Genomic DNA, 56876 nt, shown 5'->3' on the forward strand with positions numbered 1-56876 from the left:
CAAGGTGGGAGGAGGCCGGGATCTGCGCTGGCGCATTCATTTGTCACGCCCTGTTCAACCACCAGGCTAGAAAACGATGAACAGCTTAGCACCCAATATGGTCGTCATTCCGGACATCGCAGGTCCGGTCGTGGATGATGGCAGCGAGCCGAAACTCCTCGCGATCTCCGAGATGTCGGAGAATTTCGGCGTGACGCTCCGGACCCTGCGTTTCTACGAGGAAAAGGGCCTCATCAATCCGGTGCGTAAAGGCGCGCGCCGCTTCTATTCCGCCCGTGACGTCGGCCGGATGCGGGTCATTCTGCAGGCCAAGAAGATCGGCTTGACCCTGACCGAGATTCGCCGCGTGCTGAAGCTTGTTGAAAGCAGCACGCCCCGCCGCAGCCAGCTGGAAGAACTGCGCGGCATCTGCGCCAGCCAGCAGGACATGCTGCGTGAGCAGCACGCGCTGCTGCAGGAGCAGGTGGCGGAAGTGGATCATGTGATGCAGTCCCTCGACCGGCTGATCGCCGTGTCCTGAGCTGCAGACCTTCCGGAATTGCAAGATACCGGAATTGAAAGATAACAGAGCCCGGGCGGCAGGCCGGGCTCTGTTTCTTTTTGGGAAAGGGCTGCAGCCGCTGGCAGGGCTCAGGATCCAAAAAAAACGCCCCGGAAGCGCTGCTTGCCGGGGCGTTTTCTTGATCTGCCGTGTGGGCCTGTCAGGCGCTTGCCTGCCTTGCCTCGCGCATCACCTCGGTGAAGCGCTGGAACAGGTAGTGGCTGTCACGCGGGCCGGGTGAGGCTTCCGGGTGATACTGCACCGAGAACACGGGCTTGCCCTTGAGGCGGATGCCGCAGTTGGTGCCGTCGAACAGGGAGACGTGGGTCTCTTCAACGTTCTCCGGCAGGCTTTCCTTGTCCACGGCAAAGCCATGGTTCATGGAGGTGATTTCCACCTTGCCCGTGGTGTGGTCGAAGACCGGATGGTTCGCGCCATGATGGCCCTGATGCATCTTCATGGTCTTGCCGCCGAGCGCCAGCGCCAGCATCTGGTGGCCAAGGCAGATGCCGAAGACCGGCAGGCCCTTGTCCACCAGCGCCTGAATGGTGGCGACGGAATAGGTGCCGGTGGCCGCCGGATCGCCGGGGCCGTTGGACAGGAACACCCCGTCCGGGCTCATGGCAAGGATTTCGTCTGCCGGAGTTTCGGCCGGGACGACGGTCACCTTGCAGCCCGCATCGGCCAGCAGGCGCAGGATGTTGCGCTTCACGCCGTAGTCGATGGCGACGACGTTGAATTCCTTGTCCTGCTGCTCGCCGTAGCCTTCATCCCAGACCCAGGGGGTCTGCGTCCAGCTCTGGCTCTGGCCGCTGGTCACGTCCCTGGCAAGGTCCATGCCTTCGAGGCCCGGCCAGGCGGCGGCCTTGGCTTTCAGCGCGTCGATGTCGAACTTGCCATCCGGATGATAGGCGATGACCGCGTTCGGCACGCCGAGGTCGCGGATGCGGGCGGTCAGGGCGCGGGTGTCGATGCCGCTGATGCCGATGATGCCGCGTGCCTTCAGCCACTCGTCAAAGCGGCGGGCGGCGCGGTAGTTGGAGGGAGAGGTGACATCGGCCTTCAGCACCGTGCCGCGCACGCCGGAGGCGGACGCCATGTTCAGCGTCTCGATGTCGTCCTCGTTCGCGCCCACGTTGCCCACATGCGGGAAAGTGAAGGTCACGATCTGGCCGGCGTAGGAGGGGTCGGTCAGGATTTCCTGGTAGCCGGTGATGGCGGTGTTGAAGCAGACTTCTGCAACGGCCTCACCTTCGGCCCCAAGGCCCTGGCCCTCGATCACGGTGCCATCGGACAGCACCAGAAGTGCGGTGGCAGGCGGTATGGCCCACGCGTCTGCAGTCGCGGTCGTCATGTCTTGCAATCTCGGTGTTGTTGATGACATCATGGGCACCGAACGCCCGGATATGCCGAACCCGAGCCAGGCGCTAGCCCCGTGCTTCAATCGCGGGAATGTAGGGGAAGCGTCCCGGCAGGTCAATATTGGTGTTCGGGAATAAAAAGGCCTTGAATCAAGGGCTTGTTCGCTTGGTACATTGCATGTGGGCAAATGGCCGGGTAAGAGGGCGTCTTTCAGCGGTCATATTCGTGGTTATTAGGGGCAAGACATGCGCGATGACATCAGTGCGTCCTTGAAGGATGCGCTTGAGGCCGGCGACAAACGCCGCGCTGCCACCCTGCGCCTCATCCTGACTGCCATCAAGGACCGGGAAGCGGCGGCGCGTGATTGCGGCCGCGATGGAATCACCGACGAAGAGGTGCATCAGTTCCTGAAGCGCATGCTGGCGCAGCGCGAGGAATCCCGTCAGGCCTATGAAGAGGCCGGACAGGTGGAACTGGCGGTTCAGGAAGAGGAAGAAAGCCAGATCATCCGCGAGTTTCTGCCCCGGCAGATGGGCGAGGATGAAATGCGCCGCATCTGTGCCGAGACCATCGCCGATATCGAGGCGCAGGGCCTGCGTGACATCGGCCGCTGCATGAACTCCCTCAAGGAGCGCTATCCGGGCCAGATGGACTTCGTGCAGGCCTCCTGCCTGGTGAAGGATCTGCTGCGCACCCGGCCCGGGGACAGCTGAGGGGCGCAGGGCCGGGTTCCGCTCTGGTAAAGACGGCCCGCCCGGCCCGGTTTGCGGGGAGGCCCTTGCAGGCGGCGCCCCCGCGCCTTAAGTCACTGCTTCCCTCAAAGGGGCACTCAAGGCTAATGTAATCCACTTGCCGCCATGGCCGGATGCCTCCGGCCCTGCGGGCCATTCCCGGCTTCCGGACAGGTTTCATGCGTTTCGACAACCGGCTACTGGACGAGATCAAGGCACGGCTGAGCCTTTCGGACATCGTGGGCCGGCGCGTGAGCTGGGACCGGCGCAAGACGCAGCCGGGGCGGGGGGACTTTTGGGCCTGCTGCCCCTTCCATCAGGAAAAATCCCCGAGCTTTCACGTGGATGACCGGCGCGGGCGCTACAAGTGCTTCGGCTGCGGTGCATCCGGCGATCATTTCCGTTTCCTGACGGACACTGAGGGCCTGAGCTTTCCCGAAGCGGTGGAGCGGCTGGCGGAGCAGGCCGGCGTTGCTCTTCCCGTTGCGGACCCGAAGATTGCCCGGCAGGAGCGCAAGAAGGCCGGCCTTGCCGAGGTCTGTGAGATGGCGGCGCAATTCTTCCAGATGGAATTCGGCGGCCCGCGCGGCCAGACGGCCCGCGCCTATGTGCAGCGCCGCCAGCTGAGTGCCGAAACCCTGAACGAGTTCCGCTTCGGTTTTGCGCCCGATACCCGTGACAGCCTGAAACGCTTTCTGGCGGAGAAGGGCGTCGAGGAGCCGGTGATGGTGGAGGCCGGTCTGGTGATCAAGCCGGACGATGGCCGCCCCTCTTATGACCGGTTCCGCGGGCGGCTGATGATCCCCATTCACGACGAGCGCGGCCGGGTCGTCGCCTTCGGCGGGCGTACGCTCGACCCCGATGGCCAGCCGAAATACCTCAACTCGCCGGAAACGCCGCTCTTCCACAAGGGCGTCATGCTGTTCAATGCCCACCGGGCACGCGAGCCTGCGTTCAAGAGCGGGCAGGCCTTTGTCGTGGAAGGCTATCTCGATGCCATCGCCTTGTGGCAGGCGGGACTGCGCCATGTGGTGGCGACGCTTGGCACGGCTTTCACCGAAGATCAGGTGCTGCGGCTGTGGAAGCTGGCGGCGGAGCCTGTTGTGTGTTTCGACGGCGATGCGGCGGGTATTTCTGCGGCGCACCGGGCGATTGACCGCATCCTGCCGGTGCTGCGCAGCGGCCATTCCTTCCAGTTCTGCTTCCTGCCGGACGGGCAGGACCCGGACGATCTGATCAAGGCGCGCGGGATCGCCGGGTTCCATGAGGAGGCCGCCAAGGCGCAGCCTTTGTTCGAGGCCGTATGGGACCGGGAGATCAGCGCCGCCAATCTGGACACGCCCGAGCGCAAGGCCGCGCTGGAAAAGCGCTTCGAGGACCTGATCGGCACCATTGCCGACGAGCGGGTGCGCAAGCGCTATCAGCTGGATTTCCGTCTGCGCCTGTCCAACCTCTTCTACGAGCATTCGCGCCGCCAGCGCAGCGCTGCGCAGGGGCAGGGCCAGAGACAGAGTTGGGGGCAGGGCGGAGAGCGCGGGCGCGGGCGGCCGGGCGATGCGGCAGTTGCCTTGCAGCTTCTGACGCGCGGGCCGGGCGGTGAGGCCATCACCGCGCCGCAGGGGCCGCTGTTCGGCACCGAGCGGCTGGTCTGCGGCATGTGTGTGAAATTCCCCGATCTGCTGGACAAGCACATCGAGCGCGTCGCCAGCCTTCCCTTTGCCGATCCGCTGCATGCGGGCTTCCGCAATGCGCTTTGCCGTGTGGCGCGGGACTTCAACAGCCTGACGGCCGCGCAGCTGGCCGAAGGGGTTGATGACAGCTTCTACAAGATCCTGCATGAGGTGATGACGGCGGACGAGGCGGGCGCGCAGAAGCACGGTGACTTCTCCGGCCTTTATCAGCGCTTCCCCTTGCTGAAGGCGACGCCGCCGGAGGACTTCATCGAAGCGGCTTTCCTGCATTTCCTCGACCAGATCGAGCTGATGGCGCTGGAGCAGGAACTGAAGCAGGAACTGGCGGCTGCCGAGCACGCCTTTGACGAACTGGCCTGGAACCGCATCCGCGGTCTGACGCAGGACCTTTCCCGCCGGCGCGAGGAATGCGCCCGTGAAGAGGGGGAACTGGCTGAACGGGCGAAAAAACTGCGCCATGCAGGCCCGGCCATGGTGCCTGGCCATGGCAATCAGGCGGCCTCGTCCCCACATTAGCCGCGAGGCAAGTCCTCGGGATGGGCTGTTAACCCGGCAAAGGACCGCATTCACGGCCCAGACTGCGTTCTGACTGTGGCTATTTCGCGAATCACATTGACGATTCGCGAATCACACTTGCGAATCGGTGGCGTCGAGCTAAATAGGGGAATTCAGGCAGCCCACAGCGTTCATGATGGCAAGAGCCACGAGCGGAACATTCAGTCGCGCTGCATATCCTGAGGAATTGTCTGCCGGTCTGGCTTTGCCGGGGCGGTGTGGCGTCACTTGTCCGGTTTCCACCCTGCGGCTGCAGGGCTTTCCGGTACGGTTAAGTAGGACTTAAGGGACACCGATTTAAAAGCCGAATCATCGCAAGGTCTTCGAGAGCTGCGCGTTCCCCGCGCGCCGGAAGGCAGTCTGATGGTTCGGATGTGGGCGAACAGCCGGGCACGGCGCCGCAGACATGCGGCGGTTCTGGAGCAGAATATGGTAGCGAAAGCGACGCAGACGGAAGAAACCCAGGAAGCGGCAGCAGAAGGTCAGGATGGCCCGCTGCTCGATCTTTCTGATGCTGCCGTCAAGCGAATGATCAAGGCCGCCAAGAAGCGCGGCTATGTGACCTATGACGAGCTGAATGAGGTGATGCCCTCCGAGCACGTGTCTTCCGAGCAGATCGAAGACACGATGGCCATGCTTTCGGACATGGGCATCAACGTGATCGACAGCGACGAGGTGGAAGAAGCCCAGACCGACGACGCGGAAGAGGGCGGCGAAATCGCCGTTGCCAGCCCGACGGCGCTTGCCAAGGCCAGTTCCGGCCGCGAGCCGACCGACCGCACCGACGACCCCGTGCGCATGTATCTGCGCGAGATGGGCTCGGTCGAGCTTCTCTCCCGCGAGGGCGAAATCGCCATCGCCAAGCGCATCGAGGCTGGCCGCGAGGCCATGATCGCCGGGCTTTGCGAAAGCCCGCTGACCTTCCAGGCCATCATCATCTGGCGCGACGAGCTGAACGAAGGCAAGGTTCTGCTGCGCGACATCATCGACCTTGAAGCCACCTATGCCGGCCCGGATGCCCGTGGCGGCCCGGTGGCCGGTGAGGGCGAAGAGGAAGAGGATGTGGACGGCGAGCCGCGCAGCCCGGCTGCCGGCAGCGCCCCGCGTGAGGACGGCGCGCCCGAGGGCCTGCCCGAGGAAGGCGAGGAGGAAGAGGACGAATTCGAGTCCAATGTCTCCCTGTCCGCCATGGAAGCCGAGCTGAAGCCGAAGGTTCTGGAAACCTTCGACAGCATCGCCGACAGCTACAAGAAGCTGCGCCGCCTGCAGGATCAACTGGTGGAGAACAAGCTCTCCAACAAGACCCTGTCGCCGAGCCAGGAGCGCCGCTACAAGAAGATCCAGGAAGAGCTGGTCGCCGATGTGAAGAGCCTGTCGCTCAACCAGAACCGCATCGATGCGCTGGTCGAGCAGCTCTATGACATCAACAAGCGCCTGATGGGCTACGAGGGCCGCCTGCTGCGCCTTGCCGACAGCCATGGCGTCGACCGCACGGACTTCCTCAAGCAGTATCAGGGCGCGGAGCTGGACCCGAACTGGCTGCGCAAGGTGGCTAACCTTGCCACGCGCGGCTGGAAGAACTTCGTCGCCAAGGAAAAGGACATGATCCGCGAGCTGCGTCAGGATATCCAGACGCTGGCAACGGAAACGGGCCTCGAAATCACCGAGTTCCGCAAGATCGTGTCCATGGTGCAGAAGGGCGAGCGTGAAGCACGCATCGCCAAGAAGGAGATGGTGGAGGCCAACCTGCGCCTCGTGATCTCCATCGCCAAGAAATACACCAACCGCGGCCTGCAGTTCCTCGACCTCATCCAGGAAGGCAACATCGGCCTGATGAAGGCGGTGGACAAGTTCGAGTACCGGCGCGGCTACAAGTTCTCCACCTATGCGACATGGTGGATCCGGCAGGCGATCACCCGTTCGATCGCCGACCAGGCCCGCACCATCCGTATTCCGGTGCACATGATCGAGACGATCAACAAGATCGTGCGCACCTCGCGCCAGATGCTGCACGAGATCGGCCGCGAGCCGACCCCGGAAGAGCTGGCGGAAAAGCTGCAGATGCCGCTGGAAAAGGTCCGCAAGGTCCTGAAGATCGCCAAGGAGCCGATCTCGCTGGAAACCCCGATTGGCGACGAGGAGGATTCCCACCTCGGCGACTTCATCGAGGACAAGAACGCGGTTCTGCCCATCGATGCGGCTATCCAGTCGAACCTGCGCGAAACCACGACCCGCGTGCTCGCCTCGCTCACCCCGCGTGAAGAGCGCGTGCTGCGCATGCGCTTCGGCATCGGCATGAACACCGACCACACTCTGGAAGAAGTCGGCCAGCAGTTCTCGGTGACGCGCGAGCGTATCCGCCAGATCGAAGCCAAGGCCCTGCGCAAGCTCAAGCACCCGAGCCGCAGCCGCAAGCTCCGCTCCTTCCTCGACAGCTGAGGACGCGGCGGTTCAACGCAATCACAAAAGGCCGGAGCGGTAACGCTCCGGCCTTTTGCTGTTTATGCCGGTTCGACCAGAAGGCGGACGAGGCGGCGTGTGAGCGGCAGGGCAATGAGCAGAACCGGGAAGGCGATGACCCAGGACATGGCCCATGTGGAAGGCCAGTTCGCCAGGAACTCAGGTCCAAGGCCGAGGTTCTTCGCCGTGGCCACGGCCGATACGACCATGGTCATGAGGATCGACAGGACAAACGGCATGAGGATGCCCGCATAGCGGGCCGGAAAGCGCGTAAGCTGCATTGGTACTTCCTTGTGGAGAAAGCCGCCGTGAGGGCAGATACAAAATCGCATCTCTAACCTTTGGGGGAGCGCCCTTGCGGACGGCTTCAGGTCTGGATGCGTTGCCTCACGTAAACGCTTACGACCGCAATGACGGCAGCTCTTGATAGGACGCCAAGCCGCACCGCGCAAGCCCCCGCCGCCCGGCGTCTCTCCATCTGCTCTCTGCTCTCCTCCAACACCTCTCCCCTCGCACACCACACCTCACCATCGTCATCCCGGCCAAGCGCAGCGCGAGCCGGGACCGGTGAGCCGGGGTGGGTGTTGCTTGCTCTTCGGAAAACCAGGCAGGGGCATGTGTCGTTTGCGCTTGCGCCTTTGAGCCGGGAGACCGGGGTTCACCGGTCCCGGCTCAAGGCCGGGATGACGATGGTGAGGTGGAGGAGCTGCTGCATTTGCCGTGGCAGTTGCGGCACGCAAGCATCTCCACCGCGCCGTCCCGGCCTCCGTGCCGGGACCTGTAAGGGATTTGCTGCCTTGGTGCTCTGGACGTCTTGCGGCGCTCTGGAAGTTCGGTTGGCAGAAGAGGCTAAACGCCCTGCGCCCATGACAGGTCTCGGCTCAGATCCGGATATGGGGGCCGGGACGGCGTGAAGGGTTGGCTTTGCTCTTATCCTTATCCTGATGCGGACACCCACTTCTTCTTCCCAAAAAGATGATCCATCCGGTCACGCCATGCCTCCCTTTTGCCTGCGGGAGCGGGTAGGAAGGGGGCATGGAGCAAGAGGTCAGGGCAGACAAGCTCGCGGCAGACAAGGTCAGGGCCGGCAGGGGCACGGAGCGCAGGGCGGGCGGGCGTGAGGACCGGGATGGTCCGGCGCTGGCGCTGATGCTGTCGCTTGCCCTGCACGGGCTGCTGGCGCTGGTGCTTTTCACCAATGTCAGCGAGCCGTTTCCGGACATGACGCCTGAGCCCGAGGTGGTGGAGGTGGCGCTTGTGCCCCCGCCGCAGGAGGAGGTGCAGCCCGAGCCGGAAGCAACGCCAGAACCTGAACCTGAGGCAGCGCCCGAACCGGAGGCGGCTCCGGAACCTGAGCCCGCCCCTGAGCCGGAAGCGGTTGAGCCAGAGCCCGAACCGGAACCTGAAGCGGTGCCGGAGCCTGCGCCGGAAGAGGCCGCTGAAGAGGTCCCTGAGCCTGCCCCTGAAGCGGAGCAGGCGCAGCCCGAACCCGAACCGGAGCCTGAACAGCCGCAGGTGGCCGAGGCGCCTTTGCCCGTGGTGCCGCAGCAGCCCTATCCGGTCTTGCAGCCGGTGACGGAGTTTGGCGAGGAAGATACCGGCCCCGAAGTGTCGCTGGATGGCTCTGCGGTGGAAGCGCCCGAAACCGAGCCGGAGCGGCAGGGTGAGGCTGAGCCGCAGGATGGGCCAGAGTCCGGGCCGAAGGCTGAAAACCAGATGGCCGAAGAGGCCACGGAAGCGGCAGAGGCGGCGCCGGAGGCCGAAACGCAGGCAGCGGAAGCCGATGCACTGGCGGAGCTGGCCGCGCTGGCGGAAGCCGCTGCCGATGAAGCGGGGCTGGAACCAGGCCCTGCCGTGGAGGCGCCGGTGGCTGCCGATGGGGAACTGGCTTCCCCTGCGCCGGGTGAGGCAGAAGCGGCGCCGGAGGATTTCGGCACCGTTGGCCCGATCGTGGCGCTTGCCGCGCCCCAGCCCAAGCCGCCCGTTGGGGCAGGCAGGGGCGCCGGGCAGGTGGTCGCGGGCGGTGTGCCCCTCAACATGGCGCGCCAGCTTTTTTCGACGCGCAGCAATGGCGGCGTCCGGGCTCAGACGGCCATGCGCGGCATGCCGCGGGAGGAGCGGGCGGATGTGCTGTGCATGACCGAATTGCGCGCCCAGCTGCTGTTTTCCAATCCGCCGCGCGTGCCGGAGCTGCTGCCCTCGTTCCGGCTGGCCTCCGGCACTGTGCTGCAGACGCCGCAGACGGCCTTCCGCGAGCGCGGGCAGTGGTACAATCTCGCCCTGCGCTGCGAGCTGGATGCCGGCATCACGCGGGTCGTCAGCTTCGCCTTTGAAGTGGGCGGGCCTGTTCCGCGCGCCGACTGGGCCAAGCGCCGCCTGCCGGTCAATTGAGGCAGGGAAACTGAGGCGGGCGCGCGGGTTACACCACCAGCTTCACCGCCAGCCCGGTCATCACCATGGCGATCAGCCCGTCCAGCACCTGCCAGGAGGCGGGCTTGGCAAAGAGCGGCCGCAGCAGCCTTGCGCCATAGCCCAGCGTAAAGAAGAACACGATGGAGCCAAGGCTTGCCCCTGCCGCAAAGGCCATTTCATGGCCGGGGTAGTTGGTGGCGATGGAGCCGATCAGGATCACCGTGTCCAGATAGACATGCGGGTTGAGGAAGGTGATGGCGAGCAGCGTGGCAAGCGTCGCCTTCAACGAGGCGCCTTGCCCGGTGCCTGCATCCAGCGCATTGCCGCCGCGCCAGGCCGAGCGCATGGACCGCAGCCCATAGGCCAGCAGAAACGCGGCCCCGCCATACCGCAGCACCGGCTCGATGCCCGGCAGCACGGCGGAGATGGCCTTGAGGCTGGTAACGCCCAGCGTGATCAGAAAGGCGTCGCAGATGGCGCAGGTGAGGCACACCCAGAACACGTGCTCCCCCCTCAGCCCCTGCCGCAGGATGAAGGCATTCTGCGCGCCAATGGCGACGATGAGGCCGAGGCAGAGAAAGAAACCGGCAAGGGCAGCAGTGAACAAGGGAGACTCCGGGATGCGAGGGCGTGTGCTGCTGTTTGACTAGCGGTTTGCGCGGGATTAGAAAATTTAAAGTTTCTGATCCTGATGAAGAGTTTCTAATGCGACTTGAGGCAAGCCATCTGCAGGCGCTGGCCGCCGTGCTGCGGCTCGGCAGTTTTGAAAAGGCGGCGCGTCAGCTCAATCTGACGCCTTCCGCCGTGTCGCAGCGCATCCGCGCACTGGAAGAGCGGCTGGGCACGGTGCTGGTGGTGCGCGGCCAGCCCTGCCTGCCGACGCCCGCCGGCCAGCGCCTTGCCCGCCATGCGGAGGACGTGGCGCTGCTGGAGCAGGACCTGTGGCAGGACATCGGCAGCAGCCTGCCGGATGCGGGCGGTGGCTCCATGCCGGGCGTGCGGGTGGCCATCAACGCCGACAGCCTCGCCACCTGGTTCGTGGCGGCCATGCAGGGCGCCGGGGATCTGCTGTTCGATCTGCAGATCGATGATCAGGACCACAGCGCCGGCTGGCTGCGCCGGGGCGAGGTGCGGGCAGCCGTCAGTGCCGATCCGGCACCGGTGCAGGGCTGCGATGTGGTGCCGCTGGGCGCGCTGGCCTACCGGGCAACTGCAAGCCCGGCCTTCATGCGGCGCTGGTTTGCCGGAGGTGTGGACGTTGAGAGCCTCGCCCGCGCCCCTGCCATGATCTACAATCTGAAGGACGGGCTGCAGGCCGCATGGGTGCGCCAGAGCTTCGATCAGGATGTGGTGCTGCCCGCCCACTACATCGCCTCCACCCATGCCTTTGTCGATGCGGCGGCGGCGGGTATCGGCTGGGGTATGAACCCGGAACCTCTGGTCAGGGCGCATCTCATGGACGGGCGCCTTGAGGAACTGGTGCCCGGCACCCCGCTCACCGTGCCGCTCTACTGGCACATCAGCCGCTCCGCCGCGCCGGGCTTGCAGCGGCTGACGCAAGCCGTTCGTGCCGCTGCGGCAGATCATCTGGACACCCTTGTCAAATGAAGCCTCTCCAAAATGTGAACAGAGTGCTATCCGGGAATGAAATTGCATGCCGAATATGAAACGGTTATGCGTGATTCCAGAAGAATGGCCGGTAGCCGTTCATCAGATACATGCGAGGCACCCATGCGTTTTCTTACCAGCTTTTCGCCTGACCTTCTGAGCGTATTGCGCGTCATGTCCGGCCTGCTGTTTCTGCAGCACGGCACCACCAAGTTCCTCAACATTCCCGTAGGCCCGATGAATGGTGCCTCGATCACCTCTTTGTCCGGGATGGCAGGTGCCATCGAGCTGGTGGGCGGGGTCTTGCTGGTGCTCGGCCTCTTCACCCGTCCGGCGGCTTTCATCGCTTCCGGCACCATGGCGGTGGCCTACTTCCTTGCCCATTATCCCAAGAGCTTCTATCCGATCCTCAACGGCGGCGAACTGGCTGCACTCTACTGCTTCGTCTTCCTCTATCTGGCTGCAGCGGGCGGCGGGCGCTGGAGCATCGACGCCATGCGCGGCGCGCGCTGAGCCTCTCACGCAAACGGCATTCTGCAACGCCGCAGCCCCGCGCTGCGGCGTTTGCGTTTGCCCCCATCTTGCGCAACTCCGGCCGATGCGCTCAGATGCGTCAGTCGAATCCTGTCCTCGTGAGTTTTGCCATGACCTTTGCCCGCCTCCAGACCGAAGCTCTGATCAACGCCTATTATGCCGCCTTCAACCGGGGGGAGACGGACGCCATGCTGGATATGGTGAGCGAGGATGTGGCCCATGACGTCAATCAGGGCTCCCGCCGCACGGGCAAGAAGCTCTTCGCCGAGTTCAACGCCCACATGACCCGCTGCTACCGGGAAGAGTTGACGGACATCGTCATCTTCGCCAGTGAGGACGGCACGCGTGCCGCGGCCGAGTTCATCGTCAACGGCACCTATCTCAGCACCGATGAGGGCCTGCCGGAAGCTGCCGGACAGACCTACCGCCTGCCGGCCGGCACCTTCTTCGATGTGAAGGGCGGCAAGATCGCCCGCATCACCACCTATTACAATCTGGAAGACTGGATCGCCCAGGTCGGCGCCTGATCCGCGCCGGAGCCTCATGCCACACACAGACGTGCGGGCAGGGGCCCGCAGGAGAGCGGGACCATGCATGTCATCATCGTTGGCGCCGGTGTCACCGGTCTTTCCACCGCCTGGGCGCTGATCAAGCGCGGAGTGGAGGTGACGCTGATCGAGCAGGGGCCCATCCCCAATCCGCTGTCTGCCTCCGGTGACCAGCACCGCATCATCCGCCGCGCCTATGGCGGGCAGGGCGGCTATCAGCGCCGCATCAGCGATGCCTATGCCGCCTGGGACGAGATGTGGGACGATCTCGGCGCCCGTCATCTCGTGGACACCGGCTTCATGGTCATCTCGCAGGAAGAGGGCGATGAGGGCGAAGACTACTGGCGCGGCATGGTGGAGGCCGGTTACAGCCTTGACCAGATGAGCCCGCAGGAGGCTTGCGCCCGCTATCCCTTCCTGTCGCCCGAGGGCCTGCGTTTTGTGGCCGTGCATCCGGAAGGCGGCGTGCTGCTGTGCCAGAAGATCGCCGCAGACATGCGCGCCTTCCTTCTGGCAAAGGGCGCTAGGCTGCTGGAAAACACGAAGGTGGTGGCCGTTGACCGGGCCGCGGGCCGCGTCACGCTGGAAAGTGGCGAAGACCTGACGGGCGACCGCGTGGTCATCAGTGCCGGAGCCTGGGTGCTGAAGCTGGCGCCGGAACTGGACTCCGATCTCACGCCCTACCGCACGGCGGTGGTCTATCTGGAGCCGCCTGCGGACCTGAAGGCATCATGGGAGGCTGCGCCGGTTATTCTGGATGTGGGCGGCAAGGTGGATGGCTATGTGCTGCCGCCAGTGCCGGGCACGGGGCTGAAATTCGGGGCCGGCATCCACAAGGTGAAGAACGCGGATGCGGACCAGAACCGGGGCATCGTGCCGGGCGAGGGCGAGCGGCTGCGCAATCACTTCTCCCCGCCCTTCGGCCGCATCTCCGAGTATCAGGTGAGCGACGTGGTGACCTGCGCCTACACCTTCACGGCGGACAACCACTTCTATGCCCGGGAGGATGGGCGGGCCGTCATCGTTTCCGCCTGCTCTGGCCATGGCTACAAGTTCGGCGCCGTGGTGGGGCAGAAGATCGCCGAAGGGCTGATTGGAGGGGATGTGGATACGGCGCGCATCTGGCTGGAAGCGCGCGACTGAAGCTGCCAGTCCGGGCCGGGCTTATCTGGGCCGGGCGGGGTTCAAGGTGAGGAAAGCCCTGCACCGGCCGCATGGCAGCTCTGCAAAGCAGATTTCATGCGGGCGGGGGCTTGATTTTGCCGTCCACGCCCGCATCGTGTGGCCACAAGAACAGACATAAATCATATGGGAGAGAATATGCCGGTCACCGTGAAGAGCCTGACTGGAGGAGAACTTCAGGACGCATTGGACGATCTGGCGCGGCTTCGCATCGAAGTGTTCCGCGACTGGCCCTACCTCTACGACGGGTCCATGGACTATGAACGCAGTTACATCAGCCGCTATGCCGGCACGCCCGGCGCCCTGATTGTCGCCGCCTTCGACGGAGACCGCATCATCGGCGCGGCGACGGGCGAACCGCTGGCGCAGGAGGTGATCCAGTTCCGCCAGCCTTTCGAGGACCGGGGGCTGAACCTCAAGGAAATCTTCTATTTGGCCGAATCCGTCCTCTTGCCGCAGTACCGGGGCCAGGGCATCGGCCACCGCTTCTTCGACGAGCGCGAGGCCCACGCCCGCAAGCTCGGCTTTGCCAAGGCGAGTTTCTGCACCGTGGTGCGCCCGGCAGATCATCCGGCACGGCCGGCGGACTACCGCCCACTCGACGGCTTCTGGACCAAGCGCGGCTACAAGCCGCTGGAAGGCGCCACCGTCTATTTCCCCTGGAAGGACATGGGCGACACGGAAGAAACCGAAAAGCCGATGCAGGTGTGGCTGCGGTATCTGTGAGCGGGGTCTGCTCCGCCTGAAGACGACGGGCTGGTCGGCAGGCTATGATAGAGCCGCGCCCCACACTCGGCGTCACCCCGGACGAAGCAAAGCGGAGATCCGGGGCCTACTCATTTGCAGAGCGTTGAAGCTGTGTTCAGGTCTCGAGGCTTGCGCATCTGACACAATCTGCCTTGAGGCCCGGCTATGAGCGGAGCCTCAAGGCCGGTGACAAACTGCACTTTCGTCTCCTTCGTCAAGGCCGGGCTTGTCCCGGACATCTGCAAGCCATTGATTTAATTGGATCCTCGGCACAAGGCCGAGGATGACGATGGAGAGGTTGCAGGCTTATCTGCAATTTGAGGCTCCGGCCGTGACCGGAGCCTCAGTGTCTTTCAGTCCACCAGTTCGTAAACGATGGTGACACTCGCATAGAGCGTTTCCTCGCCCGCCATGACAGGCGCCGGAGCCGGGGCCGCTTCCATCGCCATGGTGGCCATGCGGTACATCGGGCGCACACCGCCGTCGCCGCCTTCGGACATGGACATCACCCGGCCCAGCTTGGCTCCGGAGGCCTTGGCAAAGAGCTCGGCCTTGCGGCGGGCATCCGTCACGGCCGCTTCACGGGCCGCATCGCGCTTTTCATTGGCGCCGGTGACCTCGAAATTGATGCCATTGATGGTGTTGGCGCCGGAGGTGACCATGGTGTCGAGCAGCGGCCCGAGGCGTTCCAGGTCATTCACCCGCACGCTGACCGTGTTGGACACCTGATAGCCTTCGATCTTCGGCAGGCCGGAGGGGCCGGACTTGGTGTAGTCGCCATAGCGGGGCTGGACCGAGAAATTGCTGGTCTGGATGTCCTTGGCCTCGACGCCCGCATCCTTCAGCGCCACCAGCACCGCGTTGAGTGCTTTGGAGTTGCTGGCCAGCGCATCGGCTGCGGTTTCGGCATCGGTGGTCACACCGCCCGAAAGGGTGGCCTTGTCGGGCACGGCGCTGACGGAACCGCTGCCCTGCACGGTGATGAAACGCTCGTTCTTCACCGCAGCTTCCTGGGCAAAGGCCGGAGTGAGCGCAGTGCTGACGGCTGCAAGGCCCAGCGGCAGGACAAGCGCCAGCGCGGCAGCACGGGAGAAGGCGAGCTGGCGGGACAGCGCGGAGCGGAGGGGGCGCGAATGCAAGGTCATGGATGAAAAAATCCCTTGAGAACCAAAAGGCAAGCCGACATTTGCCCGGAAATAAGGCAGGCACAAGGCGTGAGAAGCCTTCAGAAACAAATCCGGTCTCAGGACCCGTCCGCTCATGCCATGCCGCAAAGCCACCCGGACAGCACCATGCAAGGCCCTGCTGAAATCCCGGCGCATCTAGCCGTAGCGCTGCGGTGAAGCCCGCCCCTGACCTGATCGCATGCAAGGTTTGAGTAAGGGCAGGGTTTGAGGCGCCAGCATCCCGGGGGCTTGGGCGCGCGAGGCATCAAGCTGCTGACCGGACCGGCCGGACCTGCCCACTGAAGGTGCCAGCCTCGGTCTGGCCTTCAGCTCGCATTTTCAGCCGGAAACTGCGGGCAGAGCCCCCTCAAGACACTTGCAGCCCCCGCCCGCGCTGGTATTTCACAGTTGCTGCGTTTGTAGTCCATATTGGACTACAAAAAAAATTGCAGCCCCCGCCTGAGTTGGTATACCACACTCCAGCCCGCACCACGGGCAAGGGCCTGTAGCTCAATGGTTAGAGCCGTCCGCTCATAACGGATTGGTTGGGGGTTCGAGTCCCTCCGGGCCCACCATTTCGTTTAAAATCAATTAGTTAGAAGCCGGTTTTTCTTGGGGAGACATCCAAGGGGAACATTGGTTTGTTCAATCCGGCCTATCTCATGAAGTCGCGATGCGGCGTTTTCTATCTGCGCTGGCTGATACCGAAGCAGCTGCACCCCGAGAAAAAGGCTTCCACGCTCAAGCTATCTCTACAGACCCGCGACCCACGAAAAGCATTGCGTTTGTCCCGCTCCCTGAGCCAGATAGGTGACAGGCTGAACGATCGGGGAATGGCATACGGTATGCGCTACGAAGAGCTTAGAGGCGTATTGATCGAGCATTTCCGGCGATTGTTGAATGAGGTCAAAGCCGAAATAAACGCTGCCGGTCCTCTCAGTGAGTTTGACAGGGAGATATATGAGAGCAGCAAGCGCGTGGCGAAGCATGCAAAGATGACAGGATCCTTGCAGTAGGGGGCTTCATCCTGCAAACCGCTCACCAAGCAGCCTGCATTCCAGCAGGAGGATCTTGGGAACCGACGGGGGAAAATTTGTACGTACCACCATGGACAATCCTCGCAGGATTGGGCGCAGCGGACCGTCAGGAACTCTGTAATCTCCTCGCCAGCTTTGAAGCGACGACATTCCTCGCGATGTCGCTGGATCGAGCAACAGATATCCTGGCCCGGTTTCAAAGAACTGAAGGCGTTTCAGATACGACAGCCTTCGCGCTCCGGCTAAAAACGGCCTCCGAGACGCTCTTTGCCTCGCCTTCGACAGATCGTGCTCTTCGTATTAGGCTTTGGACCGCGATGTCCGAGGCTTTGGAACTCGACCCTGTTCTACCGTTTTCGAAGAGAAGCGCGAACATGCGTGGTGCTGGCATGGCCTATAAGGCCGCGGCAGTCATGGCATTGCCTGTCGACGTTAGCGAAGCTGACGATGGCGAGACGGTGCTTGGGGCCATGTGGCGGAAAGTGAGTTCCCTTCGCGGCCAGGAGAAAAAGGATTTCTCGTCCTTGGTGGCCGAGCAGGCCCAGTTGGTTGCCCGCGCCGTGGCCGAGGCCGCACAGTCCGGTGAGTTGTCCGGGGAGAACCGGAAAGCCATCGAAAAGCGGGTTCGTGAATACATCGAAGATCTGCCTCCTGAATTGCGCGATGAGGCTATGCGCAATACGGTGGCCACAGGTGACAAGGCTGCGCTGGCGATCCTGGCAACTGGTGCGTCTGCAATTACGATTGGCATGGGGGTTAACCTTGCCGGTTTCAGTGCCTACATCCTCGCGGCACAGGCATCGGCATTCATTCCGCTGATGAGCGGACCCGCCGTTGTCTCCACACTCTTCATGCTTGCCAATCCGCTCTTCAGCGTTCCTGCTGTCGTCGGCATCGGCTATATGACGACCCGTCACGTCAATAGCGGGCATGCGGCTAAACTCGCGGCCGTTGTGGCGGTCCAGTTTGCTTTGCGCGGTCTGTCTGCGGAGCTAACCGGACTGGCGGTCACGCTAAACGATTTCAGGGCGGTGACGGACGGTGACTTCAGCACGCTTCCCGCGAAGCTGAAACAGGAGACGCTCTGCCGCCATGCGGCTATCGCAGTGATGATGGGCGGCCGCATCCCGGAAGCCCCTGGCGACTTTGTGTTGTCTACTGCGGCGGCCAATCAGTTTGCTTCTCTGCTCGATGGCGCTTTGTCGCGCACCATGGGCGACACTGCAGAGGTTGCGGTGGTGTCTGGCTTAACTGCAGGAGACATGATTTACAACGCGGTCTCGATCGACCCCTTGGTGATCAGCGCGGCCGATTTCTCAAGGTCCGAGGACATCGGCGACATTTTTCAGTTTGGCGTTTTCGCGAAGAGGATTGGATCGATGGCCGCTGCGGCATCCGACGGAGCGTATAACAACCTGAGGGGATATGTTTCCGAGCAACTGGTCGCTGCGAGGCTCACCCAAGTCGGCCATGTAGTGTCATTCCCCGATTCAGCCAACAATCCCTGCTTCGATCTGCTCGTTGACGGCATGCCTTTCCAGGTTAAGTGCCTTCTGAGCTTGGATGGTCTTCACAAGCATTTCTCGACGTATCCCGACATGCCGGTGTTCGCGAATTCCGAACTGGCCGAGGCGGTGATCGAAAGCGGTGCTGCATGGGCTAACAAGGTATTCTATGTCGACGGCTTCGACCGGGGCATCGCGGACCTCATCATGCACACGTCGTTGGAGGCCGGGGAGACGCTTGGCGATCTCAATGTTCCGTACTTCGCCATGGCCGTTTCCACGGCCCGGAATTTGCATCGAGTCTGGCGGGGCCGTATGCCGCTGTCCGACTTGCCGTTCTCGGTCGTCATGGAGGCAAGCGTTAAAGGCGGACTTGCTGCTGCTGGAGGGTTGTCAGGAAAAGCACTTGGACTGCTTGCATTTGGTCCTGCTGGGGCTCTTGTTCTCGGAGGTGCTGGCGGTGCTGCCGCTCTCGTCGGAGCTGGCTGGGCGCAGCTGCAATTAACACGTGCACTCTCGTCTGAATGGCTAGCTGATCTCGACGTATCGACTGATCGGTTTCGGAAAGCCCTTTCTGTGGCGATCCACTTGAAGATCAAACTTTTATGTGGCAAAAAACAACTTCTAGCTGATAAAAAAGCTGATCTCGGAAGTTGGCTCGACCTTCGGTTTGCCGATGATGTAGTGTCCCTCTGCGAGGTCATTCATGAACTCGATACGTCGATCCCAGCGCTCCAGCAACCGGCGAGGGCAAGGGCTTGCCTTGCCGCGCTGGATGCTGCAAAGGTTCACCCAATTTTGATAGACGTTGAGCTGAGAGACTTGTTGGAGGTTCTGGGACGCGAGCCATCAAAATCTGCTGCGGCTGCCAAACATGCTATGAAAGCTTGGGGTTCCTTGAAGTCGAAATTGCCTTCATCGGTTTGAGCGGTCCGGCCGCGACCCACGGAAAGCGGGATTGAGCCCGTTCTCCGTTCTCTGGTTGGCCGCGCAGATGGCAGGCACTGCTACGGTCCGGGCGCGATGGTGCAGGTGACAATGCGAGCACTACTGCTTCCCTCGACTGCGTTCGTGCCCTCGAACTGGAATAGCCGGGCGACATCCCAGAGCGCCGGGTAGATCAGCGCTGCCGTCTGCATTTCGATGCTGACGCACCTTACTGGAAATTTGTCCGGTTTCCGGAGAGGCTGAAACTCCGGGAACGGGGCAGCCCCCTGCGTCACTTTTTGCCGAAGTTCGCTCCGAGCCGCATCTGGATAAATTCGTGGGCGATCATCGGCTCGTATTTGCCTTCGGGCCCGGCCAGCACGGTATCCATGTTGGCCTGTGCGAAATGGGCCATGGAGTAGCGCGGCCCGAGGTATTCGCCGGGCTTGGGCATGCGCACCCGGTGCAGGTTGGATAGGAGCTTGTCGTCTGACCAGCGCATCAGCATGTCGCCGATGTTGCAGGTGATCACGCCTTCCAGCGGCGACACATCGGTCCAGGCGATGGTGCGGCCCATGCTGCTTCACCCGGGTGAGGCCCGCCACGTTCGCCAACCGATGCCCTTCCTCCGGTCTGCGGACGATGGCTCCGCAGTTTTTCTTCTCCCATGCCTTAATGGCAAGCTTCACAAGGGCTTCGGCCTGTCTTACGGTTGCATGGCACCTTCGAGGACAGCATCGCACCTGCCTGTGCCGCTCCGGCGCCGGTCGCCGGGGTGCCGTTCGTGTCGATGGCCCAACCTCGCGGTAGCAGCTTGCCGGCCCGGCGATACAGTTCGATCTCGCCGCGGGCGGCAACGGAGGTGGCGAAATCGAAGATGCAAGGGTTGGCGCCCTTGCGCGGCCATCCGAATGCGAACGGATTGGTACCCAGCAGTGGGCTCCGGCCACCTGCAGGGGCAACGGTCGCATAGCTGGGGCATATATGGCAAGGACGGCAATCCCTTCTTCCGTGAGAGCTTCTACCTCCGGCCTGAGTGCCGGCAGATGGATGCACTCGTTGATGAGAAGCATGATCCTTGCGGTCAAAGGCGATCGCGGATGATATCCGGGATGCGTTGATCCTGTCCCGGCGTGTTGCTGGCGGGAACGCCAGCGAAGCTGTTACAAATTTGTCACCTAACTCCGCTAGCAGTCCTGCAGCCGCTCTGCGCTTGGCGGACAGCTTGGGTATATCTGGCGTGCACAGGACGCCGGATCTGGTCAGAGGAGCCGACCATGTTGGATCTCAACGACCTGCGTCTTTTCGTGCACATCGTCGAACACCAGGGCATTCTGAGAGCGGGCCGCGCGCTGCAATTGCCAAAATCGACGATGAGCCGCCGGCTGGCGGCCCTTGAGGAGCAGTTGAAGGCGCGGCTTGTCATCCGAAGCGGCGACGAGTTCAGGCTGACGGCTGCCGGGGAGGAAGCCTACAGGCTTGGTCTTGCCATGGTGGAGGCCGCGCAGCATGCGGAAGACCGGCTCATGCGCTCCACAGATGCGATTTCCGGCCGCGTCTCCATCAATGTCTCGCCTCTGCTGGCATCATCGCTCGGCCTGTATATCGCGGCGATGACGCAGGCCCATCCCGGTCTTGATCTTGTCGTGGACGTGGCGGACCGGGTGTTGGACCAGACCAGCGATACGTCCGATCTCTATCTCTACGCGCATCACTGGCCACTGCGAGACTCGCCCCTGATTCAGCGGCGCATCTGCCGCAATCCTTTGCTTCTGGTCGCGAGCCCTGACGTCGCGGCGCGTGTAGCCGGGGCGCCAGGACCCGCATCTCTCGATTTCCCGGATGTCTTCGTTCACGGCCTGGATGCCGGCACGGCCAGCTGGAGCTTTCAGTCCGAAGCTGGAGAGGCCGAAATCCTGTCCTGCACCCCGAGGCTCACCACCACCAACGTGGAGGTCCTGCTGTCGCTTGCGCTGTCGGGCGCGGGACTTGTGCTGCTGCCGGAATTCGCCGCCCGCACCGCCGTGAGGGAGGGCGCGCTGGTCCCCGTCATCCCCGGCTGGGTCGGGCCGGCCCTCACCATGACGCTTCTCAGCCCTCCGCGGCGCCTGATGAACACGACGTTGCGGCGCGTTGCCGACGAACTCGGTGCCTATGTCAAAACCGTGATTCTCCAGGGAAATCAGCCTGTTCCAAATCCGGGATGGGGCGTGCTGAAACCGGGCCGGGTTCATTTCATGGAACTGTCATCAGCCTCCCCTAGCGAGGGTCTGCGCGCCGACGAGAGCGGTGTGGCAACCCTGACCCTGGCTGAGAGTGAGATTGCGATGAGACCCTTTCTGAAAGCCTTCGGCGTAGCTGCCATGACAGTTACTACCGCCATTTCCCTGCCTGCCGCTGCCGAGGACGCACCGGGCCCGCTGGTGCTTTACACCAATGATTTCGAAGGCGTGATTACCGAACGGTTCGAGGCCGATACCGGCCGCCAGATCGATGTGGTACAGATGAGCGGCGGTGAGATCCTCGCCCGTATCGCAGCCGAAGCGGCCAATCCCCAATGGGATGTGCTGATCTTCAACGGTTCCTACAGCTTCAAGATGCTGGACGGCCAGAACCAGTTGCTGCGCGGCGTCGAGCCGGCCAATATCGGCAATCTCAACGAGACGGGGCGCACCTATCTGCCGGAAAACCGCTCATGGTTCCCGATCGGCATGGCCGCCTCCTGCGTCATGCTGTATCGCACCGACAGGATCGGCAACCCGCCGGCAAAATTCTCCGATCTGGCCGATAGCCGCTTCAACGGCAAGTTCGGTATGGCCGATCCGGCGATTGCCGCACCGGCCTATCCTTGTGTTGCGGAATTCTTCCATTCGCTCGGCAAGGACAATGCCGAGGCCTATTTCACCAGCCTGTTTGACAACGGCATGCGCGTGTTCCGGACCAATGGCCCGGTCGGTCGCGCCATCGTGTCGGGTGAACTCGATCTCGCGCTGATCACTTCACAGGTCGCCTATTCGCTGAAAGCTGCGGGCGAGGCGCCTGTCGAAGTGGTCTGGCCGGAAGAGGGGGCGCCTGGCGTCGTGCGCGGCGTTGGTATCCAGGCCTCGACGAAGCGGTCTGAAGCGGCCCGTACATTCGTAGAATGGCTGCTCAAGCCCGAAACGCAGACTTATCTGTCGCAAGCTGCCGCCGCCGACGGCCTGTTCGAACCGACCGTAGAAGGCGCCACCCGCCGTGCCGACGGACCGGCTGAAGGTGCCGTCTACCGGGTCGCACCGGATGACTTCTCTGTGGCCAACGAGGCCGAGATCAAGACCTGGTTCGCCGACCGCGCGCTCCAATAAGGATTGTCCCGCCACCCCCGAGCTTTGTGCTCCGGGGTGGTTTCCCTTCCAGGATATCCTGTGAGTATGCTATGCGCGAACTGACCGCGATCCCTCCCAATGCAACCGGTGTCCGCACACGACGAGCCCTCCTGCGATCCGAGGACTGGCTGGGGCTTTGCGTCGTCGCTGCGCTTGTTATCCTCGTGCTCGCACCGATGGCGACCGTCATCGTCCAGGCCTTCGTGCCCGGCCTGTTTTCCGGGCAGGTCAGGGCCATCGGTGTTTCGGGCCTTTTGGAAGTCTTCGAGCGGCCGCTGTGGCAGCGGTCCCTTATGAACTCCCTGTTTCTGGCCGGCATCGCGGCGGTGATCGGCGGCCTTACCGGCACCGGACTTGCCATCATACGGCATTCCTCGCGGATGGTGCTGGGCCCGGCGCTGGATATCGCGGCCTGGGCGATCATCATTCTGCCCTCCTTCATTCTCGCCCAGGGCTGGATCCTGTTTGCCAGCCGTGGCGGCCTTGCCAACCAGTGGTTCGGCCTGACGTCCGTGCCCGACATGGTTTTCAACCCGTGGGGGCTCGCCGTGATCATGAGCCTGAAGGCCTTTCCCTTCGCCTACATCACCGTATCAGCGGCGATGCGCTGGGACATGGACGACTATGCCCATGCCGCTCGGCTTTGCGGTGCGTCGCCGTTGCGCGTGCTGGCTACGGTGCGGGTTCCCATGCTGCTGCCCGCTGTGCTTTCGGGCGCCGTGCTGATCTTCATCGATGTGCTGGGCGATTTCGGCCTGCCGGCGGCGCTGGCGACCACCTACCGTTTTCCGACCCTCACCTATGCGATCTATGTCGCGATTAACCAGTCGCCGATCCGCTTCGACCTGGCGGGAGTGCTGGCCTTCTATGTCACCGTCATCATGCTGGCGGCGGTGCTTGTCTATTTCGCCATCCTGCGAAACCGCCGCTTCGATTTTCTCAGCGGCCGGGCCCGCATGCGCCAGGCCAATGGCCCACGCTTTGGCCTGATAGCAAATGGCCTCGTCCTGCTGGCGTTGACTGTTGCGATCATCATCCCGATCGGTTCCAGCGTGCTGGTATCCTTCACGGACCGGATTTCGGCGGGCTTCTCCTTTGCCAACCTGACGCTTGCGAATTACGCCTATGTGCTCGACACCGGCGGTGCCTTCGTCAGCGCCCTGCGCACCTCGCTGGGCATCGCCGCGGCAGCGGCCCTGGGCAGCGGCCTCCTGTCGGCTGCTGCGGCCTATGTACTGACCTTCTCCGATTTTCGTCTGAACCGGCTTATCGACGTGACCTGCACGCTGAGTCTTGCCGTTCCGGGAGTCGTTCTCGGCATTGGCTATATCTTCATGTGGAATTCTCCCCTGTTCGACCGGCTGGGCATATCGCTCTATGGCACCCAGTCGATCCTGGTGCTGGCCGGCATTGCGGGTGCCGTGCCGATTGCGATCCGGGTGCTTTTGGGTGCCATGGCGCAGGTGCCAGTCAGCATGCTGTCGGCTGCCGCCCTGCAGGGAGCGGGGCTCACCCGGCGGATCGTTACCATCGCCGCGCCGCTGGTTGCCGCAGCCCTCGTTTCGGCCACACTGACCGCTTTCGGCTCGGCGATCTTCGACCTTGCCATCAACTCGATCTTGCGGCCGCCCCGGCTGAATGTCTTGCCGGTCTATGTCAATCGCGCCTTCGAGCAGAGCCAGTTCGGCGCCGCAACGGCCGCCACCCTTGTCGCTGGCACCGCAACAATTTTGATCATCGTCATCGTCAACCTTCTTTCTACCGTCGCGATCCGCCGTCTGGTTGCCCCGGTGGAGCGGACCTGAAAGGTTTCACCCATGCTCGGTATCGACAATGTGGTCCGTCGCTTTGGCCGGCAGACCGTGCTGAACCGCGTTTCGCTGGAAGTCCCCACTGGCAAGGTCGCCTGTCTGGTCGGCCCCTCCGGCTGCGGCAAGTCCACCCTGCTGCGTCTCGTTGCGGGTCTGGACCGGCCCGACGACGGACAGGTGCGGCTTCGCGGAACCGTGATCTCCTCGGCCGGCTGGGCGCTGGAAGCCCACAAGCGCGGGCTCAACATGGTGTTTCAGGACTATGCCCTGTGGCCGCATATGACGGTGGAAAGGATCATTGGCTACGGCTTGAAGAAGCTTGGCGCCGCTGAACGTGACGCCCGGGTGAAAAGCCTGCTCGACCTGATGCAGATTACACCGCTGGCAGGCCGGTTGCCCTCCCAGATTTCCGGGGGACAGCAACAGCGGGTCGCCATTGCCCGGGCGCTGGCGACCGATCCGGATCTGCTGCTGCTGGACGAACCGCTTTCCAACCTCGATGTGCAATTGCGGCTGGAAATGCGCAAGGAGTTTAGTGAGTTGTTCAAGCGGGTGGGCAAGACGGTGCTCTATGTTACGCATGACCCGCTCGAGGCGTGTTCCTTTGCCGACATGCTGGTGGTGATGAAAAGCGGAGAGATCGAACAGGTTGGCTCGCCGGAAACCCTGTTTGCCGCGCCGCGCTCCCGATGGATTGCCACGCTCGCAGGCTTCGAGACCCGCATGGAAGGCAAGGTGATTGAGGCGGACCCGGAGGGCAGGTGGAGTGTGCTGGTGGGCGATCAGCGCATCACCGTTCCGCAACCGGCCGGCATCGACCCCGCCTATCGCGGCGCCGTTACCGTGATGCTGCATCCTGCCAGCATAGATATGGGCGATGGCGGGGAGAAACCCGATACCAATACGCTGGCCGGCACTGTGACCCACTGCCTTTACGAGGGCCGCCTGTGGCGGACCGTTCTTGATGTGGTCGGCGGCAGCCTCTCCCTGATGTCGCCGGCAAGACTTGCCGTCGGCGATACGGCCCGGATTTCCTTCAGACCAGACGCAGTGGTGGTGTTTCCCGCATGACGCATAAAGACGAACCGAGACAGGGCCATTGGCCTGTTGCATTCCGCCCGTTTTTCCTCGCCGGCCATGCCGCGCCGCTCGGTTTCCTTCCCAGCCGCTGCGCGCGGGTGCTGATGGATGGCGGGTTGATGATGACAGACGGCGCGGCGCTATCGATGCCGCATGATGGCGATCTCACCGAACGGCTGGAACGGGCACGCCTGCTGCTGCTCGAGGCCGGGCTGATCGGGCCGAGACGCGGCGAGATGATGCCGGTGCGCCATCGCTTCGATGCAGAGCCCATCGCCATCATCGACAGAAGCGCCATGCGGATTCTGGGCCTCTGGGCGACGAAGGTGCATGTCAATGGTCTGGTCGCGACCGGAGCCGATCAAGCTCCGGAAATCTGGCTTTCGCTTCGGGCGGCCCATTCCACCGCCTTTCCTGGCTATTTCGATACCCTGGTCGCCGGAGGTCAGCCCCACGATCTCGATGCAGCCACAACCGCCGTCAAGGAAGCGTGGGAAGAGGCTGGCATAGAGGCTGAATTGATGAAACATGCCCGCCATATCAGCGATGAGCCGGTCTGCTATGTCAGCGCCCAGGGCTTTCATCAGGAGCTTCTGTCCGTCTACGATCTCTTTCTGCCGCGCGGCTGGACACCCACCTGCATCGACGGCGAGGTCGAGTCGAACACACTTGTCACGATGGAGGAACTGCGCTCGGGCCTTGCCGGGGCGCTGGATATCAAATTTGGCTCCCACCTTGTGTGTCAGAATGTTGTCGCCCGCCATGGAACGGGCGGCGCCTCGGTTGCCTTGTAAGATCAACTCTCGATGAGCTTGACTCATCGAGAGCCTGTCAAGCCCGTGCGGCGCTTGAGCATTTTCAAGGCGTGATGCGTCAGCATCTCGGCGCCTTGGTATAAATGCCGGTCAGATCTTTCTGACCGGCTCAGGCCCTTGCCGCACTTGCATGTTTGAAGGCTTGATGTGCGGGTATCGGAGGCCCCGCGTCACTTCTTGCCAAAGTTCGCTCCGAGGCGCATCTGGATGTAGTCGTGGCCTGTCATGGGCTCGTACTTGCCTTCCGGCCCGGCCAGCACGGTGTCCATGTTGGCCTGTGCGAAATAGGCCATGGAGTAGCGCGGGCCGAGATATTCGCCGGGCTTGGGCATGCGCACCCGGTGCAGGTTGGACAGGAGCTTGTCGTCCGACCAGCGCATCAGCATGTCGCCGATGTTGCAGGTGATCACGCCTTCCAGCGGCGGCACGTCGGTCCAGGCGATGGCGCGGCCCATGCTGTCCTTGCCGGGGCAGACCTGCAGGCCGCCCTGACCGGCCTTCTGGTGCAGCAGGGTGAGGCAGTCGAAGTCCGTATGGGCGCCCGCCCGCCAGAACTTGAAGTCCTCCGGCTTGGCGTCTTCCATGCCGAGATAGTGGATGAGGCGCAGGGTGGACTGGTATTCGGCCCGGTCCGGATCATGGCCATCCGTGAAGAAGCCGGGGCGGAAGTTGAGGCGGCCTGCGAAACAGTCCAGCACCTTCATGGCCAGCGACCAGTTGTGGCGCTCGAAGGCGAGCATGATTTCCTTGAAGCCGTTCAGCTCCTCTCCGGTGGGCCAGAGATCGCGCATGCGCGGCAGGGTGATCTGGTAGCTTTCCTTGTTGTCCGGGGTGCCGGTGGAGGGGCGCACCTGCGCCTTGTATTCCCAGCCCGAATTGGTGCCGGGCCGCAGCGGGTATTTCCCCTTCACCTCTGCCGGCAGATCGAAAAAGGCCTCGGACAGAGCGAAAGCCTCGTCAATGAGGGCCTGCGGAATGCCGTGTCCGGTGAGCTGGAAGAAACCGATGCCGGTGGCCGCATCCCACAGGGCATCGGAGATCTCGTCCTTGCGGTTGAAGTAGTCCGACATGTCCACGCGGGGAATGTCGCGCTCCACTTCCTCGCCATAGCCGCCGAAACCGGTTTCCTTGTTCAGTTCGGCAAGGCCGTAAGTTTGTGCCGTTGTCATGCTGTAGTCTCCTTTGAGATTGAGGAGCAATGACCCACGCCGGGATGGCGTTGACAGCTTCTACTCCGGGGTAATCCTGATCCTTCCCCTGCGGGAGAGGATCAGGCAGGTAGAACCTCCTTCTGATTGGCAAGCCGGGCGGTTGCTTCCGCGGCGGCGAGGCCAAGATCCGGCAGGCTGAGGCCGGGCAGGCGCCCGTCCTGCACCACCGGCCTGCCGGCAACAAGGCTGTGGCGCACCTGCAAGGGGCCGCAGATCATCGGGGCAAGGGCCGGATCATGCAGGCCGAAACAGGCAGGGCTTCCGAGATCGAACAGGGTGATGTCCGCCGCCATGCCCGGGGCCAGCAGGCCGGTGCCGCCAAGGCCGAGCGTGCGGGCGCCGCCCTGCGTCGCCCAGTGCAGCACGGTCTCCGGCCGCAGGGCCTCTACGCCATGGGCGGCCCGGTGCAGCGCGAAGGCCGTGTACATGGCCATGCCCATGCCGGCGGCTTCGTTGGCGCCGGCCCCGTCCACGGCCAGCGAGACGGTGCCACCGGCCGCATGAAGGGCCGCTGCCGGGGCGATGCCGGAGCCGAGCCTTGCATTGGCCTGCGGGCAGTGGGCCATGGCTGTGCCTGTCTCGGCCAGAAGCGAGACTTCATAAGGGCTGAGGTCAACGAGATGGGCAAACCAGACATCTTCGCCCAGCCAGTCGTTCTGGGCGAGCCAGGGCACGGGCCTCAGCCCGAAGTCCCGCAATGTCTGGCGGGCATAGGCCTCGTTTTCCGACAGATGCGCATGCAGCCTCAGGCCAAGGCGCCGCGCTTCCCGGGCGATCTCCGGCAGGGCCTGCGCATCGAAGTTGAAGTTCGGTGTTGCCGGGGCACAGGCAACCCGCGTCATCGCCATGTCTGATGGATCATGCCACAGGCTGGCGGCCCGGCTGATGCCGTCGAGAAATCCGGTGAGGGTTTCCATCGGCGCAGGCGGCATGTCCGGATCGGTGAAGCTGCGCCCGCGCGTCATGCCGCCGCGTGCCAGCACGAAGCGCAGTCCCAGCCTTGCCGCTTCCTCGAAGAGGACGGCTGCCGGGTCATAGTCATACTGGCTGGAGAAGATGTAGTGATGATCGCAGACGGTGGTGGCGCCGCTGAGAGCCAGTTCGGCAAGGCCGATACGCACCGAAATGCGGAAAGTGTGTTCATCCAGCAGCGGCCAGAGGCGGTAGGGCACCTGCGCCAGCCAGTCGTCCAGCGGCACGTTCATGCCGGCGGACACGCCCTTCATGACCGACTGGAACAGATGGTGATGGGTGTTGACGAGACCGGGTGTCACCACGCAGCCGCTGGCATCAATCACCTCTTCGCCCGGCAGCGGGGCAAGATCGCCGATGGCGGCAATTTTCTGGCCTTCGATACGGATGGCGCCGGAGAGGCGGGTTCCGGCGGCGCCGCCAGTCCAGCCATGGGCTATGTTGGTGATCAGCAGGCTCATCTGTCTGCCTTTGCCAGGGACCAGGGGAAGAACAGCCGCTGGATCAGGCTGACCGCCTGAAACAGAAGCAGCGACATGGCAACCAGAACCACCAGACCGGCCCAGGCCTGCGGCAGCCTGAACATCGAGGTGGAGAACTGGATGAAGAAGCCGAGGCCCTGTTCTGCGGCGACGAACTCACCGACGACGGCGCCGATGACGGCCAGGGTGATGGAGATCTTCAGCCCCGAGAAGATATGCGGCGTGGCATAGGGCATGCGGATCTGCAGGATTTCCCGGCGCCGGGGCGCCCGCAGGCTGCGCGACAGTTCGATCAGTTCCGGCGGCGTTGCCATCAGGCCGGTGGTCATCGACACGACCAGCGGAAAGAAGGAAATCATGAAGGTGATGACCACACGCGGCGCATCACCCGTGCCCAGCACGACGATGATGATCGGCGCCACCGCCACGACCGGCACGGACTGGATGACCACCAGCAGCGGATAAAGAGAGCGGGAGGCAAGGGGTGAGCGGGACAGGCTGATGGCGATGGGAAGCGAAATCAGGATGGCCGCTGCATAGCCCAGCAGGGCGACCCGCAAGGTGGCCCAGACATGCGTGACCCAGCGGCTCATGTCGAGCGCGGCAAAGCCGCCGAGAATGCGGCTGGGGGCAGGCAGGATGTAGCTCGGCACGGCAAAGAGCCAGGTGCCTGCCTCCCACAAGGCCAGCAGGGCGGCAAAGGTGAGCAGCGGCAGTGCGAAAGGCATCTGCACAAGCCGCTCGCGCAGGTTCAGGCCTTGCGGGGCTTGCTGCGCCCCATGGCGGGCAGCGGGCGTATTGCCTGCGAGGCTGGTCGTTTCTGCGCGCATGTCAGGCGGCCTCCCGGTGGATCAGCAAGTTGCGCAGATGGGCCATGTAATCCTGCATCTCCGCTGTCCTGAGCGCGTTCTCGTCTCTCGGGCGGCCCATGGGTACGGGCAGATCCGCGATGATGCGGCCGGGGCGGCGGCTCATCACGACCACCCTGTCGGCCAGAAGCACCGCTTCGGGGATGGAATGGGTGATGAAGAGCACCGTCTTCGGGCTTGCCTGCCACAGGCGCAGCAACTCGTAGCCCATGGCGTCGCGCGTCAGGGCATCAAGGGCCGAGAACGGCTCGTCCATCAGCAGGATGTCCGGATTGAGAAACAGGGCGCGGGCGATGCCGACGCGCTGCTGCATGCCGCCGGAGAGTTCGCCCGGCAGCCGCTTTTCAAACCCCGCCAGCCCCACGGCGGCAATGATGCGCCGTGCCTGCTCGCGGTCCTGCGCATCCACCCGCCCGCGCATGTGCCGGGCCGGAAAGACGACGTTGTCCTCCACACTGGCCCAGGGCAGCAAGGTTGCATTCTGGAAGACGATGCCGATGTCCTCGCGCGGGCCCGTCACCTCCAGCCCGAAAACCGACACCCGTCCGCCGGTGGGCTTCATCAGCCCGGCCGTCAGCCGCAGCAGCGTGGACTTGCCGCAGCCGGAGGGGCCAAGAACGGCGACAAACTCATGCTGGTCGATCCTGAGGTTGACGTCCTCAAGCGCAACGAGAGGGCCGGAGCCGGTCAGAAAGGTCTGACCGGCATTTTCGAAGCAGATGGCATCCTTGACGAGGGCCACGGGCGTCACTCCGGCAGGAAGGAGCGGTCGACGATGGTTTCCGGGTCGAGGGCTGCTGGATCAAGGCCCTGGGCTTCGGCAACCCGGCTCCAGGTGGCGGCAAGCCTGTCCTTGTCGAAGGCGCCGAGGCCGTATTTGTCCGTGTTGCTGTTGAAGGCAAGCTTGGAGGCATCGAGCCAGGAGCCCTTGACGTCCTCAGCCGTCAGTTCCGGCACCACGGCTGCAACGGCTTCTGCCGCCTTGTCCGGGTTGTCATGGGCAAAGATCAGCGACTTCTGGAAGGCTGCCAGGAACCGCTTCGCCACATCGGGCCGCTCGGCAAGGAAGGTATCCGAGGCAACGAGGGAGGCGGAGTAAAGCTCAAGCCCGGCATCTGCCCAGGGCAGAATGACAAGCTCCTTGCCCGCTTCCTTCGCCTGTCCGGTGTAGCGCGACACATCCGTCAGCCAGGCGATGATGGCATCGGCCTGCCCGGTCATCAGCAGCGGGCCGAGGGCGCCGGGATCGGCCTTGGTGAGGGTGATATCATCTTCCGACATGCCGTTTTCCTTCAGCACCAGCGGCAGGAACACGTTGGAAGAGGTGAAGGGCGAAGTGGCGACCGATTTGCCTTTTACATCCGTGATCGAGGTGATGCCGGAGCCTTGCAGCGTGTAGAAGGCATGAGGGCCGGTGTTGAAGACGTTCATCACGGCCGTCACGGGCACCTTTTCCGTGGCCCGTGCGGCCATCAGCGCTTCGATGCCGGCGCTGCCGATGTCGGAGGTGCCGGTCGCCAGCTTGGTGATGGCTTCGGACGAGCCGCGTCCCGGCTCAAGGGTGACTTCCAGACCTGCGTCCTTGCAGAAGCCTTCATGGATGCAGACGTAGATGGGGGCCTTGTCGCCGCCCGGCAGCCAGTCAAGCTGATAGGTTACCTTGTCGAGCGCCAGTGCCGCGCCGGACAGGCTGATGCCGGCGAGGAAGGTGCCTGTCAGCATGGCGGAGGCCTTAAGGCCGCGGGCGATGGAAAGGCTGGAAAGTCCTGTCTTGCGCTGTGTCATCGTTCCGTCCTTTTGCTGCGTCCAGGGAGGCTGGCGCGCGTTGCCTGTTCCTCAGAGGGTGCTGTGTCACCAGAAACCCGTTTCACCAGAAATCTTTGTGGGCCTCGGCAATCTCGTCTTCGAGTTCGGGGAAGGGGCCTTCGACCGCCACGGTTCTCTGGCCTGCGGCCAGCACATGGCGGCAGGGCAGCGACATGGTGAGGTTCTCCGGGTTGCTGCCAGTCAGTTTGCCAAGCCGGGCTTCCGACATGCCGTAAACCAGCCGGCCGATGCCCGCCCAGTAGACGCCGCCCGCGCACATGCTGCAGGGTTCCACCGAGGTGTAGAGCGTGCAGGCGGCCAGGAATTCCGGTTCATAGGACCGGGCGGCAGCGCGGGCGACATTGAGTTCGGCATGGCCGGTGCCGCGATCCTCCAGATAGGTGTTGCCGCTCGTCAGCAGCACCGCGCCATCTGCCGAGGCAAGCAGGGCGCCGAAGGGATGATTGCCGGCCTTGCGTGCCTCGCCCGCGATCCTGATGGTTTCCCGCAGCAGAAGAATGTCATCGCCAGCCACTGTCATCCGCCTTGCGTCCGTGTTTTTCCTGATGATGGAGGGAGCGTAGCGGCTTGACCGGTGTTAAAAAAAGAACAAAGAATTTTGCATCGTGGAACAAAAAACTTTCCACGGGCTCGTCAGGCAGGCGCCATGTCCGCATTCTCGCGTGAGATCAGATCCTTCATCGTGGTGTCCCAGTCGGATTCCATCCGCGCAGCCGCCGAGCGGCTGAATATTTCAGCTCCCGCGCTGGGCCGGCAGATGCTGATACTTGAGCGCAGCTATGGCGCGCCGCTGCTGGTGCGCAGCACGAGCGGGGTTGCGCTCACGGCCGCAGGCGAGGAATTGCGCAATCAGGCCCTGCGCTGGATGGAGGCGGACACCAACTTCAGCCAGCGTCTTCAGCAGACCAAGCTGGCAATGGACCTGCGCTTGCGCATGGGGGTGATGGAAGGGCTGGTTCCCACACTCGTGCATCCGCTCATGGACCGTCTGGAGGCGGTTTTCGGTGTGGTGGAACTGGAACTGACGGTCGGCACGACACGGGACATCATCGACAGGGCGGAGGCGCTGGATCTGGATTTGATCGTCGCCTTCAACATGCCCCGGCTGTCCCGCCTCGCCGTGGTGCAGAGCGAGGAATACCATCTGGGCGTCGTCTATGCCCCCGGCTCCGGCCCGGAAGGGGAGGGGCCGGTTTCCCTGTCCGAGGCACTGCAATGGCCGCTGTGCCTGCCGAGTGCCGCGCTGTCCATGCATACCCGGCTCTTGGCCGAAATCCTGAGCGTGCGCGTCAATCCGCGCGTCAGGTTCAACAGCAATTCCATCGGCGCGCTGCTGAACATGCTCCGGCGCGGCAAGGGGATCGGCTTTCTCACCTGGATCGACGTCTGCGCCGATGTCGAAGCCGGCAACCTTGTCTTCCGCCCGCTCGCCAGCCGCCGCCTGACCGAAACCCTCAGCATTACCATTTGCCGCGGCAACAGCCTTGGCGATGCGACCGGTCCGGTCCTCGCCGAAATCAGTGCCCTTCTGGCCAGCCTGGGAAAGTGAGGGCGGACAACCCCGCATTTTTTCTTCTCCCATGCCGTAATGGCAAGCTTCACAAGGGCTTCGGCCTGTCTTACGGTTGCATGGCACCTTCGAGGGCAGGAGGGGTGCGGATGTGCCAACCGGGGTCTTCAGTTTGCCGCAGCTTGATCTTCTGACCGCCAATGACCGCCTGGGGCATCACCCCTCGTCCTGGTATGCCGCAACCGCGAGCCGGCGGAGCGATCATCCGGTGCTGCAAGGCTCCGTTCAGGCCGATGTGGTGGTGATCGGCGCAGGCTTTACCGGGCTTTCGGCGGCTCTGTCGCTGGCGCAGTCCGGTCATTCGGTGGTGGTGCTGGAGGCGAACCGCATCGGCTGGGGCGCTTCGGGGCGCAATGGCGGGCAGGTTGGCTCGGGCCAGCGGCTCGATCAGATCACGCTGGAGGACATGCTCGGCAAGTCCGATGCCCGGCTGCTGTGGGATCTGGCCGAGGAATCCAAGGCCGTCGTGCAGGACCTGATCCGCGATCATGCGATTGACTGCGATTACCGGCCCGGCATCCTCTATGTGGACCACCGCCCTGACATTGCCCGTGACCATGCGGACTATGCCCGGCATCTGGAACAGGTCTACGGCTATGAGGGCAACGAGGTGCTGGGGCGCGATGCGGTGCGCCAGCGGCTGGCGAGCCCGCTCTATCACGGCGGCATCCTCGATCGCGGCGCAGGGCACCTGCATCCGCTGAATTTCGCGCTGGGCATCGGCGCGGCGGCGGTCGCCGCCGGGGCGCAGATCTTCGAGCGCACTAGGGTAACCAGCTACACGGCCAGCCCCTCCCGCGTTGTGGTGAAGACGGAAGCGGGCGAGGTGACCGCCAGCCACATGGTGCTCGCCTGCAACGGCTATCTCGGCCGGCTGGAGCCCAAGGTGTCGGCCCGTGTCATGCCGATCAACAATTACATCATCGCCACGGAGCCGCTGGGGGCAGAGCGGGCGCAATCGCTGATCCGGGACGGCGTTGCGGTGGCGGACAGCAAGTTCGTCATCAATTATTTCCGCATGAGCGCCGATCACCGGCTGCTGTTCGGCGGCGGCGAGAATTACGGCTACCGTTTCCCCTCGGACATTGCGGCCTTCGTGCGCAAGCCCATGGCCAAGGTGTTTCCGCAGCTGGCGGACATCGGCATTGATTTCGGCTGGGGCGGCACGCTGGCCATCACGCCCAAGCGCATGCCCTTCTTCGCAAGGCTTTCGCCCAACGTGATTACCGCCTCGGGCTATTCCGGCCACGGGGTGGCGATGGCCTGCCTCGCGGGGCGGCTGATCGGCGAGGCCGTCAGCGGGCAGACGGGCCGCTTCGAGGTGTTCGAGCGGATCAAGGTGCCCTCCTTCCCCGGCGGCTCGCGCTTCCGCTTCCCGCTGCTGGTGCTGGCGATGACCTGGTTTTCCCTGCGCGACCGGCTGGGCTTCTGAACCATGCAGGCAGACGGCGGCGGACCCACCGGCAGTTACTGGGAAGACAGCGCTGCCGGTGCCGCCCCGTATGATCATGCGGATCCGGAGCTGGAAGAGGCACTGGCGGTGGATGTGGCCATCATCGGTGCGGGTTTCACCGGGCTTAACGCGGCCTTGCGGGCGCAGGCGCTGGGCGCTTCCACCGTGGTGCTGGACCGCCATCACGTGGGCTTCGGCGCCTCGGGCCGCAACGGCGGCTTCTGCTGCCTTGGCGGCTCCAAGCGCTCGCCCGAAGACATGGTGGAAAGCTATGGCGGGCGGGAGGCGGAGCGCTTTTCCCACATGCAGCGTGAGGCGATTGATCATGTTGCAGCGCTGCTGGACACGCATTCCATCCATGCGGACCGTTCCGGCAGTGGCGAGGTGGTGCTGGCGCACAAGCGCTCTGCCCTGAAGGCGCTGGAAGAGGAGGGCGCCTTCGTCAATGCCCGCTTCGGCCTCGGCACGCAGCTGCTGGATGAAACCGCACTGGAGGCGAGGGGGCTGAGGGCGTCGGGCACATATGGCGGGCTGTTCTATCCTCACGGCTTCGGCCTTCATCCGTTGAAATATGTGCGCGGCCTTGCAAGGGCGCTGCGTGCGGCGGGCCAGCCCATCTTTGCCCGCTCGCCGGTGACGGATATCCGGCCGGAGCTGGGCCGCTGGCGGCTGGATACGCCGAAGGGCACCGTCCATGCCCGCCGCGTGATCCTCGCCAGCAACGGCTATACGGACGAGAGCCTGCTGCCCTGGCTGGAAGGGCGGCTGCTGCCGGTGCTGTCCAATGTCATGGTCACCCGGCCGCTGACGGCTGTGGAGATGGTGACACAGGGCTGGACCAGCCCGGTGATGGCCTCCGATGCCCGCACGCTGCTGCATTACTTCCGCCTGCTGCCGGACGGGCGGATGCTGTTCGGCATGCGCGGCGGCATTTTCGGCACGGCTGGGGAAGAAGCAAGGCTGCGCCTTGCCATCCGTGAGGGGTTCGACCGGCTGTTTCCGGCGCTTGCCCATGTGGAGGCGACGCATCATTGGTCCGGGCGGGTGTGCCTGGCGCTGGATCTCAATCCCTATATCGGCCCCATACCGGCCATGCCCGGCGTCTTTGCAGCGCTCGCCTATCACGGCAACGGCGTCGCCATGGGCTCCTATGCCGGGTCGCTGGTGGCGGAACTGGCACTGGAGGCCCGCTCCCCCTGGCAGCTGCCGCAGCCGGTCCGCACGCCCCTGCGCCGCTTCCCGCTGCCCGCCCTGCGCCGCCACTACCTGCAGATGGCCTACTGGTGGTACGGGCTGAAGGACCGCTGGGGGTGAAGGGAGAGCAGGTCTATAGGGAAGGCCTGTTCACCAACCGCCATTGCCCCGGCCCGCTGCATGGCGTAAAAGGGCGGCCAGTTTCGATCCGATGTCGATCAGATTCCCGGCACAATTCCAAAACGGAGATGCGAGGCCCCATGGCGCGCCAGTTCATCTATCACATGCATGGCCTCAACAAGGCCTATAACGGCAAGAAGGTGCTCGACAACATTCACCTGTCGTTCTACCCGGATGCCAAGATCGGTATTCTCGGCCCCAACGGCGCCGGCAAGTCGACCCTGCTCAAGATCATGGCCGGTCTCGACAAGGACTATACCGGTGAGGCTTGGGCCGCTGAAGGTGCCAAGGTCGGCTATCTGCCGCAGGAGCCGAAGCTCGACGAGGGCAAGACCGTTCTGGAAAACGTGATGGAAGGCGTCGCCCACAAGCAGGCGATCGTCGACCGTTACAACGAGCTGATGATGAACTACTCGGACGAGACGGCCGAGGAAGGCGCGAAGCTGCAGGACATCATCGACGCGGAAGACCTGTGGAACCTTGAGAGCAAGGTCGAGATGGCGATGGAAGCCCTGCGCTGCCCGCCCTCCGACAGCCCGGTGGACAATCTTTCGGGCGGTGAGCGCCGCCGCGTGGCGCTGTGCAAGCTGCTGCTGAGCGAGCCGGACCTGCTGCTGCTCGACGAACCGACCAACCATCTGGACGCTGAAACCGTCCACTGGCTGGAGCGGCACCTGCGCGAGTTCAAGGGCTCCGTGCTGATCATCACCCACGACCGCTACTTCCTCGACAACGTCACGGGCTGGATCCTGGAGCTGGACCGCGGCCAGGGCATCCCCTACGAGGGCAACTACTCCGCCTATCTGGAGAAGAAGACCAAGCGCATGGAGCAGGAAGGCCGCGAGAACATGGCCCGCTCCAAGGCGATTGCGCGCGAGCGCGAGTGGATGGGCATGTCGCCGAAGGGCCGCCAGACCAAGTCCAAGGCGCGTATCCGCGCTTATGAGGATCTGGTGGCGGCGCAGGAAGGCCGTATGCCGACCATCGAGCAGATCCTCATTCCGGTGGGCGAGCGCCTTGGCGCCAACGTCATCGAGCTGAAGAACGTTTCCAAGGGCTTCGGCGACCGCCTGCTCATTGAGGACCTGTCCTTCAAGCTGCCGCGCGGCGGCATCGTCGGCATCATCGGGCCGAACGGTGCGGGCAAGACCACGCTGTTCAAGATGCTCACCGGTCAGGAAAAGCCGGACAGCGGTGAAGTCATCATCGGCGAGACCGTGCATCTGGGCTATGTGGACCAGTCGCGCGACAAGCTGGACCCGAACAAGACGGTCTGGGAAGAAATCTCCGACGGCAACGAGATCATTTATCTCGACGGCAAGGAAATCAACTCCCGCGCCTATTGCTCGTCCTTCAACTTCAAGGGCCCGGCCCAGCAGGCCAAGGTGGGCGATCTCTCCGGCGGTCAGCGCAACCGCGTGCACCTCGCCAAGGTGCTGAAGCAGGGCGCCAACGTCCTGCTGCTTGACGAGCCGACCAACGACCTCGACACCGAGACCCTGGCCGCCCTCGAAGACGCGCTGGAAAACTACGCCGGTTGCGCCGTGGTCATCTCGCACGACCGCATGTTCCTCGACCGTCTCGCCACCCACATGCTCGCCTTTGAAGGCAACAGCCATGTGGAATGGTTCGAGGGCAACTTCGAGGACTACGAGAAGGACAAGGTCCGCCGCCTCGGCGCCCACGCTGCCGACCCGAGCCGCATCAAGTACAAGCCGCTGACGCGCTGAGACTAATACCAGCTCTCGATGAGCTCGACTCATCGAGAGCTGGTTAAGCCCGTGCGGCGCTTGAGCATTTTCAAGGCGTGATGCGTCAGCATCGAAAGCCTTGGTGTAAAGTGGTTTCAAGCTGCGGTTTTGCAAAAAGGAAAATCCCCGGGCCGATGGTCCGGGGATTTTTGTTTTGGGGGCGTTAAGTGTGAAACGTGTCCAAAATTATGGACGTGAACAGCTCTGGCGGCCAGAATTCTGGACGTGACTTGATGTGGCTCGAAAGATCAGGCAGGATGTCCATAATTATGAACATAAAGCCCTTTGTGTTTATTCAAATGAACAAACAGGCGATCTCCATGCCGCGTCAGAGAAGCTATTCGAGGGGGACCCGCCAGGCGCTTGCGATGCTTGGCAAGCTGATCCGTGCCGGGCGCATCGAGCGCGGCATGACCGCACAGGAACTGGCGGAACGGGCCGGTATCAGCCGCACAACGCTCTCCAGCATCGAGAAGGGTGCAGCAGGGCCTGAAATCGGCATCGTCTTCGAGGTCGCTGCGCTCGCCGGGGTTCGCCTGTTTGACCCTGATGAGCATAGTCTGCAGAGGGAAAATGCCCGTCTTGACGAGAAACTGACCCTGCTGCCCAAGAGTGTGCGGCCCAAGGTGAAGGAGCCTGATGATGACTTCTAGGGCGGCAGCCAGCCAAGCCTTTGTCTGGATCTGGCTGCCGGGTGCAACGGAGCCGGTGGTGGCCGGCCGCCTCGATCAGGACGGCGGGCGCCTGTTCTTCACCTATGGCGCCAGCTACCGCGCCCGCAGGAATGCCGTTGCCATCTATGAGCCCGAACTGCCGCTGCAGGAAGGTGTGATTGCCCCTGCGCCGGGTCTGCAGATGGCCAGCTGCATTCGTGATGGCTCACCCGATGCCTGGGGACGACGGGTCATCATCAACAGGCTGACAGGCATGAAGCCAGATGCGGATGGGGTGCCTGAACTCAGCGAGCTGACCTTTCTCCTCCAGTCAGGATCAGACCGTATTGGCGCTCTGGATTTTCAGGCATCGGCCACCGAGTTTGTTCCAAGGCTTTCAGCAGGGGCCTCGCTTGATGAGCTGATGGAGGCGGCTGGCCTCATTGAAAAAGGCAGGCCACTGCCTCCTGCGCTCGATCAGGCGCTCCGGCATGGCACGTCGATCGGCGGGGCGCGGCCCAAGGCAATGATTGATGACGGGGCGAAGAAGCTCATCGCCAAATTCTCGGCCAGCAACGATACCTACAGCGTTGTGAAAGGCGAGTTCATTGCGATGACCCTGGCAAGAGCCTGCGGCTTGAATGCAGCGCCGGTCTCGCTGACCCGTGCCGCCCACAAGGACGTATTGCTGATCGAGCGCTTCGACAGGACCCCGGCGAAAGATGGCTGGACGAGGCATGCCATGGTTTCGGGCCTGACGATGCTGGGCCTTGATGAGATGATGGCCCGCTATGCGTCCTATGAAGACCTTGCCGAACTGATCCGTCATCGCTTTACAGATCCAAAAGCCACGCTTCGGGAACTCTACGGGCGGATGTGCTTCAATGTGCTGTGCGGCAACACGGACGACCACGCCCGCAATCATGCCGCCTTCTGGGATGGCAGAATGCTGACCCTGACACCGGCCTATGACATTTGTCCGCAAGGGCGCACGGGCAACGAAGCCTCGCAGGCCATGCTGATCAAGGGCGATGCGCGTGCCAGCACGCTGGCCACAGCTCAGGACTTTCATCTCAAGCCAGCGGAGGCGGCGGCGCTGATCGAACAGCAGATCAACACTATCGCCGGGAACTGGCAGACAGCCTGCGCTGAGGCTGAACTCAGCCCCGTTGATCAGAGGCTGTTTGCGGGACGCCAGTTTCTCAACAGCTACGCATTGGAGGGTCTGGAGGGCCACAAGGCGCTGCGGGAGGCATTCCTGGCCGCGCGGGAGATGCTGCTCGCAGGCAAGGCTTTCTGAACTGGCTTCGCCGGAAGGGGGCGGCCCTGCTACTGTGGATCCTGTCCCTGGCCGCCGGCTTCTGCCGCTGCAAGCCCTGCATGGGCGCCGGCGGCAGCGCTGGCGATCTGGGCCGGAGTGGGGGCGGGCAGCAGGTTGCCGCCTGCATCGGCGACGCGGACGGTGACCTCCCGGTGCGCGAAGCGGATGCCGTTTTTCTCGAACAGGTCCTGCAGCCCGGCATAGACCACCTTGCGCAGCTCGAACTGCTTGCCGGGTTTTGACATGAACTTCACCCGTGCAATCATGGCGCTGTCCTCCATGGAGAGGATGCCCTGCGACTTCAGCGGATCGAGGAACATCGGCCCGTAATAGGGATCATCCAGCAGTTCCTGGCCGAATTTCTTGATGATCTTGCGCATCTTCTCGGTGTCCGTGTCATAGGTGACGCGGAAGGCGAGCTTCATGATGGCCCAGTCGCGCGAGTAATTCTGCACGTGCTTGATTTCGCCGAAGGGCACGGTCGTCAGCGCGCCGCGGTGGTGGCGCAGCTGCATGGAGCGGATGGAGATTTTCTCCACGGTGCCCTTGGCACTGCCGATGTCGATGTACTCGCCTTTGCGGAAGGCGTCATCGATCAGGTAGAAGGCTCCGGAGAAGATGTCCCGGATCAGCGTCTGCGCGCCGAAGCCGATGGCAAGACCGACAACACCGGCGCCGGCGAACAGCGGGGCAATGTCGATGCCGATCTGCGACAGGATCAGCATGCCCGAGATCACCACGATGGTGATCAGCAGGAAGTTGCGGAAGATCGGCAGCAGGGTGGAGAGGCGGCTGTCGCCGGTGCCGCCTATCTCCATTTCTCCGGGCGCGTGGGTGGACGCATCCGGGCGCTGGAGGTCCCGCCGCACCGCCTGCGCAACGGCGATTTCCACCGCCTGATAGGCCATGTAGCCAAGGAAGCCGACGATGGCGACTTCCACAAGATTGCCGAGGATGGAGCTTTGGTCGTGGATCGAGATGCCCCAGACCTTGAGCAGCAGCCAGGCGGAGAAGACGAGGGTGAGGATGGCCGCGCCATGGTCGAAAAGCGCGCGGTAGGGGGCGCGGGCGGCCTCTGCCTCCAGCGCTTCGGCTTCGGCCTGTGAGGCATTGGCGGTGGTGTCTGGGGCTTCTCCGGCCGCTGTCTCGGCGCGGGCAAGGTCATCCATCAGCACGGCCTTGGCCCTGCGCGTGTCGAGGCGCGGCAGCAGCCGGTCGATCAGCAGCATCAGCACGGCCTGCAGCAGCAGCGCGGCCACCAGCACCAGCACCGGCGCGCTGACAAGGCCGGTGGCAAAAGGCCGGTCGAGGAGGATGCGGAAGCTGGCCGTGCCGAAGGCGAAGAGGAAATACAGGATCGCCATCACGTGCCAGATGCTGGCGATGAAGTGGAGGGCGGGGTGCACTGCGCTTTCGTCCGGCGCTCCGCCCATGATGGCTTTGCCGACGCTCTTGCGCCAGACAATGGCAATGGTGGAGAGAATGCAGGTCGACAGGGCGGCGGAAAAGACAAGCGCCACCTTGTGCGCACTGGCCTCCAGCCCGAGGGCGCGCATCCAGATGGAGAGCGAGATGACGAAGGCCGAGAGGCCGAGCCCGGTGACCAGCGCCGTGTTGAGCCTTGCGGCGGACTGATCGTCAAAGGCCAGCATGCGGCAGGACGGGGTGTCCGGCGCAATGATGTTGAACAGGATCAGCCGGATCAGGCTCCAGGCGGTGAAGCCCAGAATGCCGGTCTGCACGGTCACCCGGGAGGCATGGAGATCCTCATGCAGCAGCACGGCCACCAGCCAGGCGGTGATCAGGAAGACAGCCAGTTCCAGCAGCATCACCGTGCCGCGCCCGAGCAGGAAGGCGACCTTGCCCGCGCGGGTTTCGGGTGCCGGGGGAAAGCGGTGGAGATAAACCGCCTCTGCCCAGCGGCGGAACAGGGCCTGCACGGCTATGCCCGCAACCAGCGCTGCTGCCAATAGGGCAAAGGCGGACCAGAGCCAGTCCAGCGAGCCATCCGGCGACATGGCGCGGAGCGTTGCCGCCATTTTTCCCGGCAGGGTGGGCAGTTCTGCGGCCAGCTGCTGCAGCGCGCCGCGCAGCTGGAAACTCTCCTGCATCGCGTCATTCATGGCGATGGCTGCCGCGCTGCTGCCTGTTGCCGTGTCTTGGGCTGAGGCGGGGCCTGAAGCTGCGGCGCCGGTGAGGGCGCCAGCCAGGCTCACGCACGGGATCATGCTGGAGAAGCGGTGCACTGCCGCTGTCAACCCGTGTCCAACTTTGTCCGCAAACGCCATCATTCCACGCCCCCAGTCCCTACAGGCTGCCCCAGCATGCCGTTGGGGACGCATGGTAATGCCAGAGTGTTTACGTCTGCTGTCTTTTTGAAGGCCTGCCGCAGCCGAGGGCTGTTGCTGCGGCAGGCGGTGTCTCAACTTGTGGGCTTGGCGGGTGCCGTGGCTCCCGGCACCCATTGCAGGTTGGCCGGCCAGCTGTAGACGGTCTTGCTGTCATTCCAGCTGCCGGCGGTATTCAGGCAGCCGCCTGTCTCGACCTGGCCGTTCTTCACCCAGATGTAAGCGCCTGGACCGGCGCCGGTGAACTGCATCTGTGTCCACTCCGTCAGGTCCGGCAGGAAGCCGCCGTAGGCGCCTCCCGGGCTTCCGGCCGTGTTGGCGGAAGGCTCATAAACCCAGTTGCCGATGCGGATCGCCCCCAGCGCGCCGCTGCCTGACCCGATGCCGAACTGATAGGTGCCGCTGGAGGGCTGATTGCTGCCGCCGCCCGGATTGTCCGTGTAGCCATAGGCCATGCTGTCGGCGAGGACCGAGACGGTCACCGGCTGGGTGGGGTCCGCCTGGATGAGCACCTTCAGATTGCTGTCCGCGTAAGGGTAGCCATAGGAATTGGTGCCGTTGTGGACCGCCTGCGCATAGAGGTTGCCATTGCCGCCGGCGAAAGGCGTCTGGCCCGGAAACTGGCTGGAGTTGTTGGGCCCTGTGGGGGTGAAATAGCCCTCGTTGAAGCCGATCATCAGGTTGCGGAACACCGAGTTGCTGATGATCTGGGAGGCGGGCTGGCCGGATGGGTCATTCTTTGACGTGCGGTTCTGCGGCACGACGTGGCCATTGAATATGACCGTGCCGCCATCGCAGCGGTAGATGATCGAACTGCTGAGGTTGATCGCCGTCAGCTCGAATGTGTCACCCTGGTCACCCTTGAGGGAGAGGATCACGCCGGTTTTCGGATCGGCTGCCTGGAAGTTGCCGGTGAAGGTCTCGGGAGAACCGCCGGGCGGGGTGTCGGAAACGATGGTGACGGGGGCATTGGCCTTGACGAGGCTCACCACGTAGGGGGTCATGTCGGGATATGCTGAGGGTATGATGGTGGGCCCGATCACCAGCTGCTGGCCGGAAACCGTGGTGATCACCGCGCCCTGTCCATGTTTCGTCAGCACCGAATTCTTCATGGTGTTGATGAGGGTAGGGGTCATCGGGTCCTTGTAGCCGAGCGAGAAGCTGCCCCCTCCGGCCTCCGTGCCCGCAATGGCGAGCGGCAGGCCGAGCAGATCCACATTCGACATGTTGATCCAGAGGTTGTCCCCCGCCGTCAGGCAGCTGAACTCGATCCAGCCGTAGTAGAAGCCGCCGGTCGGGGTGGGCGGATTGGGGAACGGGCCAAGCCCCGCATAGAGCCGTCCGGATTTGATGGTGGTGAAGCTGATGGCGGCGTTCGTGATCTGCGACAGGGACGTAACCGCGCCAAGCGTGATGCCGGTCAGACCTGTGACGTCCTCGCCGGTCAGCAGGATGTAGATATCTTCGTCTGGGGCCGTTGGCTTCCCGCGCAGATTGACGAGATTCAGGGTGACGCTGCTGGTGCTCATTCGGATCTCCTTGGAGGGTCTGTTCCTCCTCCGGCAGGACGCAATGCGGCCGAGATTGTGCGCCTTCGCCGTGCAATTTGCGTGATACTCACTTCACGCCAATTCATTGGCCGCTCCCGCCTGCATGCGCTAAGTATCCGGCCTTGGGTGAAGCCGGAAAACTTGAGGGGCAAGGCGTCATGAGTGTGGAGACAGGTGAGGCCGGGCATGCGGCGCTTGAGGAGAGGCTAGCGCGGCTGCAGCGCGTTCCTGCGCGCAAGATTTCCGGCAAGACGGCCGAAGTGCTGCGAACGGCGAAGAAGTCGGATTTTGCGACGGAAACCTGCGCGGCGCTGGATCTTGGCTTTGACGGCATCGAAGGCGACCGGCATGGCGGACGCACCCGGCGCTCGGGCGGGCGCGAGCCCTGGTATCCCCGCGGCACGGTGATGGTGAACGAGCGTCAGCTGTCCATCCTGTCGGTTGAGGAATTGGCGCTGATTGCCTCGCGGATGGAACTGGATGCGCTGCCCGCCGGCTGGATCGGCGGCAATGTGGTGACGCAAGGCATCCCCAGCCTCAGCCTGCTGCCGCCGGGCACCCGGCTCGTGTTTGAGAGCGGGGCTGTTTTGCGGGTGGATGGCTACAATTCACCCTGCCGGGCGGCTGGCCGGAAGATTGCGGAGCATGTGCCGGAGCGCGAAGGGCTCGATCTGCTGTTCCCGAAGACCGCGCAATATCTGCGCGGCCTTGTCGCTTTCGTCGAACTGCCGGGGCGCGTCCTGCCGGGCGATGCCATTACGGCGCATCTGCCGGAGCACTGGATCTATCCGGGCTGATTGGGGGGAAGGGGTTACTCCCCTTTCTCCAGGTGCTCGAAGCGCAGGCCGATGGCACTGCCTTGCGGGAAGCCTTCCCAGTAGGTGTGGTCCGCGTTGGGCTTGCCATCCGCATTCATCGACCAGACGCCATCCTCCGCATAGGGCAGGAGCTTGAGGTATTTGCCCTCGTCCGTCTTGCTCTTGAGGTTGATGTTGAGGAAGGCGGTGGTGAAGTGCTGGAGGATGTTGTTCATCCGCACGCTGTCCCACACCGGATCGGCATAATGCTGGAACGGTGGGAAGCCGATGGCCTCGCTGAAGGCGTAGCTTTCTGCGGGGGCAGGCATCGGGGCGGCGGCATTGTGGCCCGCATTGACGAAGGTCAGCAGATAGCGGTCGGTGCCCTTGGCCTCCTGCCAGATCTTGCGGATGCCGTCGCTGTAGCCGGAAATCTCGTCCTGATTGCCGCCCACGATCAGGGCCGGAACGCGCAGGCCGCCAAGACCGTCGGCATTCATGGCATTGGATTTGCGCGCCCAGGGGCCGACGGAGACAATGGCCTTGAGGCGCGGATCGACCAGCGCTTCATGGCTCTCGCTTCCGGCGAGATGGCGCTCAAGGAACGCGCCCTTGCCATCAGCCCATGAAGCCTCGCGGGCAAAATCGGCAAGGCCTGCACCGCCCGAAATCAGCGTGCCGTAACCGCCCATGGAATAGCCGATGAGGCCGGTCCGCTCGGTGGACAGAAGCCCCTCCAGCGGGCCGCCCGGCGTCTTGCCCAGCTCATCCATGGCATTGAGCACGAACATCTGGTCCAGCGGACGGTTGACCAGTGTCGAGATGAAAGCGGCCCTGTTGTCATAGGTGGATTCGGTGTGGTCGATGGAGGCAACGACAAAGCCCTTGCTGGCAAGGTTCTCCGCCAGCGGACTCATCAGGAAGCGGTTGCCCGGATAGCCGTGGGAGATGATGACCAGCGGATAGGGCGCGCCGCTCAGGTCCGGTTCGGCGGCGCGCGAGGCGCGGCCGCTGAGTTCGATCATCGTGCTGCCGTCCCGCATCATCGCCTTGAGCGGGGTGGGCTTTGCATCGGCGGCAGCCGGATAAAACACCTCGACCGTCAGCGGCCTGTCATAGAGGACAGGCTCCTTGCCAGGTTCCGAGTTCAGCACATCGATCTGACCCGGATTGGTCAGCTCGATGGTCGTCACGCCAACCCCATAGCTTCCATAGGCCGCAAGCACGGGGGCATCGGGGCGGATGGTATCTATTCTGTTTTCGGCCATTGCAGATCCAGGGGGGACAGCGAGGGAGAGAAGCAGCGGGGCCACTGCCAGCAAGTGCCTGATTTTCATGATGACCTCGAAGGAAATGCAAGCGTGAAAGTGTTCCGGATGCAACTTGTGCCGGGATAGTGCGGCCTCATTGTGCCCGTCCTGTGGCAACGAAAAGGCCGGGCCACGGGGACCCGGCCTTTTCAGCCAGAACGCTTGTTCTGTCCGTCAGGCGGCGCGGACGCCGCTGAGGAAACTTTCCACCTCGGTGCGAAGCGCCAGCGCGTCGCGCGTCACCGCTGCTGCGGCTTGTTCCACACTGGTGGCGGCGCCGCGGGTTTCGCTGGCCGCGTGGGAGACTTCGAGGATGTTGTCCGTCACATCCTGCGTCCCGCGCGAGGCCTGCTCGACGTTGCGGGCGATTTCGCTGGTGGCGGCGCCCTGTTCCTCGACGGATGCCGAGATGGCCGCTGCAATGTGGTTCATCTCTTCCACCGTCTTGCCGATGGATTGCACCGCGTCCACGGCCACCCGCGTTTCCGACTGGATGGCCGAAATCTGCGTGGTGATTTCCTCGGTTGCCTTGGAGGTCTGCGAGGCCAGTTCCTTCACCTCGGCCGCCACGACGGCAAAGCCCCTGCCTGCTTCACCGGCGCGCGCCGCCTCGATGGTGGCGTTGAGGGCAAGGAGGTTGGTCTGCTCGGCGATGGCGCGGATGAGGTCCACCACTTCGCCAATCTTGTTGGCTGCGTTGGCAAGGCCCTGAATCTGGCCGTCCGTGCGCCGGGCCTCATCCACCGCCTGCATGGCGATCTGGGAGGAACGGGAAACCTGCGACGCAATTTCGGAGATGGAAGAACTCAGCTCTTCCGTTGCGGAGGCAACCGTCTGCACATTGGCAGCGGCCTGCTGGGCAGCGGAGGCAACGGCGGTCGAGCTGGAGTTGGTGCCTTCGGCAATGCGGGCCATGTTGCGGGCGCTGCCTTCCATGCCGGAGGCGGACTGGGTAACCGCCTGCAGAAGCGCTGCGGCACTCGCATCGAAGCTGCGGGTCAGTTCCTCGATATGCAGGGCACGTGCCTCACGCTGGGTCTGTTCTGCCGCCTGCGACTGAGCCAGATCACGGGCGCGGATCATCGTGTCGCGGAAGATTTCCGTGGCCTCCGCCATATGGCCGATCTCGTCCTTGCGGCCGGTGCCGGGGATGGTAACGGTCATGTTGCCGTCGGCCAGCTGCCGGGTGACGCTGGTGATGGCCTCCAGCGGGCGGGTGATGCTGTTGGAGAGCACGAATGTGCCTGCGGCAATCGCCAGGATCAGCGGCACCATCCACATCAGCATCGTGAAGAGTTCCGAATAGAAGGCGGCGCTGATGTCGTCGATGTAGAGCGCGGATGTGATGGCCCACTGCCACGGGTCATAGTTCATGGTGTAGGCAAGCTTGGGAGCTGCCACCGTCTCGTTCAGGCGGGGAAACAGGAATTCGGAGAAGCCGCCGCCCTTGCGTCCTGCTTCGATTTCGCCCTGGACAAAGAGATTGCCGGCAGGGTCCTTGGAGTTCCACAGGTTCTTGCCTTCGACGGATGCGCTCGGATGCGCCAGAATGAGGCCCTGATTGGCCGGGCTGGCATCGATGGCGAGGAAATAGTCATTGCCGTTGAAGCGCATGGTGCGCAGCACGGCCTTTGCATTGGCCTGGGCCGTTTCAAGCGGCACACCGGCTGCCTTGGCTTCCTCGGCAATGGCCTTCACGACGCTCTGTGCCGTCTCCACCTGTGAGCGGATCAGATCGCGCCGGTCTTCGAGCATCGTGCTGCGCAGTGAAAAAATCTGTATTAGCCCGGTCAGCAAAACGGCACTGAGTGCCATCAGCGACAAAACGAGCATCTTCTGCTTGATCGTCATTCGTCCGCCCCTCGCGTGAAAGTGTTACGGATCAAAACATCAGAATCTTTACATGAAATTAATTGGAAGCTTTGTTGTGGTTCGGAGTTTTGTTTTTAAAGTTTGAAAAATACGCAGAGTTATTTTTGTTTCCGGCGCTTTCTTTGAAGTATTTAGATTGATTTGAGTGAGGGGTAGGCTGCATTCTTTTTATTTGCATGCAAACGAAAAAGATCACTGTCAGTCCTGTTGACGTGTCTCTCCATGAGCTGCGCGGACGGGTGCCGCTGCGTCTGGAAAAATACCGATGATGGTGGCTTCTGGCAGTTCCGTGTCTTGAAGCTGTGCTTGCCTTGCGGGTTATGCGCAAGTTGTTCCGTAGCGCTCTTCTGTGCCGAGGCTCTGGCCCAGCGTGAAGAATCCCTGTTAGATCGTCGTCCGGAATGCGTCAAAGGGCGCGCCGGACTGTCCGGATTCTGCCGGTGCAGCGGAGATAACAGACAAGGGGGACTGATTTGCTGCCGATCCATCACATGATTTCCGGCGGGCCGCGTCCCGTGGCGCCGTTTTCTCATGCCGTCGAGGCCGATGGCTGGGTGTTCATCACCGGGCAGATGCCGACAGATCCGGCTGCCCCGGATGCGCCGCTGCCGGAGGGGATTGCCGCCCAGACGGCGCGGGTGATGGAGAACCTGAAGCTGGTTCTGGCGGGCGTGGGGCTCGGGCTGGAGCATGTGACCATGGCCCGCGTCTATCTGACGGACTTCCACCGTGATTATGCGCTGATGAACGAGACCTACAGCAGTTATTTCGCGCCGGGCAAGCTGCCCGCACGCACCTGCATCGGCGTCACCGGTCTCGCGGTTCATGCGCTGGTGGAAATCGATCTCGTCGCGCGGCGGCCGTGAAGCGTCAGTTCCCGGGCTCTTGATATGAGGCGGGGCTCACTCCCCGTCTGCTTCGGTGATGCGCAGGCCGGAGCCCCAGTCTGCGAGCTGGTCATTGATATCATCCAGCACGAAATGCCGGGCCGAGTCCCGGTCGTAGCCTTCGGCAAGCAGGGTGTCATATTCGGTAGCGGTGTGGCGGATGTGGGAGGTCAGGGCCTGCTGCACGGCAATGGATGGCGGCAGGTGGCGCAGATGTCCGGCCATGGCACCGAACAGAACGGCCTGTGCATCAAACAAGGGAATGCGCGGGGCCAGCTGGCGCAGCGCCTTGCGCATGTCTTTCTGCCGGCGCGTGCCTCCGGTCCGGGGCACCGCAGGTTCGGTTTCATCCGGCACCGGCCGTGTCTCCTGATCCTCAGTTCAGAGGCAGGGATACCACACCTTGCCGGGCTGCGGGCTGATGATAGTCCGCGTGTTCCAGCCATGCGGCTGCTTCTCTGGCGGGCATGGGCCGGGCGATCAGGTAGCCCTGGATATACCGGCAGCCAAGGCTGTGCAGCCGGTCGCGCTGGGCTTCGGTCTCGATGCCTTCCACCACACAATCCAAGGACATGGAGCGGCACAGGGCAATGATCGACGAGACGATGCCGTGGCCGCTCGGGTCATTGATGCCTGACACGAAACTCTTGTCGATCTTCACCCGGTCGATCGGCAGCCGGTGCAGATAGCCAAGGCTCGAATAGCCGGTGCCGAAATCATCGAGAGCCAGCCTTGCGCCTGTCTGGCGCAGCAGGCGCATGGACTGCTCGGCGCTCTCGTAGCTGCGCATCACCGCCGTTTCCGTGATCTCGAATATCAGCCGGTGCGGCTGGATGCTGCTGCGCCCCAGCAGGGCGAGCAAGGTGAGCACCGTTTCCTTGCTGGTGATGTCGTGGGCCGACAGGTTGAAGGACAGGGAGAGATGCGGCGGCAATTGGCTCATCGCCGCCAGCGCCTTGCCAAAAAGCGAGATGGTGAGGCGCCGCATCAGGCCGGAGCGCTCCGCCTGCGGGATGAACTGATCCGGCGGGACCTGACCGAGAAGGGGGCTGTGCCAGCGGGCAAGCGCTTCAAAACCGGTGATGCTGCCTTTCTGCAGGTCGAGGATCGGCTGCAGATAGACCTCGAATTCCTCTTCAAGATCTGCGCCTTGCAGGGCGCTCTCGATTGCCCGGTCAGAGCGGATCTGCCTTTCGTGCTCCACGGAATAAAGTGTCGCCTGACCGCGCCGTCCGGTCTTGGAGTTGTAAAGCGCGTAGTCAGAACGGTCGAACAGTTCGTGGACCGTGCGCCCGGCATCCGGGAAAACCGCGAGGCCGCAGGAGCAGCCAATCCGGACGAAAATTCCCTCAATTTCATAAGGAGTTGCGATGATGTCGCAGATCGATTGGCCAAGCGCCTCCAGATCCTCAGCCGGAGCCTCGATGATCATGCCGAACTCGTCGCCGCCCAGGCGGCTGATCTGAAGCCGGGTGCCGCTGCTGACCAGTCCCTTCAGCCGGTCACCCGCTTCTGCGAGCAGAAGGTCGCCAAAATGGTGGTCATAGGTGTCGTTCACCGGCTTGAACCGGTCAAGGTCAAGGACGCCGACAGCAAAGCTGGTGTGCGTTGAGGAGGCGTCCTGGATGCGCTTTTGCAGGGCAGAAAAGAAATGGCGGCGGTTCGGCAGGCCGGTGAGCACATCCGTATGGGCGAGGATGGCGTTTTCCTCGCTCAGCCGCTCGGTCTCCTGCTGCTTCTGCGCCAGTGCCCGCTGCGCCTGGATCACGTTCGTGAAGGCCTTGTGGCCATTGAACAGCACCTGGATCAGCACAAGGCTGACGAGGAAAATATTCATCGAGATGGCGTGAAAGACCGTCAGATCAAGGCGGCTGTAGTAGACAATGTAGGGCACTGTCACCAGCGCCATCACCAGAAGCGCAGCCTGAGGCAGGTTCATCAGGCAGAAGATGCAGCCGACCACCGTGATGGCGATGAAGAGGGCGACATGCCCGCGCTCCAGCGGTCCGCCATAGCTGTCGAGCGCCAGCGACCAGGTCACATATGCAAGCGCCAGAACGCCACTCAGAAAGAGGGTCCGGCGCAGCTGGTAAAGGGCTTCCTCCGGAGACACGGCATCAGCAGACCGGCGCAGCCAGGCCACGGCCCGCACCGAACAGATGATGAAAAGCGGCAGGAGCAGCCAGATCGTCAGATAGTCCGGGGCCAGACCGTAATGTGTAAAAGACACGGCGCCCGCGTTGACCATCAGCAAGGCATAGAGAAGCGGCACCTGCCGGCGCAGTTCCCTGAACTGAGCCAGAAGGATTTCCGGTTGCTGGCCTGACAAAGTCATCCAGTCAAGAAATCGGCGCATCGTTGTCACTCTTCGAACTCTCCTCTTCTACAGAGTATGAGGTCAAAGTAATAACCTGCATTTAACATGCCCTAGCGTTTTTTGCGATGATCTCGCAAGGGTACATTCATCTCCGGTGGCGGCATTTCTTTAGAATTGTTGAGTTCCACCGTGATCTTTCCATCGCCGGAAAAGAAGGGGCAGGCTTCGTTGCTGCCGGTTTTCTTCGCACTGCAGCAATTCGCGAACTTTCTGGGGAAGTGCAATGTCGTCAAGGAGTTCGGGGGGCAAGTCACGCAGTTGCGGGTGGCACCCACGCCTGCCGGCCGGACGCGTGATGTGCCTTGCAGCAAAAACGGCAAGGGTGCTGGCAAACTGGAAAGCGCGATCGAGGAACATGGCTGACTCTATAAAGAAAGTTTTTTCTTTCTAAATTAGATTCCGGAATATGAAAAGTGAAATCTTTTTATATGGCCGGTCCCGTGCTATGTTCAGCCCATGTCAGACAGAACCCGCACCCGTATTCTCAACGCCCTGAAGGCTGGCGGCCCGCAGACTGCGGCGGAACTCGCCGCATCGCTCTCCGTCACGCCTGTTGCCGTGCGCCAGCATCTGGACGGGCTGCTGCAGGAGGAACTGGTTGACTTCGAGGACATGAAGGGGGCCGTGGGCCGTCCGCGCCGCGTCTGGGCGCTGAGTGCTGCCGGCCATGCCCGTTTTCCGGACAACCATTCGGCCCTGATCCTGTCGCTGCTCTCCGGCCTACGGGAGCTTTACGGCGCGCAAGGGGTAGAGGACCTGATTGCCTTCCGCGAGAAGGAAATGCAGGTGGCTTACGAAAAGGAACTGGCTGGAGCTTCAGCGCTGTCCGACCGGTTGTCCTGTCTTGCGGATCTGCGCAACCGGGAGGGCTATATGGCCGAAGTCGAGCGGGACGCGGACGGCAGCTGGCTCTTTATCGAGAACCACTGTTCCATCTGCGCGGCGGCGTCCGTTTGTCAGGGGCTTTGCCGGTCGGAACTGTCGCTTTTTGCCAGTGTCCTCGGGCCGCAGGCCGAAATCGAGCGCTGCGAGCATCTGCTGTCCGGCGGACGGCGTTGTGTCTATCGCATTCGCGAGCGGGCTGCTGCCTGAGGGAGTGCCCTAGCTAATTTCCAGCGGCGTTGCAGCCACGCCAAGCCCGCTGAGTGTGACCGCCAGTGTATCCCGCAGGATCTCGAAATCCTTCCGCCGCGGGGATGTGCGCCGCCAGGCAAGGCCCACCATGCGGGCAGGCTGGGGATCCTGAAAGCGCAGCAGGGCAACGCGGTCGTCGCGCACCTCCACATCGGCGCAGATTTCCGGCAGCAGGGTGACGCCATAACCGGCGGCGACCATCTGCATCACCGTGGCAAGGCTGGTCGCCCCCAGAGAGGACCGGCGGCCCGAGGTGACGATCTGGCAGTAGTTGAGCGCCTGGTCGCGCAGGCAATGCCCTTCCTCCAGCAGCAGCAGTTCCTCCTGGCGGATCTCGTCAATGCCGATCCGCCGCCGCTCGTCGAGATCGGGCGTGTTATGCACCGCCAGAAGGAAGCGGTCTTCAAAGAGGGGCAGGGTGGTCAGTTCCGGCTGGCCGAGGGGCAGCGCGGCGATGATGGCGTCCAGTTCTCCGGCCATCAATTCCTGCACCAGCACGTCCGTCAGGGTTTCGCGCAGGGTCAGCCGCAGGTCCGGATGGCCGCTCTGCAGCTTGGGCAGGACGCGGGGCAGAAGATAGGGCGCGATCGAAGGGATGATGCCAAGACGCAGCGGCCCGGTGAGCGGCTGGCCCCGGTGGCGGGCGTAGTCCATCAGATCGCGCACATCGGCGAGGATGCGCCGCCCGCGCCTGACCACTTCCTCGCCCTCCGGCGTCAGCCGGGCAAGGCCGGAGCGCCGCTCGACCAGCATGACGCCCAGGCTTTCCTCCAGCTCCTTGATCTGCATGGACAGGGCAGGCTGTGTGACGGCGACAGCCTCCGCCGCCTTGCGGAAATGCAGGTGGGTGGCGAGGGCGTCGAGATAGCGAAGCTGGCGGAGTGAGATCATGTGATCAGTTTATCTTATTTAAAAGCCGAATCAATCCTATTGGACCTGATGTCCGATTTCCGCCAGCATGGCTCTGTGAGTAGTTTCCAGCTACTGGTGCCAGACTGGGCGGTTCTTTTGGGGCCGCCCATTTTTTTATTTGATCAATAAATTACGCTACGTAATTTCCCTCCGGTGCCCCGTTTGGCAAGCTTCGCGCAAGCTTCGCAGGCTGGTGTGATCGGGTGGCTTTGGTTCTCTTGAGCTTCAAATTGTTGAAGTAACAAAGAAAAATGAGTTGATTAAAATTTTAAACGATAGTTGGTAAAACATACTTAGAGAATACGTTTTGGCGTTACTCTTATCTTCAAGAATCGCTATTAGAGTGCTGGCGTGTCCTCGAATGTGGGTTGAGAGATGACAGAAGCGTTGCAGACGGAGCTTGTGAATTTTGGCGGACTATCGTCCGAAGCCAGCGCAGACCGGAAGGCGGAACTCGCCCGTCATGTTGCCGTACTCTTCTCTCTGACCTCAGACAAATGCTCCGACGAACAGGTCGACATATATGACTCGGTCCTGTTGCGGCTGGTGAACATGGTGGAAGTGGAGGTCCGGCGCTTCGTGGCCGAGCGGCTGGCCGAACTTCGCCGGGGCCCCGAGCGCACCATCCGCCAGCTGGCTGGCGATGAGATCGAAGTCGCCGAAACTCTGCTGCGCCGTTCCAGTGTGCTGAAGGATCCCGAACTCGCCGGGATTGCCGATGTCAACAGCAATGCCCACCGCCTTGCCATCGCCCAGCGTGAAGTTCTGTCCGAGGAAGTCACCGACGTTCTGGTCCGCCGCGGTGACATCCGCGTCAAGCGCCGTGTCGCCGCCAACCCGGGGGCCGCGTTCTCGCTGGAAGGGTTCGAGGGGCTGCTGGATGCTGCGGCTGAGGACCATGCCCTGCAGCTGGCGCTGAGCGAGCGCCGCGATCTTGCCGATGCGCATATCGCCCGGCTGGTGGAAGTGGCCACCGAATCCGTCCGGCAGAAGCTGGTGATTGCCGGTGCGCTGGCCGATGCGGAGCAGCTGCCGCAGGCCGCCCGCATTGCCGAACAGCGCATGTCGAATGACTACTGGCTGAGCCGTTACGACTTTGAAGCGGCGCGCACCCGGGTGCTGACCCTGATGCGCGACGGGCGCCTCAACGAGAGCAGCCTGCGCTGGCTGGCAGCCGATGACCGGTTTGCCGAAGCGGTGGTGGCTTTCGCCTCCCTGACCAAGGTCAGCGTCACCGAGGCCAGCAACTGGATGGTCCGCCTTGACGTGGAGCCTTTCCTCATCGTGGCCAAGGCCAACAATCTGTCGTCACTGACGGTGGCGACCCTGCTGAAGGTCGGCCCCTGGCGCCACCGGCTCACGGTTCAGGCCCGCGCGCAGGCGCTGGCGCGCTTCGACGCCATGCGGGTTGAGGACGCCCGTCAGCGCTTTGCCCTGCGGTCCGATCTTCCTGCAGACTGAGTTTCTACAGCGCCTCAAGCTGACCTGGCCCGGCTCGAAAGAGATCCGGGCCTTTTTTCAAGGATTTGGCGGAAGAGCCAAAGCTTGAGCACGGACGTGACCCGTGCCCGCATCAAGCCGTTTGCGGGGCAGAATAACGAGTCGCCAGAATCACTTGGCCGGGGCGGCTGATGCTCTGAGTCCGGTGCTTCATTTTATCCCTCACATGAAGCCTTTCTTCACCTTGTGCCGGAACATGAGGCGCCTCAGGGCTTGCACGTACGTCTGGCGTGGTATAAAGATATCTTTATATGAAGAAGCGCCGGTTGCGGCGGTATGGTGTGGACGGCATGAGCGGCGATCAGCATCTCTCCATCGAAGACCTGTTGTCGGGCCTGCGGGCGGCCGGTGAGCCGAGCCGTCTGCGGCTTCTGGCGCTGCTTGCCCGCAGCGAGCTGACGGTGAAGGATGCGACGGCAATTCTCGGCCAGAGCCAGCCGCGCATCTCCCGGCATCTGAAACTGTTGGCAGAGGCAGGCCTCGTGCGTCGCTATCCGGAAGGTTCCTGGGTGTTCTACCGGCTGGCGGAAGACGCTGCCGGGGATCTGGCCCGTGATCTTGTCGCCCGGCTCACGCCTTCCGATGATGTGCTGGAAGCCGATGCGGCCCGCTTTGACGGCCTGCGCAAGGCCAAGGCGGAAGAGGCGGCGGCCTATTTCGCGGCCAAGGCGCAGGTGTGGGATCAGGAGCGCTCGCTGCATGTGGCCGAGCGCGATGTGGAAGCAGCGATGCTCCGGGCGCTGGGCAACAAGCCGTTCCAGTCTTTCCTTGACCTTGGCACCGGCACCGGCCGTCTGCTCGAGCTGTTTGCCCCGCTTTACACCACGGCGCTGGGCGTCGATGCCTCGCATGACATGCTGGCCGTCGCCCGCGCCAATCTGGCAGGGCAGGGGCTGACACAGGCGCAGGTGCGCCATGGCGATATCTACGCCCTCAATGTGCCGCCGGCTTCCTTTGATGTGGTGGCGGTGCACCAGGTGCTGCATTTCCTGGACGATCCGGCCCGTGCCCTGGCGGAGGCTGCCCGTGCGCTGCGCCCCGGCGGGCGGTTGATGATCGTCGATTTTGCCCCGCATGAGCTTGAGTTCCTGCGCGAGGAGCATGCCCACCGCCGTCTCGGCTTCTCCCGCGAGCAGATGGGCCGCTGGCTGCAGGGGCTTGGGCTCGACGTGGAAGACGTCACCGATCTTGTGCCTGCATCTGCAGGCAATCACTCAGCACTGACTGTCACCCTGTGGCTGGCGCGCGACCCGAGGGTCGTGACGGACCTGCCGCTCGCCGATCTAACCCGCGAGGTTGCGTAACATGTCCACTTCCACCGACGCCCGCCGTTCGCACAGCAGCGAGAGCGCACCGGTCAAGGTGTCCTTCGAGTTCTTCCCGCCGAAGACGGACAAGATGGAAGCGACCCTGTGGTCGACCATCCAGAAGCTTGAGACCCTGTCGCCTTCCTTCGTATCGGTCACCTATGGCGCGGGCGGCTCCACCCGTGAGCGGACCCACCGCACGGTGGAGCGCATCCTCAAGGAAACGCCGATGCTTCCGGCAGCCCATCTCACCTGCGTCGGGGCATCCCGCGCGGATGTGGACGCGGTGGTGCAGGATTACTGGGACCTCGGCGTACGCCACATCGTGGCCCTGCGCGGCGATCCGCAGGAGGGTGTCGGCACGGCTTATGTGCCGCGTGAGGGCGGCTATGCCTATGCCAGTGATCTGGTGGCCGGGATCAAGGCCATCGGTGATTTCGAGATTTCCGTCTCGGGCTATCCGGAACGCCATCCCGAAAGCACGGATTGGCAGGTCGAGATCGACAACCTGAAGCGCAAGATCGATGCTGGCGCGAGCCGCGTCATCACCCAGTATTTCTTCGACAACAATCTGTTCGAAGCCTATCTGGAGCGCATCGCCAAGGCGGGCCTCTCCATTCCGGTGGTGCCGGGCATCCTGCCGATCCTGAACTTCGATCAGGTGGTGAAGTTTTCGTCGGGCTGTGGAACCACCATTCCGGACTGGCTTTCCCGGCGCTTTGCCGGCCTTGATGATGACGCTGAAACCCGCAAGCTCGTCGGCGCCGCCGTTGCCTATGAGCAGGTGATGGATCTCGTCGACCGCGGCATCAGCGACTTCCACTTCTACACCATGAACCGGGCCGAGCTGACCTTTGCCCTCTGCCACATGCTGGGGCTGGGGCAGGGCGAGACCGCGCGCCAGGTGGCGTGAGGGCATGGCCCGCAGTGAGGCATTTGCTTTGTATTGAGGTCTCTCCGCTCCCCTCCCCCTGGTGGGGAGGGGTAAGGGGTGGGGGGCTCTGAGCCTGAAAGTGTCTGGGGCTCAGGTTTCCTAACCAGTCTTGTGAGGGGGCGGCGGAGATCTTCAAACTTCGTGCCGAGAGGAGAGGTTCTCCCCCCGCCCCTCACCCCTCCCCACCAGGGGGAGGGGGGCTGAGACGCCGGGATATCGAAACGAAACTGCCACCCTCCGCCATGACCTTAACGGTTTCAGACGGGATGTGTGCATGTAGTAGACCTCGAACATGTGCCTGACCGCTTGCCGGGAAGGGCACTCTCGAACATGTCAGGCGCGGAGCGGAAGGTCTGCGCCGGACGGGAATGATCTTCAGGTCCGCGTG

Annotated in this window: 46 protein-coding genes, 1 tRNA gene and 2 pseudogenes; 30 read left to right on the plus strand and 19 right to left on the minus strand. The window is 63.2% G+C overall.

Annotation, left to right across the window (positions count from 1 at the left end; genetic code table 11):
* Positions 1-76 precede the first annotated feature (76 nt).
* Positions 77-520 (plus strand): MerR family transcriptional regulator, encoded by a 444-nt coding sequence (locus AC0CMF_RS11545; RefSeq protein ID WP_050474887.1) that lies wholly within the window; start codon positions 77-79, stop codon positions 518-520.
* Positions 521-701: 181 nt separating this feature from the next.
* Here the strand turns inward: AC0CMF_RS11545 and carA are convergent, their stop codons facing one another.
* Complete coding sequence (gene carA, locus AC0CMF_RS11550) at positions 702-1895, minus strand: glutamine-hydrolyzing carbamoyl-phosphate synthase small subunit (protein WP_123194761.1); 1194 nt, start codon at positions 1893-1895, stop codon at positions 702-704.
* 253 nt (positions 1896-2148) lie between these two features.
* On the opposite strand from carA, the gene AC0CMF_RS11555 reads away from it, so the two are divergent.
* The 3 genes from AC0CMF_RS11555 (at position 2149) to rpoD (ending at position 7319) form a co-directional block, all read left to right on the plus strand.
* Complete coding sequence (locus AC0CMF_RS11555) at positions 2149-2616, plus strand: GatB/YqeY domain-containing protein (RefSeq protein WP_050474889.1); 468 nt, start codon at positions 2149-2151, stop codon at positions 2614-2616.
* A 197-nt stretch (positions 2617-2813) separates the two neighbouring features.
* Positions 2814-4841, plus strand: a complete 2028-nt coding sequence (gene dnaG / locus AC0CMF_RS11560; RefSeq protein ID WP_162936400.1) for a DNA primase — start codon at positions 2814-2816, stop codon at positions 4839-4841.
* Between the two features lie 468 nt (positions 4842-5309).
* On the plus strand, positions 5310-7319 hold the full coding sequence (rpoD, locus tag AC0CMF_RS11565) for an RNA polymerase sigma factor RpoD (RefSeq protein WP_058900719.1): 2010 nt from the start codon (positions 5310-5312) through the stop codon (positions 7317-7319).
* 62 nt (positions 7320-7381) lie between these two features.
* Here the strand turns inward: rpoD and AC0CMF_RS11570 are convergent, their stop codons facing one another.
* Positions 7382-7621 carry a DUF2798 domain-containing protein gene (locus AC0CMF_RS11570; RefSeq protein WP_205630873.1) on the minus strand — a complete coding sequence of 80 codons (240 nt, stop codon included), beginning with the start codon at positions 7619-7621 and terminating at the stop codon, positions 7382-7384.
* Positions 7622-8375: 754 nt separating this feature from the next.
* Here AC0CMF_RS11570 and AC0CMF_RS11575 point away from each other — a divergent pair.
* Complete coding sequence (locus tag AC0CMF_RS11575) at positions 8376-9731, plus strand: DUF930 domain-containing protein (RefSeq protein WP_058899280.1); 1356 nt, start codon at positions 8376-8378, stop codon at positions 9729-9731.
* A gap of 28 nt (positions 9732-9759) precedes the next feature.
* On the opposite strand, the gene AC0CMF_RS11580 is transcribed toward AC0CMF_RS11575, so the two are convergent.
* Positions 9760-10374 carry a LysE/ArgO family amino acid transporter gene (locus AC0CMF_RS11580; RefSeq protein WP_374629726.1) on the minus strand — a complete coding sequence of 205 codons (615 nt, stop codon included), beginning with the start codon at positions 10372-10374 and terminating at the stop codon, positions 9760-9762.
* 83 nt (positions 10375-10457) lie between these two features.
* Here AC0CMF_RS11580 and AC0CMF_RS11585 point away from each other — a divergent pair, with 83 nt between their 5' ends.
* The 5 genes and pseudogenes from AC0CMF_RS11585 to AC0CMF_RS11605 all read left to right on the plus strand — a co-directional run bounded on the left by AC0CMF_RS11585 (position 10458) and on the right by AC0CMF_RS11605 (position 14350).
* A complete protein-coding gene (locus AC0CMF_RS11585) occupies positions 10458-11360 on the plus strand; it encodes a LysR family transcriptional regulator ArgP (protein WP_058899282.1) in 903 nt (300 codons plus the stop codon).
* A gap of 123 nt (positions 11361-11483) precedes the next feature.
* Positions 11484-11873, plus strand: a complete 390-nt coding sequence (locus AC0CMF_RS11590) for a DoxX family protein (RefSeq protein ID WP_058899283.1) — start codon at positions 11484-11486, stop codon at positions 11871-11873.
* A 131-nt stretch (positions 11874-12004) separates the two neighbouring features.
* Positions 12005-12421 (plus strand): ketosteroid isomerase-related protein, encoded by a 417-nt coding sequence (locus AC0CMF_RS11595; protein WP_058900720.1) that lies wholly within the window; start codon positions 12005-12007, stop codon positions 12419-12421.
* A gap of 60 nt (positions 12422-12481) precedes the next feature.
* A pseudogene (locus tag AC0CMF_RS11600) lies at positions 12482-13585 on the plus strand (NAD(P)/FAD-dependent oxidoreductase); the annotation flags it as partial.
* Between the two features lie 177 nt (positions 13586-13762).
* The gene (locus AC0CMF_RS11605; protein WP_050474933.1) at positions 13763-14350 is read left to right on the plus strand and encodes a GNAT family N-acetyltransferase; all 588 of its coding nucleotides are present in this window, start codon (positions 13763-13765) and stop codon (positions 14348-14350) included.
* 374 nt (positions 14351-14724) lie between these two features.
* Here the strand turns inward: AC0CMF_RS11605 and AC0CMF_RS11610 are convergent, their stop codons facing one another.
* The gene (locus AC0CMF_RS11610; protein WP_374629720.1) at positions 14725-15516 is read right to left on the minus strand and encodes an SIMPL domain-containing protein; all 792 of its coding nucleotides are present in this window, start codon (positions 15514-15516) and stop codon (positions 14725-14727) included.
* Between the two features lie 520 nt (positions 15517-16036).
* Here AC0CMF_RS11610 and AC0CMF_RS11615 point away from each other — a divergent pair.
* The 3 genes from AC0CMF_RS11615 (at position 16037) to AC0CMF_RS11625 (ending at position 19006) form a co-directional block, all read left to right on the plus strand.
* Positions 16037-16112, plus strand: a tRNA-Ile gene (locus AC0CMF_RS11615).
* Positions 16113-16178: 66 nt separating this feature from the next.
* Positions 16179-16553, plus strand: a complete 375-nt coding sequence (locus tag AC0CMF_RS11620) for a DUF6538 domain-containing protein (protein WP_374629719.1) — start codon at positions 16179-16181, stop codon at positions 16551-16553.
* 110 nt (positions 16554-16663) lie between these two features.
* Complete coding sequence (locus AC0CMF_RS11625; protein ID WP_374629718.1) at positions 16664-19006, plus strand: hypothetical protein; 2343 nt, start codon at positions 16664-16666, stop codon at positions 19004-19006.
* 292 nt (positions 19007-19298) lie between these two features.
* Here AC0CMF_RS11625 and AC0CMF_RS11630 read toward each other — a convergent pair whose 3' ends face one another.
* Together AC0CMF_RS11630 and AC0CMF_RS11635 are read right to left on the minus strand one after the other, a co-directional pair.
* Entirely contained in the window at positions 19299-19583 is a 285-nt protein-coding gene (locus AC0CMF_RS11630; RefSeq protein WP_374629717.1) for a 2OG-Fe(II) oxygenase family protein, read from the minus strand.
* A gap of 155 nt (positions 19584-19738) precedes the next feature.
* Positions 19739-20076: pseudogene (locus tag AC0CMF_RS11635) on the minus strand (Ldh family oxidoreductase); the annotation flags it as partial.
* A 207-nt stretch (positions 20077-20283) separates the two neighbouring features.
* On the opposite strand from AC0CMF_RS11635, the gene AC0CMF_RS11640 reads away from it, so the two are divergent.
* The 4 genes from AC0CMF_RS11640 (at position 20284) to AC0CMF_RS11655 (ending at position 26056) form a co-directional block, all read left to right on the plus strand.
* Complete coding sequence (locus tag AC0CMF_RS11640; protein WP_058899305.1) at positions 20284-22350, plus strand: extracellular solute-binding protein; 2067 nt, start codon at positions 20284-20286, stop codon at positions 22348-22350.
* 71 nt (positions 22351-22421) lie between these two features.
* Complete coding sequence (locus AC0CMF_RS11645; protein ID WP_374629716.1) at positions 22422-24176, plus strand: ABC transporter permease; 1755 nt, start codon at positions 22422-22424, stop codon at positions 24174-24176.
* A 12-nt stretch (positions 24177-24188) separates the two neighbouring features.
* A complete protein-coding gene (locus tag AC0CMF_RS11650; RefSeq protein WP_374629715.1) occupies positions 24189-25253 on the plus strand; it encodes an ABC transporter ATP-binding protein in 1065 nt (354 codons plus the stop codon).
* Positions 25250-26056 (plus strand): NUDIX hydrolase, encoded by an 807-nt coding sequence (locus AC0CMF_RS11655; protein WP_374629714.1) that lies wholly within the window; start codon positions 25250-25252, stop codon positions 26054-26056. The genes AC0CMF_RS11650 and AC0CMF_RS11655 overlap by 4 nt, the downstream gene beginning before the upstream one ends.
* 191 nt (positions 26057-26247) lie before the next feature.
* On the opposite strand, the gene AC0CMF_RS11660 is transcribed toward AC0CMF_RS11655, so the two are convergent.
* The 6 genes from AC0CMF_RS11660 to AC0CMF_RS11685 all read right to left on the minus strand — a co-directional run bounded on the left by AC0CMF_RS11660 (position 26248) and on the right by AC0CMF_RS11685 (position 31958).
* Positions 26248-27246, minus strand: a complete 999-nt coding sequence (locus tag AC0CMF_RS11660) for an isopenicillin N synthase family dioxygenase (RefSeq protein WP_374629713.1) — start codon at positions 27244-27246, stop codon at positions 26248-26250.
* Between the two features lie 101 nt (positions 27247-27347).
* Positions 27348-28721, minus strand: a complete 1374-nt coding sequence (locus AC0CMF_RS11665) for an amidohydrolase family protein (RefSeq protein WP_374629712.1) — start codon at positions 28719-28721, stop codon at positions 27348-27350.
* Positions 28718-29572 carry an ABC transporter permease gene (locus tag AC0CMF_RS11670; protein WP_374629711.1) on the minus strand — a complete coding sequence of 285 codons (855 nt, stop codon included), beginning with the start codon at positions 29570-29572 and terminating at the stop codon, positions 28718-28720. Before AC0CMF_RS11670 ends, AC0CMF_RS11665 begins: the two co-directional genes overlap by 4 nt.
* 1 nt (position 29573) lies before the next feature.
* Positions 29574-30353, minus strand: a complete 780-nt coding sequence (locus tag AC0CMF_RS11675; RefSeq protein ID WP_050474909.1) for an ABC transporter ATP-binding protein — start codon at positions 30351-30353, stop codon at positions 29574-29576.
* Positions 30354-30358: 5 nt separating this feature from the next.
* The gene (locus tag AC0CMF_RS11680) at positions 30359-31333 is read right to left on the minus strand and encodes an ABC transporter substrate-binding protein (protein WP_374629725.1); all 975 of its coding nucleotides are present in this window, start codon (positions 31331-31333) and stop codon (positions 30359-30361) included.
* 145 nt (positions 31334-31478) lie between these two features.
* A complete protein-coding gene (locus AC0CMF_RS11685; RefSeq protein ID WP_374629710.1) occupies positions 31479-31958 on the minus strand; it encodes a nucleoside deaminase in 480 nt (159 codons plus the stop codon).
* Positions 31959-32084: 126 nt separating this feature from the next.
* On the opposite strand from AC0CMF_RS11685, the gene AC0CMF_RS11690 reads away from it, so the two are divergent.
* The 6 genes from AC0CMF_RS11690 to AC0CMF_RS11715 all read left to right on the plus strand — a co-directional run bounded on the left by AC0CMF_RS11690 (position 32085) and on the right by AC0CMF_RS11715 (position 39539).
* Positions 32085-32987, plus strand: coding sequence for a LysR family transcriptional regulator (locus AC0CMF_RS11690; protein ID WP_050474911.1), 903 nt, complete (start codon positions 32085-32087; stop codon positions 32985-32987).
* Positions 32988-33120: 133 nt separating this feature from the next.
* Positions 33121-34440: an NAD(P)/FAD-dependent oxidoreductase gene (locus AC0CMF_RS11695; RefSeq protein WP_374629724.1), complete on the plus strand. Its 1320-nt coding sequence runs from the start codon at positions 33121-33123 to the stop codon at positions 34438-34440.
* Between the two features lie 3 nt (positions 34441-34443).
* On the plus strand, positions 34444-35775 hold the full coding sequence (locus AC0CMF_RS11700; RefSeq protein WP_374629709.1) for an NAD(P)/FAD-dependent oxidoreductase: 1332 nt from the start codon (positions 34444-34446) through the stop codon (positions 35773-35775).
* Between the two features lie 140 nt (positions 35776-35915).
* Positions 35916-37565 (plus strand): energy-dependent translational throttle protein EttA, encoded by a 1650-nt coding sequence (gene ettA, locus AC0CMF_RS11705; protein ID WP_374629708.1) that lies wholly within the window; start codon positions 35916-35918, stop codon positions 37563-37565.
* Positions 37566-37954: 389 nt separating this feature from the next.
* The gene (locus AC0CMF_RS11710; protein WP_058900726.1) at positions 37955-38239 is read left to right on the plus strand and encodes a helix-turn-helix transcriptional regulator; all 285 of its coding nucleotides are present in this window, start codon (positions 37955-37957) and stop codon (positions 38237-38239) included.
* Positions 38229-39539 carry a type II toxin-antitoxin system HipA family toxin gene (locus AC0CMF_RS11715; protein WP_472481777.1) on the plus strand — a complete coding sequence of 437 codons (1311 nt, stop codon included), beginning with the start codon at positions 38229-38231 and terminating at the stop codon, positions 39537-39539. Before AC0CMF_RS11710 ends, AC0CMF_RS11715 begins: the two co-directional genes overlap by 11 nt.
* Before the next feature lie 29 nt (positions 39540-39568).
* Here the strand turns inward: AC0CMF_RS11715 and AC0CMF_RS11720 are convergent, their stop codons facing one another.
* Both AC0CMF_RS11720 and AC0CMF_RS11725 read right to left on the minus strand, forming a co-directional pair.
* Positions 39569-41776, minus strand: a complete 2208-nt coding sequence (locus AC0CMF_RS11720; protein ID WP_374629707.1) for a mechanosensitive ion channel family protein — start codon at positions 41774-41776, stop codon at positions 39569-39571.
* A 206-nt stretch (positions 41777-41982) separates the two neighbouring features.
* Positions 41983-43437 carry a beta-1,3-glucanase family protein gene (locus tag AC0CMF_RS11725; protein ID WP_374629706.1) on the minus strand — a complete coding sequence of 485 codons (1455 nt, stop codon included), beginning with the start codon at positions 43435-43437 and terminating at the stop codon, positions 41983-41985.
* A gap of 179 nt (positions 43438-43616) precedes the next feature.
* On the opposite strand from AC0CMF_RS11725, the gene AC0CMF_RS11730 reads away from it, so the two are divergent.
* Positions 43617-44255 carry an MOSC domain-containing protein gene (locus tag AC0CMF_RS11730; RefSeq protein WP_374629705.1) on the plus strand — a complete coding sequence of 213 codons (639 nt, stop codon included), beginning with the start codon at positions 43617-43619 and terminating at the stop codon, positions 44253-44255.
* 14 nt (positions 44256-44269) lie between these two features.
* On the opposite strand, the gene AC0CMF_RS11735 is transcribed toward AC0CMF_RS11730, so the two are convergent.
* Together AC0CMF_RS11735 and AC0CMF_RS11740 are read right to left on the minus strand one after the other, a co-directional pair.
* Entirely contained in the window at positions 44270-45523 is a 1254-nt protein-coding gene (locus AC0CMF_RS11735) for an alpha/beta hydrolase family protein (RefSeq protein WP_094463288.1), read from the minus strand.
* Positions 45524-45739: 216 nt separating this feature from the next.
* Positions 45740-47416, minus strand: a complete 1677-nt coding sequence (locus AC0CMF_RS11740; protein ID WP_058899322.1) for a methyl-accepting chemotaxis protein — start codon at positions 47414-47416, stop codon at positions 45740-45742.
* A gap of 512 nt (positions 47417-47928) precedes the next feature.
* Between AC0CMF_RS11740 and AC0CMF_RS11745 the strand changes: the two genes are divergently transcribed.
* Entirely contained in the window at positions 47929-48303 is a 375-nt protein-coding gene (locus AC0CMF_RS11745; protein WP_050474299.1) for a RidA family protein, read from the plus strand.
* Positions 48304-48339: 36 nt separating this feature from the next.
* Here the strand turns inward: AC0CMF_RS11745 and AC0CMF_RS11750 are convergent, their stop codons facing one another.
* Together AC0CMF_RS11750 and AC0CMF_RS11755 are read right to left on the minus strand one after the other, a co-directional pair.
* Complete coding sequence (locus AC0CMF_RS11750) at positions 48340-48621, minus strand: DUF2293 domain-containing protein (protein ID WP_206110598.1); 282 nt, start codon at positions 48619-48621, stop codon at positions 48340-48342.
* A gap of 79 nt (positions 48622-48700) precedes the next feature.
* Positions 48701-50680 carry a putative bifunctional diguanylate cyclase/phosphodiesterase gene (locus AC0CMF_RS11755; protein ID WP_472481709.1) on the minus strand — a complete coding sequence of 660 codons (1980 nt, stop codon included), beginning with the start codon at positions 50678-50680 and terminating at the stop codon, positions 48701-48703.
* A gap of 150 nt (positions 50681-50830) precedes the next feature.
* Here AC0CMF_RS11755 and AC0CMF_RS11760 point away from each other — a divergent pair, with 150 nt between their 5' ends.
* Positions 50831-51064 (plus strand): hypothetical protein, encoded by a 234-nt coding sequence (locus AC0CMF_RS11760; protein WP_152967577.1) that lies wholly within the window; start codon positions 50831-50833, stop codon positions 51062-51064.
* Between the two features lie 93 nt (positions 51065-51157).
* Complete coding sequence (locus tag AC0CMF_RS11765; RefSeq protein WP_050474297.1) at positions 51158-51793, plus strand: helix-turn-helix transcriptional regulator; 636 nt, start codon at positions 51158-51160, stop codon at positions 51791-51793.
* 9 nt (positions 51794-51802) lie between these two features.
* Here AC0CMF_RS11765 and AC0CMF_RS11770 read toward each other — a convergent pair whose 3' ends face one another.
* Positions 51803-52726, minus strand: a complete 924-nt coding sequence (locus tag AC0CMF_RS11770; protein WP_094463230.1) for a LysR substrate-binding domain-containing protein — start codon at positions 52724-52726, stop codon at positions 51803-51805.
* Between the two features lie 396 nt (positions 52727-53122).
* Between AC0CMF_RS11770 and AC0CMF_RS11775 the strand changes: the two genes are divergently transcribed.
* From AC0CMF_RS11775 to metF, 3 genes are all read left to right on the plus strand, one after another.
* Positions 53123-54208, plus strand: a complete 1086-nt coding sequence (locus tag AC0CMF_RS11775; protein ID WP_050474268.1) for a DUF2336 domain-containing protein — start codon at positions 53123-53125, stop codon at positions 54206-54208.
* Between the two features lie 329 nt (positions 54209-54537).
* Entirely contained in the window at positions 54538-55551 is a 1014-nt protein-coding gene (locus AC0CMF_RS11780) for an ArsR/SmtB family transcription factor (RefSeq protein ID WP_058900728.1), read from the plus strand.
* Between the two features lies 1 nt (position 55552).
* Positions 55553-56467 (plus strand): methylenetetrahydrofolate reductase [NAD(P)H], encoded by a 915-nt coding sequence (gene metF, locus AC0CMF_RS11785; protein WP_374629704.1) that lies wholly within the window; start codon positions 55553-55555, stop codon positions 56465-56467.
* Positions 56468-56876: the final 409 nt, after the last annotated feature.

This window comes from Pannonibacter sp. CBAS1226 (assembly GCF_055685825.1).

Excerpts from the sequence above, each read along its gene's own strand:
- ettA (WP_374629708.1), top strand. The coding sequence starts at position 35,916 with ATGGCGCGCCAGTTCATCTATCACATGCATGGCCTCAACAAGGCCTAT.
- AC0CMF_RS11780 (WP_058900728.1), top strand. The coding sequence starts at position 54,538 with ATGAGCGGCGATCAGCATCTCTCCATCGAAGACCTGTTGTCGGGCCTG.
- AC0CMF_RS11690 (WP_050474911.1), top strand. The coding sequence starts at position 32,085 with ATGTCCGCATTCTCGCGTGAGATCAGATCCTTCATCGTGGTGTCCCAG.
- AC0CMF_RS11725 (WP_374629706.1), bottom strand. The coding sequence starts at position 43,437 with ATGAGCACCAGCAGCGTCACCCTGAATCTCGTCAATCTGCGCGGGAAG.
- AC0CMF_RS11750 (WP_206110598.1), bottom strand. The coding sequence starts at position 48,621 with ATGCGCAAGGCGCTGCGCCAGCTGGCCCCGCGCATTCCCTTGTTTGAT.
- AC0CMF_RS11755 (WP_472481709.1), bottom strand. The coding sequence starts at position 50,680 with ATGCGCCGATTTCTTGACTGGATGACTTTGTCAGGCCAGCAACCGGAA.
- AC0CMF_RS11585 (WP_058899282.1), top strand. The coding sequence starts at position 10,458 with ATGCGACTTGAGGCAAGCCATCTGCAGGCGCTGGCCGCCGTGCTGCGG.
- AC0CMF_RS11665 (WP_374629712.1), bottom strand. The coding sequence starts at position 28,721 with ATGAGCCTGCTGATCACCAACATAGCCCATGGCTGGACTGGCGGCGCC.
- AC0CMF_RS11740 (WP_058899322.1), bottom strand. The coding sequence starts at position 47,416 with ATGACGATCAAGCAGAAGATGCTCGTTTTGTCGCTGATGGCACTCAGT.
- AC0CMF_RS11545 (WP_050474887.1), top strand. The coding sequence starts at position 77 with ATGAACAGCTTAGCACCCAATATGGTCGTCATTCCGGACATCGCAGGT.
- AC0CMF_RS11730 (WP_374629705.1), top strand. The coding sequence starts at position 43,617 with ATGAGTGTGGAGACAGGTGAGGCCGGGCATGCGGCGCTTGAGGAGAGG.
- AC0CMF_RS11670 (WP_374629711.1), bottom strand. The coding sequence starts at position 29,572 with ATGCGCGCAGAAACGACCAGCCTCGCAGGCAATACGCCCGCTGCCCGC.
- AC0CMF_RS11605 (WP_050474933.1), top strand. The coding sequence starts at position 13,763 with ATGCCGGTCACCGTGAAGAGCCTGACTGGAGGAGAACTTCAGGACGCA.
- AC0CMF_RS11650 (WP_374629715.1), top strand. The coding sequence starts at position 24,189 with ATGCTCGGTATCGACAATGTGGTCCGTCGCTTTGGCCGGCAGACCGTG.
- AC0CMF_RS11570 (WP_205630873.1), bottom strand. The coding sequence starts at position 7,621 with ATGCAGCTTACGCGCTTTCCGGCCCGCTATGCGGGCATCCTCATGCCG.
- AC0CMF_RS11700 (WP_374629709.1), top strand. The coding sequence starts at position 34,444 with ATGCAGGCAGACGGCGGCGGACCCACCGGCAGTTACTGGGAAGACAGC.
- AC0CMF_RS11555 (WP_050474889.1), top strand. The coding sequence starts at position 2,149 with ATGCGCGATGACATCAGTGCGTCCTTGAAGGATGCGCTTGAGGCCGGC.
- AC0CMF_RS11655 (WP_374629714.1), top strand. The coding sequence starts at position 25,250 with ATGACGCATAAAGACGAACCGAGACAGGGCCATTGGCCTGTTGCATTC.
- AC0CMF_RS11590 (WP_058899283.1), top strand. The coding sequence starts at position 11,484 with ATGCGTTTTCTTACCAGCTTTTCGCCTGACCTTCTGAGCGTATTGCGC.
- AC0CMF_RS11610 (WP_374629720.1), bottom strand. The coding sequence starts at position 15,516 with ATGACCTTGCATTCGCGCCCCCTCCGCTCCGCGCTGTCCCGCCAGCTC.
- AC0CMF_RS11745 (WP_050474299.1), top strand. The coding sequence starts at position 47,929 with ATGATTTCCGGCGGGCCGCGTCCCGTGGCGCCGTTTTCTCATGCCGTC.
- AC0CMF_RS11640 (WP_058899305.1), top strand. The coding sequence starts at position 20,284 with ATGTTGGATCTCAACGACCTGCGTCTTTTCGTGCACATCGTCGAACAC.
- AC0CMF_RS11710 (WP_058900726.1), top strand. The coding sequence starts at position 37,955 with ATGCTTGGCAAGCTGATCCGTGCCGGGCGCATCGAGCGCGGCATGACC.
- carA (WP_123194761.1), bottom strand. The coding sequence starts at position 1,895 with ATGACGACCGCGACTGCAGACGCGTGGGCCATACCGCCTGCCACCGCA.
- dnaG (WP_162936400.1), top strand. The coding sequence starts at position 2,814 with ATGCGTTTCGACAACCGGCTACTGGACGAGATCAAGGCACGGCTGAGC.
- AC0CMF_RS11660 (WP_374629713.1), bottom strand. The coding sequence starts at position 27,246 with ATGACAACGGCACAAACTTACGGCCTTGCCGAACTGAACAAGGAAACC.
- AC0CMF_RS11775 (WP_050474268.1), top strand. The coding sequence starts at position 53,123 with ATGACAGAAGCGTTGCAGACGGAGCTTGTGAATTTTGGCGGACTATCG.
- AC0CMF_RS11770 (WP_094463230.1), bottom strand. The coding sequence starts at position 52,726 with ATGATCTCACTCCGCCAGCTTCGCTATCTCGACGCCCTCGCCACCCAC.
- AC0CMF_RS11595 (WP_058900720.1), top strand. The coding sequence starts at position 12,005 with ATGACCTTTGCCCGCCTCCAGACCGAAGCTCTGATCAACGCCTATTAT.
- AC0CMF_RS11685 (WP_374629710.1), bottom strand. The coding sequence starts at position 31,958 with ATGACAGTGGCTGGCGATGACATTCTTCTGCTGCGGGAAACCATCAGG.
- AC0CMF_RS11735 (WP_094463288.1), bottom strand. The coding sequence starts at position 45,523 with ATGGCCGAAAACAGAATAGATACCATCCGCCCCGATGCCCCCGTGCTT.
- AC0CMF_RS11575 (WP_058899280.1), top strand. The coding sequence starts at position 8,376 with ATGGAGCAAGAGGTCAGGGCAGACAAGCTCGCGGCAGACAAGGTCAGG.
- AC0CMF_RS11680 (WP_374629725.1), bottom strand. The coding sequence starts at position 31,333 with ATGCTGACAGGCACCTTCCTCGCCGGCATCAGCCTGTCCGGCGCGGCA.
- AC0CMF_RS11765 (WP_050474297.1), top strand. The coding sequence starts at position 51,158 with ATGTCAGACAGAACCCGCACCCGTATTCTCAACGCCCTGAAGGCTGGC.
- AC0CMF_RS11645 (WP_374629716.1), top strand. The coding sequence starts at position 22,422 with ATGCGCGAACTGACCGCGATCCCTCCCAATGCAACCGGTGTCCGCACA.
- AC0CMF_RS11715 (WP_472481777.1), top strand. The coding sequence starts at position 38,229 with ATGACTTCTAGGGCGGCAGCCAGCCAAGCCTTTGTCTGGATCTGGCTG.
- metF (WP_374629704.1), top strand. The coding sequence starts at position 55,553 with ATGTCCACTTCCACCGACGCCCGCCGTTCGCACAGCAGCGAGAGCGCA.
- rpoD (WP_058900719.1), top strand. The coding sequence starts at position 5,310 with ATGGTAGCGAAAGCGACGCAGACGGAAGAAACCCAGGAAGCGGCAGCA.
- AC0CMF_RS11630 (WP_374629717.1), bottom strand. The coding sequence starts at position 19,583 with ATGGGCCGCACCATCGCCTGGACCGATGTGTCGCCGCTGGAAGGCGTG.